The sequence below is a fragment of the Micrococcus lacusdianchii genome, from assembly GCF_023155805.1.
Lineage (GTDB): Bacteria > Actinomycetota > Actinomycetes > Actinomycetales > Micrococcaceae > Micrococcus > Micrococcus lacusdianchii.
The window spans coordinates 56548-111628 of record NZ_JAKNUW010000008.1 but is presented as its reverse complement, the minus strand read 5'-3'; the positions used below and the strand labels follow the sequence as shown (position 1 = coordinate 111628).

Genomic DNA, 55081 nt, shown 5'->3' with positions numbered 1-55081 from the left:
CGTGCCGACGTCCGGCGACGTCTCCGGCGCGGAGCGCCTCGCAGCAGTCCGGCGACGGCGGAGGCCCGGCAGGGGGGTCAGCCCCGCTCGGCCCCGTCCCGCCCGCGCAGGGCGTCCAGCTGCCGGCGGTCCCGCTTGGTGGGCCGACCGGCACCGCGCTCGCGGACGGGCGCGGCCAGCAGCTCCCGCGGGATCGGCGCGGGCGAGTGGTCGATGTAGTTCTTCACCGCCACGGGGGCGCCCACGCGCTTGGAGATCAGCCCCGTGACCTCGAGGACCCGCTCACGCTGGTCCTTCCGCAGCCGGACCCGATCCCCGACGGCCAGCGTGTGGGCGGCCTTGACGGGCTCGTCGTTCACGCGCACGTGCCCGCCGCGCACCGCCGCGGTGGCCGCGGAGCGGGTCTTGTACATGCGCACGGCCCACAGCCATGCGTCCAGCCGGACGGTGCCCCCGCTCACGCGAACCGCGCCCGGACGGCCGCCCCGTGGGCAGGCAGGCGCTCGTCCTCGGCCAGGGCGGAGATCCCCTCGGCCACGCCCCGCAGCCCGGCCTCCTCGTAGCGGATCAGCTGCTGCGAGCGCAGGAACGTCACGGTGTTCAGGCCGGAGGAGAACCGGGCGGTGCCGGAGGTCGGCAGCACATGGTTGGACCCGGCCGAGTAGTCGCCCAGCGGCACGGGGGAGTACGGGCCCACGAACACGGCGCCGGCGTTGCGCACGCGCTCCGCCAGGGCGTCGGGGTCCCGCGTCTGGATCTCCAGGTGCTCGGTGGCGTAGAGGTCCGAGACCTCGAGCGCCTGCTTCATGTCCCGCACCAGCAGCACGCCGGACTGCGGGCCGGTCAGCGCCACCCGGATCTGCTCCTCGTGGTACGAGCCCGGCACCTGGGCCTCGACGGCGGCCAGCACGTCCCGCACGATCTCCTCCGAGTCGGTGATGAGCACGGACGCGGCCAGCGGATCGTGCTCGGACTGACTGATCAGGTCCGCGGCCACCCAGTCCGCCCGCGCGGTGCCGTCCGCGATCACCGCGATCTCGCTCGGCCCGGCCTCGGCGTCCACGCCGATCACGCCCTGCAGGGCCCGCTTCGCCGCGGCCACGTACACGTTGCCCGGCCCCGTCACCATCCGCACGGGCGCGCAGAGCCAGCCCTCCCCGTCGTCCCTCCGGACGCCGAGCGCGAGCATGGCGACGGCCTGGGCGCCGCCGGCGGCGTAGACCTCGTCCACGCCCAGCAGCGCGCACGCGGCCAGCACGGTGGGGTGCGGCAGCCCGCCGTGGTCCCGCTGCGGCGGGGAGGTCACCGCGAGGGACGCGACGCCGGCCGCCTGGGCCGGCACCACGTTCATCACCACGGAGGACGGGTACACCGCGCGGCCGCCGGGCACGTACAGGCCCACGCGCTCCACCGGCACCCAGCGGTTCTCGACGACGGCGCCCTCGCCGAGCTCGACCGTGGAGCCGGCGGGGACCTGGGCGGCGTGCACCGCGCGGGCGCGGCGGATCGACTCCTCGAGGGCCGCGCGCACGGCGGGGTCCAGCGTCTCGAGCGCGTCGGTGAGGGCCTCGGCCGGCACGCGCAGGGCGGGCGGGCGGACGCCGTCGAACTCCTCGGCGAGGTCCAGGAGGGCCTGCTCGCCGCCGCCGCGGACCCGCTCGATGATGGGCGCCACCCGCGGCACCACGGAGGCCACGTCCACGTCCGCGCGCGGGATCACCCGGGACAGGTCGGCGGTGGCGGTGTCGAGCTCACGCAGGTCGGTCACGGAGAGCACGGGGGTTCCTCCCGGTCGCAGGGGCGCCGCCGGCGGGGGTGCCGCGGCGCGATCAGGGTCCATTGTGCTCCGTCCCGGGAGGCGTCCGGGCGCGGGTGTCAGACTGACGTCATGCCTGCCGCGACCGTGCCCCCCGCCCCCTCCCTCGCGTCCGCCGTCCGCTTGACCGCCGAGCAGGTGGTGCCGGAGTCGGTGGAGCAGGACGTGGCTCAGGGGGCGGACCGCGCCGCGGCCGTCCTGGGGGTCGAGTGGGGCACGGTGGCCGCCGTGGCCGGGGCGTTCGTGACGGTGGGGCTGGTCACCTACGGCCTGTTCGTGCTGGCCCGCCTGGTGCTGTTCCGGCGGGACGGCATCCGGGCGCAGGTCACGCGGCTCACCCTGCCGGTCTCCCTGTTCACCGGCCTGCTCGGGGCCCGCGTGGCGCTCACCGTCATGGCGGAGGAGCAGGCGTGGTTCCGGCCGGCGTCGTTCGTGCTGCTCGTGGCGGTGGCCGCCGCGGCGGCGTGGGCGGCGTGGCGGATCGTGGGGGCCGTGGAGGGCGCCGTCCTGGCCAGGTACCGCCACCCCGGCGTCAACGACCGCCGCGAGCGCAAGATCCGCACCCAGACCATCCTGATCCGCCGGGTCCTGAACGCGGTGATCGTGGTGGTGGCCCTGGCCGCGGTGCTGCTGGCCATCCCCGAGGTGCGCTCGCTCGGCGCCGGCCTGCTGGCCTCCGCGGGCCTGATCTCCGTGATCGCCGGCCTGGCCGTGCAGTCCACGCTCACCAACGTGTTCGCCGGCTTCCAGCTGGCCTTCACGGATTCCGTGCGCGTGGGGGACGTGGTGGACATGAAGGGCGTGTTCGGCACCGTGGAGGAGGTCACCCTGTCCAACGTGGTGGTCAAGCTGTGGGATGGGCGACGCATGGTCTACCCGTCCTCCCACTTCACCTCCGAGCCCTTCGAGAACTGGACCCGCGTGGGCTCGCAGGTGGCCGGCGTCGTGGAGATGGACGTGGACTGGCTCGTGCCCATGGACGCGCTGCGGGCGCGCCTGACGGAGCTGCTCGAGTCCACCGAGCTGTGGGACGGGCAGGAGAACGCCATGCAGGTGATCGACGCGGTCGGCGGCATGGTCCGCATCCGCGCGGTGGTCTCGGCCCGCAACTCCGGCGACCTGTGGGACCTGCGCTGCCTGGTCCGCGAGGACCTCGTGGGCTTCCTGCGCGCCGAGTACCCCGAGGGCATCTACACGCAGCGCCTCGTGGAGCGGCCCCTGCACGCCCCCCACGACGACGACGCGCCCGCCTCCGCCACGACGTCCGGTGCCGCGGCGGGCGGGGCGTCCGGCGGCGGGGCCGGGTCGGGCTCAGCGGACGTCCCCGGGCCCGCGACGCGGCCGCTGCCGACCGTGCCGGGGAGCGAGGGCGGGCCGGCCACCGGGACGCGGCCCCGCACCGGGTCCGTGCCGCTGGCGCAGGCCGGGGAGAACGCCTCGCTCTACACCGGCTCGATCCGCGCCGTGCGGCGGAACCACGAGATGGACGGCCCCGGTGAGGCCGCGTACGCCGAGCGCCGCGCCCGCCAGGCGGAGGACGCTCAGACGGCGGAGGAGCCGCCCTCGCGGGGCTGAGCGCCGCGCGTCGGGTCCTCGTGGGGGTCCTGAGCGTGGGCGAAGGGCCGCGGGGTCTCGTACGGCTGCGAGGGCGCGGTGTCCCCGAGCGAGGGGTCCGTCTCGGCGACGTGGCTGACGGCATCCGGGGTGGTGCCGCGGTACTCCTTGACGCACAGGACCGGCTGGTCCACCTTCTGCAGCAGCTCGTCCGCCAGCGAGCCCATCACGAGCCGACCGAATCCGCCGCGGCGGCGCAGGCCGATCACCACGAGGGAGGGCTCGAGCTCGGCGGCCACCGCGGTGACCTCGTCCGCCGTCGAGCGGTCGCGCGCGTACTGGCGGAACGTGGCGGGCACGCCCGAGGCGTCCAGGACGGCCTGCAGCTCGAGCTGCTCGGCCTCCGTGATGAGGGACTTGCTCCGGTGCTCCCCACCCGGGCCGGCGTTGACCACCACGACCTCCTCGCCCGTCTCCCGGGCGATGTCCAGGGCGGTGTGCAGGGCGGCCTTGGCGGTGGCGCTGTTCTTGTAGGCGGCGAGGATGGTCATGACGGTCCCTTTCCGGTCCGCGGAGGCGGGAGGCGTTCCCGCCGGTCGGGGCCACTGTAGCCCCGCGCCGGAGGTTCCCCTCCGTTTCTGCACCCACGGGATCGACCCCTTCTCGCAGGGTCGCCTTGACCCAGGGCGACCACGCGGAAGAACGTCGGCCGGGCGGAGTGGTGCGTGTCGACCGGGCGGCCCCGTCCCCGTTCCCTGGGTCTCAGCCCTCCCGCAGGTACGCCAGGTGCGAGGCCATGACCTGCTCGGCCACCTGCCCCACGGGGCCCTCGAGCCCCGGGTAGACCAGGGGGACGAGCTCGGCGGGGGTGAGCGCGTCGGCGTCGTCCTCGGGCAGGTCCTCCAGGATGCGCTCGATCTGGGCCAGGCGGCCCTCGCGGTGGTCGAGGTACTCGCCGGCGATCGTCTCCAGCGGCGCCGGCACGGGCCCGTGCGCGGGCAGCACGGTGAGGGGCCCGGCGGCCGCGAGCCGCTCGAGCGAGTCGAGGTAGTCGGCCAGGGTGCCGTCCGGGTGGTCCAGCATGGTGGTCCCCTCACCGAGGATCGTGTCCCCCGTGAGCACGGCGCCGTGCGCCCCCGCGTCCGGGACGGCGAACGAGTAGGAGTCCGAGGTGTGGCCCGGGGTGTGCCACGCCAGCACCGGGGTGCCGGCGACGTCGATCCGTTCGTCCGGCGTCAGGACGGCGGCCCCGCCGCGGCACCAGTCCGGGTCCGCGGCGCGCACGGGGGCGCCCGTGGCCGCGTGGAACGCGTCCACCCCGCCGGTGTGGTCGGAGTGCCGGTGCGTCACCAGGATGAGCGCGATCCGGCGCCCCTCGGCCGCCGCGCGGACGCGCTCGAGGTGGGCGGCGACGTCGTCCTCCGGGCCCGGGTCCACCACGACGGCCGCGTCCGAGTCCGGTGCGGCGACCACGTACGTGTTGGTGCCCGCGAGGGTCATCGGGGAGGGGTTCCGGGCGGTCACGCAGCGCACCAGCGGGGCGGGCGTGAGGCCGGGTGTGGCGGGGGTCGTCGTCATAGGCTCGAGTGTATGGAGAACCAGCAGACCGGCCAGGCCGCGGACCGCGGCACCATCGACACGCGCGAGGGACTCACGGGCAACTACGTGCAGTCCGGGGCGGAGTTCACGCGGGACACGAACTACATCGCGGACCGGATCGTGGCGGACCCGGAGGCTGTGCGGGCCCTGCCCGCGGCCGAGCCGTCCACGGTCGGCCGCGTGGGCGGCGGGCTCACCGAGGGGGCCGAGGCGTGGCCCGTCGAGGCGGGCCGCTACCGGCTCGTGGCGGCGCGGGCGTGCCCGTGGGCGAACCGGACGATCATCGTGCGGCGCCTGCTCGGCCTGGAGGACGCGATCTCGCTGGGCACCCCGGGACCGACCCACGACGAGCGCTCCTGGACCTTCGACCTCGACGAGGGCGGGAAGGACCCCGTGCTCGGCACCGAGCGGATCCAGGAGAACTACTTCACGCGGTTCCCCGACTACCCGCGGGGCATCACGGTGCCGGCGATCGTCGACGTGCCGACGGGCGGCGTCGTGACCAACGACTACCCGCAGATCACCCTCGACCTCTCGACGGAGTGGACCGCGTTCCACCGCGACGGCGCCCCGCAGCTGATCCCCGACGCCGGGCCGGAGCGGGACGAGATGTTCGAGGTGATCGAGCGCGTGTTCACCGAGGTGAACAACGGCGTGTACCGGTGCGGCTTCGCGGGCTCGCAGGAGGCGTACGACGCCGCGTACGAGCGGCTGTGGGCCGCGATGGACTGGCTCGAGGAGCGCCTGACGACGCGCCGCTTCCTGATGGGGGAGCGGATCACCGAGGCCGACGTGCGGCTGTTCACCACGCTGGTGCGGTTCGACCCCGTGTACCACGGGCACTTCAAGTGCAACCGGAACAGGCTGACCGAGATGCCGGCGCTGTGGGGCTACGCGCGCGACCTGTTTCAGACCCCGGGCTTCGGCGACACGATCGACTTCGCCCAGATCAAGGAGCACTACTACGTGGTGCACGAGGACATCAACCCGACGGGCATCGTGCCCGCCGGCCCGGAGCTGGCGAGCTGGCTGAGCGAGCACGGGCGTGAGGCGTTCGGCGGGGACCCGTGGGGCGGCGGTACCGCACCCGGGCCCGTGCGCGAGGGCGAGCGCGTGGACCCGGAGCACACGCCGCTGCGCTGACGTCGCTCGGCCGGGCCCGCAACGCGGGTTGAGTTATCGCGGGCCCGGGGCTCGGACACCCGCGATAACTCAACCCGCGTTGCCGCGCGGGCCGGGTGAGCGCCAGGAGGGCGCGCCGAGGATTGTTGAACAATCCCCCCTCATGCCTCAAGATTGTGTGACCGGCACCTCAGCCGGGCCCGATCCGAGAGGACTCCACTGTGTCTCACGCGCCGCAGATCGACCTGAACTCCGACGTCGGCGAGTCCTTCGGCTCGTGGACGATGGGGGACGACGCCGCCATCATGCCCTCCGTCTCCTCCGCCAACGTCGCGTGCGGCTTCCACGCGGGCGATCCCTCGGGGATCGCCCAGACCTGCCGTGATGCGGTCGCCGCCGGGGTCACGATCGGCGCGCACGTGGGCTACCGCGACCTCGCCGGCTTCGGCCGCCGCTTCCTGGACTGCACGCCCACCGAGCTGGCCGACGACGTCCTCTACCAGATCGGGGCCCTCGAGGCGCTTGCGGGGGCGGCGGGCGCCACCGTCCGCTATGTGAAGCCGCATGGTGCGCTCTACAACACGATCGTCCACCACGAGGCGCACGCCCAGGCCGTGATCGACGGCATCGCGGCGTTCGGCGCGGATCTGCCCGTGCTGCTGCTCCCCGGCTCGATCGCCCTGGAGAAGGCGGAGGAGGCCGGCCTGCGCGGCGTGGCCGAGGCCTTCGCGGACCGCGGCTACACCCCCGAGGGCACCCTGGTGTCCCGCCGCGAGCCGGGCGCCGTCCTGCACGACGAGGATGAGGTGGCCGCCCGCATGGTCCGCCTGGCCACGGAGGGCGTGGTCACCGCGGTGGACGGTTCGGACGTCCGTGTGGCCGCCGAGAGCATCTGCGTGCACGGGGACACCCCCGGTGCGGTCTCGATGGCCGCGGCCGTGCGTCGCGCCCTCGAGGACGCCGGCGTGACGATCGCGCCCTTCGCATGAGCGCCCTGACCCCGGCTCGGTCCGCCGAAGGCGGTCCCGCCCCCGCCCGCACGATCCGCTGGACCGGCACCCGCGGCTTCCTCGTGGAGTGCCCGGACCTCGCCGACGTCATGCGGCTCCACGCGCACCTGACCGCCCGCCCCGAGCGCGGCCAGCGCCAGCTGATCGCCGCCGCGCGCACCGTGCTCGCGACCTTCACCTCGGAGGCCGCCGCCGAGCACGCCGCCGCCCGCATCAGCACCCTCGTGCCGGACGCCCATGACGCCGGCTCCGGCCGGACCGTGGAGGTCGAGGTGGTCTACGACGGCGAGGACCTCGCCGCCGTCGGCGAGCTCACCGGGCTCGGGGTGGACGGGGTGATCCGCGCCCACTCCGAGGCAGAGTGGTTCGCCGCGTTCGGCGGCTTCGCCCCCGGGTTCATGTACTGCACCGCGGACGTCCCGCCGTTCGACGTGTCCCGCCGCGACTCCCCGCGCACCGCGGTGCCGGCCGGCGCCGTGGCCGTGGCCGGGGAGTTCTCCGCGGTGTACCCGCGCGTCTCGCCCGGCGGCTGGCAGCTGCTGGGCCGCACCGCCCAGCCGATGTGGGACCTGTCCCGCGAGCAGCCGGCCCTGCTGGCTCCCGGGGACCGCGTCCGGTACGTGCCCGTGCGCGCCTCCGCCACGCTGTCGGTCCCGGCCGAGTCCGAGGCCGCCGCTGACGCCCACGACGCCGCCGCGCCCACCGCGGACGCCGCCGCCCCCGGGCTCGTGGTCGCCGACCCCGGCCTGCTGTCCCTGCCGCAGGACCTCGGCCGCTCCGGCCTGGGCGACCTGGGCGTGGTGGCCTCCGGGTCCGCCGACCGCGACGCCGCCCGCCAGGCCAACCGCCTTGTGGGCAACGGACCGGCCGAGGCCGTCGTCGAGACCGTCCTCGGCGGGCTCGCGCTCACCGCGCGGGGGGACCAGGTCCTGGCCCTGGCCGGCGCCGAGGCCACCGGCACGGTGACGGCCCCCGACGGCGCCGCGCACCCCGTGGCCGCCCGCGCCCCGTTCGCGCTGCTGGACGGGCACACCCTGACCGTGGACGAGCCCGCCGCCGGGCTGCGCACCTACGTGGCGCTGCGCGGCGGGATCGACCTGCCCCAGACCCTCGGCAGCCGCGCCGCGGACACGCTCTCGGGCCTCGGCCCCGGCCCGCTCACCGCCGGCCAGGCGCTGCCCCGGCGCGTGGCCGCCGAGGACCGCGGCGCCGGCGTCGTGATGGTGGGCGACCCCGAGCCCGCCCTGCGGCCCACCCCGGCCGCCGGGGACGTCGCCGTGCTGCGCGTGGTCCCCGGGCCCCGCGACGACTGGTTCGGCGACGCCGGGCTTGCGCGCCTGTCCACCCAGGACTGGGAGGTGAGCCAGCAGACGGACCGGATCGGCGTGCGCCTGACCGCCCCCGACGGCGGCGCCCCGCTCGAGCGCGTGCAGTCCGGCGAGCTGGCCTCGGAGGGCGCCGTGCGCGGCGCCCTGCAGGTCCCGCCCTCCGGCGAGCCCGTGCTGTTCCTCGCCGACCACCCCGTGACGGGCGGCTACCCGGTGATCGGCGTCGTCGCGCGTGAGGACCTGGGCCTGGCCGCTCAGCTGCCCCCGGGGGCGAAGGTCCGCTTCGTCCTGCACCCCGTTCCCGCCGCCCGCCCCGACCAGGAGTCCCCCGCATGAGCACCGCCACCCCCGCCGCCCGCCCCGTCACCCGGGTCCTGATCGCCAACCGCGGCGAGATCGCCGTCCGCGTGGCGCGCGCGTGCCGCGACCACGGGATCGCCTCGATCGCGGTCTACTCCGACCCGGACGCGGACGCGATGCACGTGGCCGTGGCCGACGAGGCCCACCACCTGCCCGGCGCGTCCTCCGCGGAGACCTACCTGCGGATCGACGCCCTGATCGAGGTGGCCCGCCGCGCCGGCGCGGACGCCGTGCATCCCGGCTACGGGTTCCTGTCCGAGAACGCGGACTTCGCCCAGGCCGTGACCGACGCCGGCCTCACGTGGATCGGGCCGTCCCCGGAGGCCATCCGGTCTCTGGGGGACAAGATCACCGCCCGCTCGATCGCCCAGGAGGCCGGCGCCCCGCTGGTGCCGGGGTCGGACGGCCCCGTCCCGGACGCCGCGTCCGCGCGGGCGTTCGCCGAGGAGCATGGCCTGCCGATCGCAATCAAGGCGGCCTTCGGCGGCGGCGGCCGCGGCATCAAGGTGGTCCGGGAGATGGCGGACGTGGAGGACGCCTTCGAGGCCGCCACCCGCGAGGCCGTGGCCGCGTTCGGCCGCGGCGAGTGCTTCGTGGAGCGGTTCCTGGACCGGCCGCGCCACGTGGAGGCGCAGGTGCTCGCGGACGAGCATGGCACCGTGGCCGTCCTGGGCACCCGCGACTGCTCGCTCCAGCGCCGCAATCAGAAGCTCGTGGAGGAGGCGCCCGCACCGTTCCTCACGGACGAGCAGCGGGAGCGCATCCACGCCTCCGCGCGTGCGATCTGCCGCGCCGCCGGCTACACCGGCGCCGGCACCGTGGAGTACCTCGTGGCCCCGGACGGGCTGATCTCCTTCCTCGAGGTCAACACCCGCCTCCAGGTGGAGCACCCCGTCACCGAGGAGGTGTTCGGTGTGGACCTCGTGCGAGAGCAGTTCCGGATCGCCGCGGGCGAGGCCCTCAGCATCCCCGAGGACCCGACCCCGCGCGGCCACGCTCTCGAGTTCCGCCTCAACGCGGAGGACCCGGCGCACGGCTTCCTGCCCGTGCCCGGCCCCGTGGAGGCGTTCGAGGCCCCCACCGGCCCCGGTGTGCGGGTGGACACCGGCGTGCGCACCGGCTCCGTGGTGCCCGGCGAGTACGACTCCCTGCTGGCCAAGCTGATCGTGCGCGGCGAGGACCGCGCCCAGGCGATCGCCCGCGCGCGGGACGCCCTGGCCGAGCTGCGGATCGAGGGCGTGCCCACCGTGGTGCCGTTCCACCGTGCCGTGCTCGAGGAGGACGCCTTCACCTCGTCCGAGGCGCTCGGGGTCTACACCACGTGGATCGAGTCCGAGTTCGCCGCGCCCCTGGCCGCCTCCCCGTACCTGGGCGCCGCGGTGCCCGCCGGCGGCCGCACCACCCTCACGGTGGAGCTGGACGGCCGTGCCGTGCGCCTGGGCCTGCCCGCCGACCTGCACGCCGCCCTGCTGGGCGGCGGGGGAGCGGGCACCGCGTCCGGCCCGGCCGAGGCCGACGTCCCCGCCGAGGAGGAGGGCGCCGTCGCCTCCCCCGTGACCGGCACCCTGGCGTCATGGAAGGCCGACGATGGCGCGCAGGTGGCTGAAGATGACACGATCGCGATCGTGGAGGCGATGAAGATGGAGACCCCGATCCGGGCCGCGCGCGCGGGTCGGCTGGAGCACGCCGTGGGTCCGACGCCCGCGTCCGTGACCCGTGGGCAGGTCATCGGCACGATCCGGTGAGCGCGGCGGGGGAGGGCTCGGCGGTCGCCCGGGCCGCGGAGGAGCTGCGGCGGCGGATCGCCTCGGCAGGGCTGGTCCCCGGCGAGCGCCTCGGCGAGATGGCCCTGGCCGCTGAGCTCGGCGTGAGCCGCAACAGTCTCCGCGAGGCGTTCACGGCGCTCGCCGGGGAGGGGCTGGTGGTCCGCCGCCCGCACCGCGGCGTGTTCGTCGCGGCCCCGGACGCGGACACCGTGCGCGGGCTCTACCGGATGCGCCGGATCCTGCAGCTCGGCGCACTGGAGCAGGGCTGGCTCACACCGGCCGCCGTCGCCCGCCTCGAGCGGGCCGCCCAGATCCTCGACGACGCCCCTTCCCCGCGCCGCCTCGGCGACGCCAACCACCTCACCCACCTGGGCATCACGGACCTGGCCGCCTCCCCGGAGCTGACCCGCGTGATGTCCTCCGTGCTGGCCCGCACCCGCCTGGCCTTCCACCCGCTGGACGAGCAGACCCGCCTGCATGCGCTCTTCGCGGACCGCAACCGGTGGATCGTGGAGCGGCTGCTGGCCGGGGACCTGCCCGCCGTGCGCGCCATGTTCGGCGACTACCTGGAGGAGGCGGAGGCGTTCGTCCTCCAGCATCTGGACGGCTCGGCCGCGGCGCAGGCCTCGGACGCCCCGGCCTGAGCCGCCTGGGCGCACTACTGCCACCTAGACCTGCGTCTACGTGGCAGTACTGCGCCCAGGGTGGGCACGACGTGAGGCGTCCGGCGACCGGGCCAGCCGGGTGAGGGCCAGCCGGGGGAGGCCCCGGTCATGGGATCTGGAACATCCGGTCCGGCAGGTCCGTGATGAGCATGTGGCCGGGGGCGTGGCTGATCGCCAGCGGCGGCCGGGACTCCATGACCGCCGCCTGCGGGGTCACCCCGCACGCCCAGAACACCGGCAGGTGCCCGTCGGGGACCTCGACGGCGTCGCCGAAGTCCGGCGCGGACAGGTCCTGGATGCCCAGGGCGGCCGGATCGCCCACGTGCACCGGGGCCCCGTGCACGGCGGGGTAGCGGGAGGTGATCCGCACGGCGTCGGCCACCCGGTCCGCGGGGATCGGGCGCATGGACACCACGAGCGGCCCGGAGAGCCGCCCGGCCGGCTCGCACCGCCGCGTGGTGCGGTACATCGGCACGTTCACGCCGGCGTCCTGGTGGGCCATGCGGATGCCCTCGGCCACGAGCGCCGACTCGAACGTGAACGAGCAGCCGATCAGGAAGGTCACCAGGTCGTCCCGCCACACGTGGGTCACGTCCGTGGGCCGCTCGACCTCCACGCCGTCCCGGTACACCACGTACTGCGGGGCGTCCGTGCGGACGTCCCCGGCCAGGGCCGGACCGGACACCTGGCCGGCCTCCAGCACCCCGAGCAGCGGCAGGGCCTTGGGGTTGCGCTGGGCGAAGAGCAGGACGTCGAACGCGGACTCCTGAGGCACGATCATCAGGTTCGCCTGGGCGCAGCCGTCGGCGATCCCGGCGGTGGGACGCACCAGCCCGGCACGGAAGCGCTCGCGCGCCTCGGCCGGGCCGGTGGACCCCGTCAGGGGCGAGGTCATGCTCAGGCGCCCGTGAAGAGCGCGATCATCGGGCCGATCGCACGGACGGCGATGAACACGGAGAGCAGCCACGCGAGCACACCCACCACGATCAGCCACGTGGGGTAGCGGTAGCCGCCCAGCAGGTCGCGGCGGAAGGCGGCCACGATCAGCAGCACGGCGAAGCCGACGGGCAGGATCAGCGCGTTGAAGGCGCCCGCGAACACCAGCAGGGTGGTCGGGGCCTGGCGCAGCACCAGGTACAGCACGGCGCACACCACGATGAACGCCACGGTGAGCATGTTGCGGGTGCGGGCAGACGTCGTCGATGTCGTGATGAAGGAGACGGAGGTGTAGGACGCGCCGATCACCGAGGTGAGCGCGGCGGCCCAGAAGACCACGCCGAACATGCGCAGGCCGACCTCGCCGGCGGCGGCCTGGAAGGCGTTCGCGGCCTGGTTGGTGGTGCCCAGGTCCGCGCCGGAGGCGACGACGCCGAGGATCGCCAGGAACAGCAGCGCGCGCATCAGGCCGGTCACCAGGATGGAGGCGACGGAGCTGGTGGTGATCTGCTGGACGTCGTCGACGCCCTTCACGCCGGAGTCGACCATGCGGTGCGCGCCGGCGTAGGTGATGTAGCCGCCCACGGTGCCGCCCACCAGGGTGGCCAGAGCCAGGAACATGGCCGAGTCCAGGTTGCCGACGTTGACCGACTGCACGAGGGCGTCGCCCACCGGGGGCCTCGAGACGACCGCCACGTAGACCATCAGGCCGATCATCACGGCGCCGAGGAGCACGACGATGCGGTCCAGGGCCGCGCCGGCCCGCTTGGACAGGAAGATCGCGATGGCGATCAACGCGGAGACCGCGCCGCCGATCAGGGCGTCGGCGCCGAGCATGGCGTTCAGGCCCAGGCCCGTACCGGCGATGTTGCCGATGTTGAACACCATGCCGCCGATGAACACGAGGCCCGCCAGCAGCCAGCCCAGGCCGGGCACCAGGCGGTTGGCCAGCTCCTGGGCGCGCAGGCCGGCGACGCCGATCACGCGCCACACGTTCATCTGGACGGCGATGTCGATGACGATCGAGACCAGGATCGCGAGCGCGAACGCGGCGCCCAGCTGGATCGTGAACGTCGAGGTCTGGGTGATGAAGCCGGGGCCGATCGCGGAGGTCGCCATGAGGAACATGGCGCCGAGGAGGGCGGTCCGGCGGCTCGTGGAGGAGGCGTCGCGGCCGGGGCCCTCGGCGGGGGGCGAGGACGGCTGCGCGGAGTCAGCGTGGGACATGGGGAGATCACCTTCCGGCGGGGGCGCCGTACGAGGTGACGGGCGTCACGAGGCGCACAGGGCACAGTAGCGCTTGTTCAACAATCAGGGCAATACTGTTCAACGTCAGGAGGGGTTGAGGGTCGCCTCACCTTCGTGGCGGGTCCCCCGGAGGGCGGCGCAGGATGAGCGCATGTCCTCCTCAGCCCCGGTCCCCGCCCCCCTGTCCGACCCTGTCGAGCCTCACTCCTCCTCCGGCCTCAACGCCCGCCTGAACTGGCTGCGCGCCGGCGTGCTCGGGGCCAATGACGGCATCGTCTCCGTCGCCGCCACCGTGGTCGGCGTGGCCGGCGCCACCACAGCCGTGACCCCCGTCCTGCTCGCGGGCACGGCCGCCGTCGTCGGCGGCGCCGTGTCCATGGCCCTGGGGGAGTACGTCTCCGTGTCCTCCTCCTCCGACTCGCAGAAGGCGCTGATCGCCACGGAGCGTGGTGAGCTCGCGGAGGACCCCGAGGGCGAGCTGGAGGAGCTCACCGCGCTCTATCAGGCCGAGGGGCTCTCCCGCCCCACGGCCGAGACCGTGGCCCGGGAGCTCACGGCCAAGGACGCGCTCGGGGCCCACCTGCGCATGGAGCTCGGCATGGACGAGGAGGACGTGGTGAGCCCGTGGGCGGCCGCCGGCGCCTCCTTCGCCGCGTTCCTCGCGGGCGCGCTCCTGCCGTTCCTGGCGATCCTGCTCGCCCCAGTGGAGGTGCGGGTGCCCGTCACCTTCGGCGTGACCCTGGTCGCGCTCGCGATCACGGGCTACCTCGGGGCCTCCCTGGGGAACGCGCCGGCCGTGCGTGCCATGGTCCGTGTGGTGGTGGGCGGCGCCCTGGCGCTGGCCCTCACGTTCGGCGTCGGGAGCCTGCTGGGCACCGGCGTCGCCTGACCTCGCCGAGGCCGTCAGCGCGGCGCCGGCCCTCCGCCAGGGTGGGCGGGGTGGCGAGCGTCTCATCACGGAGTGTCCGCGTCGACTCGCGAACCCCGTGCTGACCTGCCACGATGTCGGGCATGAATCATGACGCTCGGACAGAGCAGGACCAGGAAGTGCAGCGCGGCAGCATTCCGCCGCCCGACATGGGGTCCCGTGAGGGCCTCGCGGGGCCGTGGAGTCCGTGGGGGAGTTCGTGGATCGCCGCCATCCAGGTGGCCAACGTCCTCACCTCCCGCATCGAGGCCGACATGCACCGCAGGGGAGGGGTCACGCCCTTCGAGTTCCAGCTGCTGGCCACGCTGCGTCGGCAGCCGGATGAGGTGCCCATGAGTCAGGTGGCCCACCTCGTGGACTCCTCCCTCTCCCGCCTCTCGCACGTGGTGCGCCGTCTCGAGGGGCGCGGCTGGGTCACCCGCCGCACCTCTCCGGACGATGCGCGCGTGACCCTCGTGGGGGTGACGCCGGAGGGACTGGTGCGCTTCGAGGCCGCCGAGGCCCCCTACCGCCGGCTCAGGGACGAGGCCTTCCTCGGGCATCTCACTCCAGAGGAGCATGCGGAGTACGCGCGTCTGAGCCTCAAGCTCCTGCGGGGGCTGCGCCCGGAGCACTGGTATGTGCAGTGGGTGGACCAGGGCCGCGAGTCCGACGTCCCGAGTTGATCGGCACCCTCCGCTCGCGTACCATGGAACGGCGCACGCGCGTCGTTCCCGTGCCCCTCGGCGTTTCGCCGGAGGGCTCGCGGGTCGGAAAGGCGACACGCTCCCGCAGACCGGATCCCGGCCGCGTCCTCACGGACCGGCCGGGGCTCACCGTCCACACCAGCGATCTGTAAGGCACTTCGGTTGGCTCTCACCCAGCCTGGTTCACCTTTTTCGAGAAGTCGCAGTAAGAGTGCGGTGCACACACCCGGGGCGGGGCTCACAGGCTGCCCGTGGAGGCCTCCGCGCGTCCACGGCATGCCGCCATGCGGGTTCCGCCCGTCCTTTTACTACTACTTGCCACGAGGAGTGATCATGGCAGCACATTGCCAGGTGACCGGGGCTGGGCCGGGTTTCGGCCACAGCATCTCCCACTCGCACCGCCGCACGAAGCGCCGGTTCGACCCGAACATCCAGAAGAAGACGTACTGGGTGCCCTCCCTGCGCCGCAACGTCACGCTGACGCTGTCCGCCAAGGGCATCAAGACCATCGACGTGCGCGGCATCGACGCGGTCGTCGCCGACCTCATCTCGAAGGGAGTGAAGCTCTGACATGGCCAAGGACAAGGACGTTCGTCCGATCATCAAGCTGAAGTCCACCGCCGGCACCGGGTTCACCTACGTGACCCGCAAGAACCGCCGCAACAACCCGGATCGCATCACTCTCAAGAAGTACGACCCGGTGGTCCGCAAGCACGTCGATTTCCGAGAGGAGCGCTGACATGGCCAAGAAGTCCATGATCGCCAAGAACGAGCAGCGCAAGGTCATCGTGGCCCGCAACGCCGAGAAGCGCGCCGAGCTCAAGAAGACCCTGGTCGACCCGAACGCGACCGACGAGGCCCGCGAGGCCGCCCGCGTGGGCCTGCAGAAGCTGCCCCGCGACGCCTCCCCGGTGCGCGTGCGCAACCGCGACGCCATCGACGGCCGTCCGCGCGGCACCTTCCAGCGCTTCGGCATCTCCCGTGTGCGCTTCCGCGAGATGGCGCACCGCGGCGAGCTGCCCGGCGTGACCAAGTCCTCCTGGTGACGACTCGCCCGCCTCGCGGGCGCTGACACCGGTCGACCGCACGGCCCCCTCCGAGAGATCGGAGGGGGCCGTCGTCGTCGTCCGAGGCGGACGCCGGCCGTATGGAAGGCTGAGAATTCGCGGAATCACGCGGAGGGGATGGGGCGCGTCGGGAGTGCAGGTGGTACGTTCGCACCTGGAAGTCCGGTCCGGCACCGGCCCGGACGCCTGTCACCGATGTCTTCAGGAAGGAACCATGGCCATGAACCGCAAGGAACTCGTCGCCGCCGTCGCTGAGCGCTCCGGCAACACCCAGTCCGCCGTGTCGGACGTGCTGGACGCCCTCCTCGAGTCGCTGTCCGCCCAGGTGAAGAAGGGCGAGAAGGTCTCCATCCCCGGCTGGCTGGCCGTGGAGCGCACCGAGCGCAAGGAGCGCACCGGCCGCAACCCCCGCACCGGCGAGGAGATCACCATCCCCGCGGGCTACTCCGTGAAGGTGACCGCCGGCTCCAAGCTCAAGGCCGCCGCCTCCGAGTGATCCGACTCCGGTCGGCCCCGGCCGTCCGTCCGCGCCTCGGGCGCTCCGCCTCCTGGTGAGGCGGGGCGCCCGTCGTCGTCCCCGGGGTCGGCGGCACGGGCGGGACGAGTAGACTGGCCTCCCGCAGGCGACGACGCCGATCCGCGTCCGTCCGCCGCCCGCCGAACCGAGGAGGAACGCATGGTCCCCATGACCCCGCCGCCCTCCCGCGCCCTGGCCGGGCCGGCCCGACTGGCTCGCGGCGTCGCCGGTGCCGCCGTGATGACGGTGCTCGCCGCGGCCTCCCACTCCGCGGCCGCCGGCGGCCCTCTGCCCCCGGTGGCCCTGATGGCCTTCGCCACGGTGCTGGCCGCGCCCGTGACCACCGCCCTGGCCGGACGCACCCTCTCCCCGTGGCGCACCCTCCTGGCCGTCCTGGCGGCGCAGGGGATCTTCCACTCGCTGTACGCCGTGGCTGGCGGGGCGCACACGGTGTACGTGGCCGCCGGGGTGGATCCCGCGCACGTGGGCCACCTCGCCGCGAACTCCGGTCCGGCCCTGGCCGTCAGCGCGAACGCCGCGGCGGTGCACGGGCACGGGGCCGGCATGTTGGCCGCGCACGCGGCGGCCGCGCTGCTGACGGCGGCGGTACTCCGTCACGGCGAGCGGGTCCTGGCCGCGGCGGCCGGGCAGGCCCTCGCGGCCGTGCCGGTGCTGCGCCTCCTCGCGTTCCTCCTCACCGGGCCCGCGGTCCCCGCGCGGCCCCTCCGTCTTCCGGCGCTGCGCGTCCTGCATCCCGTCGGTCCGCTGCTGGTCCTCGGCACCCCGGGTCGGCGCGGCCCGCCCGCCCTCGTCCTCGCGGCCTGACGCCCTCGGGCGCGGCCGTCCGCGCGCCCCCGCCCCAGCGACTCGGCCTGCCGGCATCCGCCGGACCGGGCCGGGGAGGATCCCATGCCCCAGCAGCACCCCCTGCACATCGCCCTGGCCGCCTGCGCCGCCACCGCGACGGTCGCGGCGGCGGCCGGCCCGGCCGCCGCTCACGACGAGCTGATCGAGGCCGTCCCCGCGGACGGCGCCGCCCTGACCGAGGCCCCGCAGACCGTGACCCTCACGTTCTCCGGCGAGCTGATCGACGGCCAGGGGATCCAGAGCCTCGTGCAGGTGACGGATGCCGCCGGCCATCAGTGGCAGGACGGCCCGGCCACCGTGGACGGGCCCGCCCTCACCGCGCCGCTGTGCGCGGACCTGCCCCGCGGGGAGTACGACGTGGCGTACCGCGTCGTCTACTCCGACGGGCACTCCGAGGAGCGCTCGCTCGAGTTCACGGTGGAGGACCCGCAGGCCCCGGCCCCGGGGACCGCTCCGTCCGGCTGCGGCGTGGCCGCCGCCGGCGCCCCGGCCGACGCCGCGACCGCGGATCCGAGCCCCGCGGTGGCCCCGGGTGCCGACGACGGCGACGCCGCCCCGGCTCCCTCCGGGGCGGCCGACCCGGCCACCACGGACGCCCAGGACGCGGCCGGGCCGGCCGTGCCCGGCTGGGTGTGGGCCGCGGGCCTGGCGGGCCTGGCCGTGATCGGCGTGGGGTTCGCCGCGCTGGGCCGCAAGGCGCGCGCCCTCGACCACCGCTGAGCGGCACTGCTCCGCTCCCTCTTCTGACACCGCGGGTCGCGGTCCCTTCCCGGTGCAGGCCCTCGACGGGCCGCGCCGCCCACCGCCCCGCCCCTGCGGACAAAGGACACACACCATGACCACCCAGAACACCCTCCTGTCTCCGCGCCGTCTGTCCCTCGCCGCCGTGCTGGCGGCCGGCGCCCTCGGCCTCACCGCGTGCGCCGGGGCCGGCGAGTCCGCGCCGGTCTCAGCGGCCTCGAGCGCGGTCTCGTCCGCCGCCTCGGCGGCCTCCTCCGCGGCCGCGTCGTCGTCGGCTGAGCCCACCGGCGCTGACGCGTCCTCCGAGGCCGCGGACGAGGCCCCCCTGACCATGACGGACCCGTGGACCAAGGCGACGGACGGCGAGATGACCGGCTCGTTCGGGGTCCTCGAGAACACCTCGGACCAGGACGTGCGCGTCGTGTCCGTGACCTCCTCGCTCACCGACCGCGTGGAGCTGCACGAGATGGTGCCGGACGAGGACGGCCAGATGCTCATGCAGCAGGCCCCGGACGGCTTCACCGTGCCGGCCGGCGAGACCCTCGAGCTGGCCCCCGGCGGCAACCACGTGATGCTGATGGGGCTGACCGAGCCGGTCCAGCCCGGCGACGAGGTCACCTACACCCTCGAGACCGAGGACGGGGACGTCGTCGAGATCACCTCGGGGGCCCGCCCGTTCACCGGCGCCAACGAGTCCTACCACGGCGGCGAGGCCTCCGACGCCATGGAGGGTGACCATGGGGACCACTGACCCCGACCCGGCACACGACCGGACCCAGGGCACGCCGGCGGGGAGCGATCCCGACGGCGGTGACCCCGCCGCCGGGCCCTCGCGCCGCGGCCTCCTGTTCGGCCTCGGCGCGGCCGGCGGCGGGCTGCTCGGCAGGGCGCTCGGCTACGGGGCGGGGGCCGCGCAGGCGGCCCCCGCCCCGGGCGGGCCCGCCCCCTCCTCCGACCCCTCGCCGTCCGGCGTCATGGAGGACACGGGGATCGAGGGGGAGGTCGGCCGGGCCGGCTGGGCCGAGCCCGGCGGAGAGGCCTCCCGCGTGGCCGTCAGCTCGCCCGTGGGCACGGACACGGTGCCGTTCTTCGGGCCCCGTCAGGCCGGGATCGACACGCCCGCGCAGACCCACGCCGTGTTCCTCGCCCTGGACCTGCGTCCGGAGACGGACCGGGAGCGGATCGAGGCCCTGCTGCGCCTGCTCACCGACGACGCCGCCCGCCTCACCCAGGGGCGCGCCACGCTCGCGGACACCGAGCCCGAGCTCGCCGCCGCGCCCGCCCGGCTCACCGTGACGTTCGGGTTCGGCCCGGAGCTCGTGGCCCGGGTGGCCCCGGATCGTGCCCCGGACTGGCTGGGCCCGCTGCCGGCGTTCCAGCCGATCGACGCGCTCGAGGACCGCTGGTCCCACGGGGACCTGCTCCTGCAGATCTGCGGCGACGACCGGATCTCCGTGGCCCACGCCCGGCGGATGCTGGGCAAGGTGGCCCGGCCCTTCGCCGGGGTGCGCTGGGTGCAGGAGGGCTTCCGTGCCGCGCGCGGCGCCCACCCCACCGGCACCACCATGCGCAACCTGTTCGGCCAGGTGGACGGCACCGCCAACCCCCAGGCCGGATCGCCGGCGCTCGAGCGGATCGTGTGGGGCGCGGGACCGGAGGCCGAGGCCGCCGGCATCTCGCCCTGGATCGCGGACGGCGCCTCCCTGGTGATCCGCCGGATCGACATGGTGATGGACACGTGGGACGAGCTGGACCGCCCCGCGAAGGAGAAGGTGATCGGCCGGCGCCTGGGCTCGGGCGCGCCCCTGACGGGCGAGCACGAGAACGACGCCCCGGACTTCTCCGCGAAGGGCCCCACGGGCCTGCCCGTCATCTCGGACATCTCCCACCTGCGCCGGGCCCGCATGGACACCCCCGAGTACGGGATGCTCCGCCGGAGCTACAACTACAACTACGACGACGGCGCGGGCGCCTCCGGCACGGGCGCAGGCCTGATCTTCGCCGCCTTCCAGGCGGACGTGGACCGGCAGTTCGTGCCCGTCCAGACCCGGCTCGCCGAGTCCGACCACCTGAACATCTGGACCCGCCCGGTGGGCTCCGCGGTGTTCGCCGTCCCGTCCGGCTGCGCCGAGGGCGGCTTCGTGCGCGAGGCCCTCTTCGCCTGACCCCGCCCGGGGCGCCGTCAGAGCGCCCCGGGTCCCGCCCCCGCGATGGGAGAATGGACCCCATGCCCGCCACCTCCGTCACGACCCCGCGCCCCGGGCGCGGCGCCGCCACCCCGTCCACCCCGAGCGGCTCCCGGACCGACGTGCGCCGCGGCGTGCCCCGGGCGGTGGGCGTAGCGGCCGCCGTCGTCGGCGTGCTGGCGCTGGTCATGGCGGCATGGGTGACGGGGATCGTCGCCCCCCGGACCCTGTCCGACCCGGGCGCGCTCACGCGCTGGGGCGTGCCCGTGGGCAAGGCCGTCAACAACACCGCGATGGCCATGACCATCGGCGCGCTGATCTTCGCCGCCGGCATCCTGCCCCCGCACGCGGCCGGCACCGAGCGCTGGCACCAGTCGAAGCGCGAGCGGGAGCAGGCCGCGCGGGACGAAGAGGTGCTGCCCGAGCACCCCGCGTTCCGCCGGACCATGCAGGTCGCCGCCGTGGCCGCGGGCGTGTGGACGCTCGCGGCGATGGCGGTCGGCGTCCTGTCCTACTCGGACCTGGCCGGCATCCCCGTGACGGCGGGGCCCGAGTTCACCGCGGGCCTGATGGCCTACACGCTCGACATCTCCGTGGGGCAGGCCTGGTTCTGGGTGACCGTGGTGGCGGCCGTGGTCACCACGCTGGTGATCGCCGTGCGCTCCCACACCGGCCTGTTCTGGACGGGCATCCTGGCCATGCTGGGCCTGGTCCCCCTCGCGCTGATCGGCCACGCGGCCGGCGGGGACGACCACTTCGGCGCCGTCAACTCGATCGGCCTGCACCTGCTCGGCGTGGTCGTGTGGGTCGGCGGGCTGCTCGTGCTCGTGGCGGTCTCCGACACCCTCGTGGGCCCCAACGGCGCCCAGGGCCGCGGCGCCACCCAGCGCCGCCAGGGGCCGGCACCGCTGCTGCACACCGCGCTCAGCCGGTACTCCGTCCTCGCCGGCCTCGGCCTGGTGACGGTCGCGCTGTCCGGGCTGGTGAACGCGTCCGTCCGCATGGACGACCCGGCCCAGCTGCTCAGCCCGTACGGCCTCCTCGTGCTCGCCAAGGCCGGCGCGGTGCTGCTCCTCGGCGGCATCGGACTGCTGCACCGCCGCTGGATCATCCCGCGCTTGGCGGGGACCGCTGCGCCGGCCGGGGCGGGCGCCCGGACCCCGGTCGAGGAAAGCCCGGCCCCCGCGCGCCGTCTGCTGTGGCAGCTGATCGCAGGGGAGGCCCTGGTCATGGCGGCGGTGATGGGCGTGTCCTCCGTCCTGGCCCGCACGGCCCCGCCCGTGCCCGAGGAGCTCGCCCCGGACGCCACCCCCGCCCGCATCCTCACCGGCTACGACCTGCCCCCCGAGCTCACGGGCGTCCGCTGGATCACCTCGTGGCGCTTCGACTGGCTGTGGGTGGCGATCGTGGCGTTCCTGGCCCTCTGGTATGTGCGCTCCGCGTGGCGGCTGCACCGCCGCGGGGACGGCTGGCCCGTGGCCCGGACCGTGTCCTGGCTGGGCGGTCTCGCCCTGCTCACCTGGGCCACGTCCGGCGCCCCCGCGGTGTACGGCATGGTGCTGTTCAGCGCCCACATGGTGGGGCACATGGTCCTCACCATGATCATCCCGCTGTTCCTGGTGATGGGCGCGCCGATCACGTTGGCCCTGCGCGCCCTGCCCGCCCGCACGGACGGCACCCGCGGCCCCCGCGAGTGGATCCTGTGGATCGTGCACTCCCCGTGGAGCGCGTTCATCACGCACCCGATCGTGGCGGGCGTGAACTTCGCCGGCTCGATCCTGGTGTTCTACTACACGGACTTCTTCCGGTTCTCGCTCGAGTACCACCTGGGCCACGAGTTCATGAACGTCCACTTCCTGCTCACCGGCTTCATCTTCGCCACCGTCATGGTGGGCGTCGATCCGCTGCCCAGCCGGCCCGCCTACCCGCTGCGGCTGGTGCTGCTGCTGGCCACCATGGTCTTCCACGCCTTCATCGGTGTCGCCATGACCGGATCCACCGGACTGCTGCAGGCCTCCTGGTTCGGCAACCTCGGCCGGGAGTGGGGCCCCTCCGCGCTGGAGGACCAGCGGATCGGCGGCGCCGTCATGTGGGGCATCGGCGAGTTCCCCACGGTGCTCATGGCGGTCACCGTGGCCGTCCTCTGGTACCGCAGCGACCGCAAGGCGGCCGTCCGCCTGGACCGCAAGGCGGACCGCGACGGCGACGCCGAGCTGCACCGCTGGAACGAGATGTACGCCGCCATGAACCACCCGACCGCCGCCGCCCAGGAGGCCCACCGTGACCATGACCGCTGACGCCCGCGTCCCTGCCCGCGCCCCCGGTCGGCCGGACCACCCGCACCGTCGTGACCGGGCCCGGGCGAGGGTCCTCGTGGTGGCGGCCGGCGTCGCCGTGCTGACCCTGGCCGGCTGCTCCGCCCAGGAGGAGCCGGCGGGGGCGCAGCAGGCGGGGACGCCGTCGTCGGCCGCCGGCCTCCCGGGCGCGCTCGAGCTGGGCGACCGGCCGGACCAGGTCCGCGCCGAGGCCGCCGCCGCGCGCGCGGCCACGTTCGGCTTCACTCGGCAGGGCGCGGCCTCCGCGCCGGAGGTGGAGCGGGCCCGGCAGGACGCCCGCTCCCGCGCCACGGACGGCGGGCGGATCGAGGTGCAGCCGGCCGCGTGCAAGGCGCCGCTGGCCGCCCTGGACTTCTCACCGATCCTGCTGGACCAGGAGGAGGTCACGCGCGTGGACGTCGGCGCGGACACGTTCGCCGGCACGGGCACCGTGGAAGTCGCCGCGCTCGACGGCGAGGGGCGCTTGCGCGTGGAGGAGCACGTGCAGACCGTGGGCGCGCTGCTCGCCGACTGCGGCACCATGGAGGTCACCTCCCGGGAGGACGGCGAGACCGCCACGTACACCCTGCGGATGCGGGAGGCGGACCTCTCCGAGGGCACGCCCGCGCAGTCCGGGTACGTGTACACGCGCACGCCGCAGGGGCAGGTCGCGCCCGCCTCCGCGGCGCAGATCCTCACCGCCGTGGCCGGGGACCACGTGGTCATGGTGTCCTTCACGGGCCAGCCGCAGGCCGCCGAGCGCCAGTTCACCCTCATGGCCGAGGAGATGCTCGCCGCCGCCCTGCAGGCGCCGACCGCGGGCTGACGCCCCGGCCCGGGGGAGGGGACACCGTGTGACGCGCCCCGTCCGCCCGGAGCGGACCCGGCGGGCGGGTGCACCACAATGGACGGCATGACCGAGCAGCACACCCCCGCCGACGCCCCGACCGTGCCCCGCGCCGCCTCCCGCGTGCGCGCCTCCTCCCTCGTGGGGCGGCGATGGCTGAACACGGGCGGCCAGCAGGTCACTCTGGAGGACCTGCGCGGCAAGGTGGTGGTCCTGGACTTCTGGACGTTCTGCTGCATCAACTGCCTGCACGTGGCCGACGAGCTGCGCCCCCTCGAGGCCGAGTTCGAGGACGTGCTCGTGACCGTGGGCGTGCACTCGCCCAAGTTCGAGCACGAGGCGGACCCGGACGCCCTCGACGCCGCCGTGGAGCGGTACGAGATCGCCCACCCCGTCCTCGACGACCCGGAGCTGGCCACCTGGCAGGCCTACTCGGCCCGCGCATGGCCCACGCTCGTGGTGGTGGACCCGGAGGGGTACATCGTGGCGCACCTGTCCGGCGAGGGACACGTGGCCGGCCTGTACTCGCTGGTGCGGGAGCTCGTGGCCGAGCACGAGGCCAAGGGCACCCTGCACCGCGGCTCCGGCCCGTACGTCCCGCCGGCCCCCGTGGCCCGGGACCTGAAGTTCCCCGGCAAGGCGATCGCCCTGGGCGGCCGCGGCACCGAGCCCGGCTCCCTCCTCGTGGCGGACACCGGGCACCACCGGATCGTCGAGGTGGCCTCGGACCTGACCACCGTGCTGCGCGCCGTGGGCGGCGGGGACCCGGCGCAGGCGCCCGCGGACGCCGCCGGGCTCGCCCTCCCGACGCCGGGCACCCGCGGACACCGCGACGGCGGCCCGTCCGACGCCCTGTTCAGCGAGCCCAGCGGGCTCCTGCTGCTCCCGGAGGAGGTCGCGGCGGAGGTGGGGTACGACGTCGTCGTGGCGGACACCGTGAACCACCGCCTGCGCGGGCTGTCCCTGGCCACGGGCGAGGTGACCACCGTGGCCGGCAACGGCGTCCAGAAGCTGATCGACTCCGAGCGCGTGCGCGAGGCGGCACGGGAGGAGGAGGGCGTGGCCGTGGACCTCGCGGACATCGACGCCGATCCGCTCGCCGTGTCCCTCTCCTCCCCGTGGGACGTGGCGTGGGACGCCGCGGCCGGCCGCGTGGTGGTGGCCATGGCCGGCACGCACCAGCTGTTCTCCTTCGACCCCGTGGCCCGCGTGCTCGCCGTGTGGGCCGGCACCGGCCTCGAGGGGCTGACCGACGGCCCCGCCGACGAGGCGTGGTTCGCGCAGAGCTCGGGCCTGTCCTTCGACGCGGAGGGCACGCTGTGGGTCGCCGACTCCGAGACCTCGGCCGTGCGCCGCGTGCGCACCGGGGACGACGGCGCCCGGACCGTGGACACCGCCGTCGGCACGGGCCTGTTCGACTTCGGCCACGTGGACGGCGATCCGGCCCAGGCGCGCCTGCAGCACCCCCTCGGCGTCACCGCACTGCCGGACGGCTCCGTGCTGGTCGCGGACACGTACAACGGTGCGATCCGCCGGTACGCGCCCGAGGGGGCGGACGCGGCGGGCCGGCCCGCGCCGGCGTCGGTGTCCACTGTGGCCCGCGGGCTGGCCGAGCCGGCCGACGTGCTCGTGGAGCACGGCGAGGACGGCGCCCCGCAGGACATCGTGGTGGTGGAGACCAACGCGCACCGCCTCGTGCGGATCGCCGTGCCCCAGGAGTTCCTGACCGTGGACGAGGGCGCACGCCGGACCGCCCGCCCGAGCACGGACGTGGTGGCCGGAGAGCTCGAGCTGACCGTGGGCTTCGCCGCGCCGAGCGGCCAGAAGCTGGACGAACGCTGGGGCGACCCCACGCAGCTGAAGGTGTCCTCGTCGCCCGAGTCCCTGCTGCTGGACGGCGCGGGCACGTCCGTGGGCCTGCGGCGCGCGCTGCGGCTGGACCCGGACGTGACCGAGGGCGTCCTGCACATCACCGCCCGCGCTGCGGCCTGCGACGGCGAGCACGGGCGCCCGATCCCGGACAACGCCGCCTGTCACCTGTACCAGCAGGACTGGGGCATCCCGGTCCGCGTGCACGCTCCGGAGGCCGCTCCCGCCGGCGCGGAGACCCGTCTGGAGCTGGACCTGCGCGGGCTACACTGAGCCCGACCTCCCCGCGACGCCGATCCGAAGGACGCCCGACACCATGACCACCCTGATCGTGACCGCCTCCCATCACGGCTCCACCCGGGAGATCGCCGAACGCGTGGCCGAGGTGCTGCGCACCACGCAGCAGGTCGAGACCGTGGTGGAGGACGTCGCCGGCTCCGCCGCCTGGCTCGACACCGCCGACGCCGTGATCGTCGCCGCCCCGGTGTACGGCGGGAAGCTGGAGAAGTCCGCGAAGGCCTTCCTCGACTCGCGTCGCGCCGAGCTGGCCCGGAAGTCCCTCGTGATCCTCTACTCGGGCGCGGCCCCGCTGCCGGACCGCCGCCTCGCCGAGCAGCTGGCCACCTACGGCGCCCGCGACGTGCGGTACGTGCGGGGCGCGCTCGTGGAGGAGCGCCTCAGCGGCCTCGAGAAGCTGAAGATCACGCTGGTCAAGGGCCAGTACGGCGACTTCCGCGACTGGAACGCCATCGAGCACTGGGCCAAGGGCCTCGGCGGCCACGGCGTCTCCTGACCCCACCCCCCCCCGCGAAATCGCTGCGGGGGTCAGCGGAAGAGGCCGCCGAGCAGTCCGCCGCCGGAGCGGCGTCGGGTGCCGAAGACGCTGCGGACGACCTCGCGGCCGATCTGCGTGCCAGCCGACTTCATGAAGTTGCCCACGGCCTTCTCGAGGTCGCTCGGCTGCTCCGCCTTCCGGCGGGCGCGCTCCTCGCGCTCCTGCTCCCGCCGGCGGATCTCCTCGATGTCCCCGAGCTCCACCCCGGAGACCACGGTGCCGCCGTCGCGGGCGGAGCCGCCGATGGCCGGGGCCTGCGCCGCCTGCTCGGCGGGGGACGCCTGGGCGGCCAGCTTCTCGGCCGCCGACTCGCGCTCCTGCGCCGTGCCGTACTGGGCCATCAGCGGCGAGGCGGCCACGGCCGCCTGCATGGCCTCGGGCGCGGTGGGCTCCATGGCCGACTGCGGGGACCACATGCGGGTCAGCGCCACGGGGGTGGGGGCGCCGTCGGGGTCCATGACGGTCACCACCGCCTCGCCGACCTTGGCCGAGGTGAGCACCTCCTCGAGGTCGTACTCCGAGTTCGGGAAGGTCCGCACGGTGGCCTTGAGCGCCGTGGCGTCCTCCGGGGTGAAGGCGCGCAGGGCGTGCTGGACGCGGTTGGCCAGCTGGGCCAGCACGTCGCCGGGGACGTCCTTGGGGGTCTGGGTGACGAAGAACAGGCCCACGCCCTTGGACCGGATCAGGCGCACGGTGGTGGTGATGGACTCGAGGAACGCCTTCGACGCGCCGTCGAACAGCAGGTGCGCCTCGTCCAGGAAGAACACCAGCTTCGGCTTGTCCAGGTCGCCGGCCTCGGGCAGCTCGGCGAACAGGTCGGCGAGCAGCCAGATCATGAACGTGGAGAACAGCTGGGGCTTGGACTGCAGGGTCGGCAGCTCGAGGCAGGAGATCACGCCGCGGCCGTCGGGGGCCTGGCGCAGCAGCTCGGCGGTCTCGAACTCCGGAACCCCGAAGAACGCGTCCATGCCGGCGGCCTGCAGCCCGGTGACCTCGCGCAGGATCACGTTGGCCGTGGCCTTGGAGACACCGCCGAGGCCCTTCAGGTCCGCCTTGCCCTCGTCGCTGGTCAGGTGGGTGACCACGGCCTTGAGGTCCGCGAGGTCGTCCAGCGGCAGGCCCCGCTGGTCAGCCCAGTGCACCATCAGCTGCAGGCAGGACTCCTGCGTCTCGTTGAGCTCCATGATGCGGGAGAGCAGCAGCGGGCCGAACGAGTCCACGGTGGCGCGCACGGGGACGCCGACGCCGTCGCCGCCCAGGGCGTAGAACTCCACCGGGTACGCGGTGGGCTGCCACGGCATCCCGGTGGCCTGCGTGCGCGCGGTCAGCTTGTCCGAGGGCTCGCCCGCGGTGGCGAGGCCGGAGAGGTCACCCTTGACGTCGGCGAGGAACACGGGCACGCCGGCGGTGGAGAGCTGCTCGGCGATCATCTGCAGCGACTTGGTCTTGCCGGTGCCGGTGGCACCGGCGATCAGCCCGTGGCGGTTCATCATGGCCAGGGGAAGCCGGACGGGGGCGTCCGCATGGACCTGCCCGTCCACCACGGCCGCGCCGAGGGTGAGGGTGGCGCCGTCGAAGGTGTAGCCGGCGCGGATCGTGTCGAGGTGGGCGGTGTTCTCAGCCATGCGGCTCATCCTAGGGCCGGGGACGGGGCGCGGTCCCCGGCCCGGACGCGCCCCTCAGGCCAGCAGCAGCGCGACGGCGATCATCGCCGGGATCGCCACGATCGTGGTCACCAGGACGGTGTCCTTCGTGACGCGCTCCCCGGACCGGTAGCGCACGGCGGTCACGTACGTGTTCTGCGCGGTCGGCAGGGACGCGAGCACCACGGCCACGAACACCCCGCGCGCGTCCAGGCCGAACACGAACTGCGCCAGGAGCCACGCGATCAGCGGGTGCACCAGCAGCTTCACGGCGGCGGCCAGGAGGGTGTCCGCGCGCCGTCCGCCGGCCCGGGACAGCGGCACCGAGCCCACCAGGGACATGCCGAACGCCAGGAGCATGGCCGGGATGGACAGCCCCGCGATCAGCTCGACCGCCTCGTTCAGCGGGCCGGGCAGTGCCCATCCCGTGACGGAGAAGATCAGGCCGGCGAGCGCGCCCAGGATCATCGGGTTCAGCGCGGTCTGGCGCAGCTGGGCGAGCACGGGGTGGGCGCCGCGTACGCGGCGGGGCCGGCCGGCGTCGTCGTCCACCCGCGCCTCGCGCGCCGTGGACCAGTCGAGGACGGCCACGTAGAGCGGGGTGTACATGCCCAGCTGGAACATCAGCGCCGGTGCGGCCAGGGCCGGGTCCCCGAGGACGTACGTGGCGATCGGGATGCCGAGGTTGGCCGAGTTCACCAGCGACGCGCTGAGCCCGGACATCACCCGCTCGGACACGGGGCGCGGACGCAGCAGGGGGACGGACAGCGCCAGGAACAGCCCCGCCGCGAGCAGCGCGGACAGCGCCGCCACCCACAGCTGCGGGCCGAGCACCGTGAGCACATCCGCCCGCGAGAGCGTGACGAACAGGAGCGCGGGGCTGCCCACGAAGAACGCCGTCCGGGAGAGCACCACGCGCGCCTCCGCGCCCAGCACCTCCGACTTCCCGAGGCCGAAGCCCACCGCGATGATCACCCACACGATCGCGAACCCGGCGAGGACCTCGGACATGGCGGTGCCTCCTCGAGCGGACGGGGGTAGGTCCCTGCGAGCATACGCACGCCTGCGGTACCGTGACGCCCACGGCGTGCCCACCGCCGAGCGACCCCGCGGCCCAGCCCCGCGGACCCTCGCGAAGGGGAGCGGATCCTCGGGCCCGGCCGCCGCGCGCGGCCGGTGTCACCCGCGCACGTCCGCACGCGTCCGGGGGCACGACGACGTCGCCCCTCCGGTCCGGCACGGTCCCCGCGGCGCCCGGCGGCTGGGGAGGGCGCCCGGAAGGATCCCGAGATGACCGCCCACGCCGACCGCAAGCACCTCGTCCGCGCCCGCATGCAGCGCACGGGGGAGACCTACACCGCCGCCTCCGCCGCTCTGTGCGCCGAGTGGGAGGAGGCCGAGCGCTTCCATGCGAAGACCGTGCACACCTTCTTCGACGGCCCCCGGCTGCGCTCCATCCCCGCCCGCCGGAAGGCCCGCGTCAGCGTGCTCTTCGAGCTGCTGCGCGGCTTCCGCGCGGGCCGCGACTATCCGGAGCGCGAGGTCAACGAGATCCTCCGCCGCGCGCACGACGACGTCGCCTCGCTGCGGCGCGAGCTCGTGGACTACGGGCTCCTGGAGCGAGAGGCCGGCGTGTACCGCGTGCCGGAGGAGCCGCCGGGCCGGGACCTGCGGTTCACGGAGGACCTCCCCGCGGACCACGACCACCGGTTCCGCAGGACCGTCCGCGCGGGGGAGTGAGGGGCGGACGTCCTCCGGACGCACACGGGGCCGGACCTCTGGAAGGTCCGGCCCCGGCGTCGTTCGGTGGAGCGGGCGACGGGAATCGAACCCGCGTATCTTGCTTGGGAAGCAAGCGCTCTACCATTGAGCTACGCCCGCGCAACCGGTCCGCAGTGCGTCCGGCGCTCGCTCCACCCTACACCAGGCCGGCCTCCCGCGCCCGGCGATCGGCACGCTCGCGGGCCAGCGCGGCCCGGCGTCGCCCAAACCCGTCCGCCGAGCGGGTGAGCACGGGCCCGGCCACGGCCAGGATCAGCACGTACGCGGTGGCGAATGCGGAGACCTCGGGCGGCATGCTCCCGGAGGCCACGGCCAGGCCCGCGATCACGATGGAGAACTCGCCGCGGATGGTCAGCGCCGCCCCGGTGCGCCACCGACCGGCCACCCCGATCCCCGCGGCCCGCGCCGCGAGGTACCCGGTGAGCAGCTTCGTGGCGGCGGTGACCACGGCCAGCGCCAGCGCCCCGAGCAGGACGGGCGGCAGGGTGCGCGGATCCACATTCATCCCGAAGAGCACGAAGAACAGCGCCGCGAACATGTCCCGCAGCGGTTCCAGCACGGAGCGGGCCTGCTTGGCCGCGGCGCCCGAGACGGCGATCCCCAGCAGGAACGCCCCCACGCCGGCGGACACCTGCAGCGCGCCCGCCACGCCCGCCACCAGCAGCGCGAGGCCGAGGACCTTGAGCAGGAACGTCTCCTGGTCGGGGGAGTGCACCAGCCGGGAGATCTGCGGGCCGAAGCGCAGGGCGGTGAAGAGCACCGCCGTCACCACCACGAGGGCGATCCCCACCGCCTGCAGACCCGCCAGGATCGCGCTGCCGGCCACGAGCGCCGTCATCAGCGGCAGGTACACGGCCATGGCCAGGTCCTCGAACACGAGCACGGAGAGCATCACGGGGGTCTCGCGGTTGCCCACGCGGCCCAGGTCGTTGAGCACCTTGGCGATGATGCCGGAGGAGGAGATGTAGGTGATGCCGCCCAGGACGACGGCGCCCACCGCGCCCCAGCCCAGCAGCCAGCCCGCCACGGCGCCCGGGGTGAAGTTCAGGGCCACGTCCAGCAGGCCAGCGCGCCACGACCCCCGCAGCCCGGTCATCAGCTCGCGGGCCGAGTACTCCAGCCCGAGCGTGAGCAGCAGCAGGACCACGCCGATCTCCGCGGCCAGCGTGCTGAACTCGTCGATCGCCCCCACGGGGCTGTGCAGGTCCCCGGAGGCGTCCACGCCGGAGACCACGAGTCCGCCCACGCCGATCATCAGGCCGCCGAGCAGGTACAGGGGCACGGGGGACATGCCGATCCGGGCGGCCACGCGCCCGAGGATCCCGAGCAGGAGCAGGACCGCGCCGAGCTCGATCAGCGCGAGCGTGGTGCCGTGCATCCCCGTCTCCTTCCTCCTCCGGGCGGCCGGGCGGGACCGCCCCGGCACCGCGACTCACACGGCCAGCAGCTTCTCCGCCTGCCGCACGCCCTCGCCGGTGCCCACCACGATCACGAGGTCCCCGCCCTCGAGCAGGAAGTCCGGCCCGGGGGAGGGGTGGGTGACGCCGGCCCGCACCACGGCCACGATCGAGACCCCCGTGCGGGTGCGCATGCGGGTGGAGCCGAGCTCCTCGCCCGCGTAGGGGGACTCGTGCGGCAGGATCAGCTGCCGCGTGGTGATGCCGGGCAGCTCGGCGTGCTCGTCCTCGAGCTGGGCCACCAGGCGCGGCCCGGCCAGCAGGGCTCCCAGGCTGGCGGCCTCCTCCAGGGTGAGCGGGACGGACGCGGCGCACGCGTCCGGGTCGTCGCGGTCGGAGAGGATCAGGTCGGTCTGCCCGTCGCGGTGGGTGACCACGCCGATCCGGCGCCCGGCGGCGATGTCGAGTTCGCGGCGCACGCCGATCCCCGGCAGCGGGGTCTCGTTGAGGCTCATGCGGCACATCGTAGACGCGCCGATGCGCCGGTTCGCCCCGCCCGCCCCTGCGCTACCGTGATCCCGTGCTGCTCTCCGACCGCGACATCCGCGCCGAGCTGGCCTCCGGCCGCATCGGCCTCGACCCGCTCGAGACCTCGATGGTCCAGCCCGCGTCCGTGGACGTCCGACTGGACCGCTTCTTCCGGCTCTTCGACAACCACCGGTACGCGCACATCGACCCCGCGCAGGAGCAGGACGAGCTCACCCGCCTCGTGGAGGTCGACCCCGCCGAGCCGTTCATCCTGCACCCCGGCGAGTTCGTCCTCGGCTCCACGTACGAGCAGGTCACCCTGCCCGACGACGTCGCCGCGCGCCTCGAGGGCAAGTCCTCGCTCGGCCGGCTGGGCCTGCTGACCCACTCGACCGCCGGCTTCGTGGACCCGGGCTTCACCGGTCACGTCACCCTCGAGCTGTCCAACGTGGCCACGCTGCCGATCACGCTGTGGCCCGGCATGAAGATCGGCCAGCTGTGCTTCTTCCGGCTCTCCTCGCCCGCCGAGACCCCGTACGGGGCCGGGGGCAACAAGAACCGGTACCAGGACCAGCGCGGCCCCACCGCCTCCCGCTCGCACCGGGACTTCCACATCACCCGGATCGAGCGCTGACCATGGCGGCCGCCCGGCTGGGCCACCGCCGGCAGGTGGCGGCCTGGGCCCTGTGGGACTGGGGGTCCGCGGCGTTCAACGCGGTCATGGTGACGTTCGTGTTCGGCACCTACCTGGCCTCGGACGCCTTCGGGCCCGACGACCGGGGCACCGCGTGGCTGTCCGCGGCCAACGCGGCCGCCGGCGTCGTCGTGGCCCTCACCGCGCCCGCGATGGGGCGCCGCGCGGACGGGACGGGCCGGCGACGGCTCTGGCTCGGCCTCACCACCGCGGTGGTGATCGCGGCGACGGCCGCGTGCGTCCTCGTGGCGCCCGAGCCCGGACTGCTGTGGCTGGGGGTGAGCCTGATCGCCCTGGGCACCGTGGCGTTCGAGTTCGCCGAGGTGCACGTCAACGCGATCCTCGTGCAGATCTCGACGCCGGCCACGATCGGCCGCGTCTCCGGCATCGGCTGGGGCGCCGGGTACCTCGGCGGGATCGTGCTGCTGCTGCTCGTGTACATCGGGTTCGTGTCCGGCGACGCCCACTGGTTCGGCGTGCCGGAGGCCGACGCCTGGAACATCCGCGTGGTGGCCCTCGTGGCGGCGGCGTGGTTCCTGGTCTTCGCGATCCCGGTGCTCGTGGCGGTCCCCGAGCGGCCGCCCGCCCGCCGGGCGGACGACGCCGAGCGCCGCGAGTCGCTCCTCGAGTCCTACCGCGGCCTCGGGCGCACCCTGGCCCGCCTGTGGCGCGAGGACCGCGTCACCCTGCGGTTCCTGATGGCGTCCGCCGTGTTCCGGGACGGAGTGGGTGCCGTGTTCGTCTACGGAGCCATCCTCGGGACCACGCTCTACGGGATCGACGCGGCGGACGTCATCCTCTTCGCGATCGCGGCCAACGTGGTGGCGGCCCTCGGCGCGTTCGTCGGCGGCCGCCTGGACGACGCCCTCGGCCCCCGGCGGGTCATCCTCGTCTCCCTCGCCGCGATGGTGGCGGCCGCCGCAGGGCTCGCTCTGGCCTCCGGCCCGCGGGCCTTCTGGGTCGGCGGCCTCCTCCTGTGCCTGTTCGTGGGCCCCGTGCAGTCGGCCTCGCGGGCGTTCCTCGGCCGCCTCACCCGCCCGGAGACCGCCGGCGAGGCGTTCGGCCTCTATGCCACCACCGGGCGGGCGGTGGGGTTCATCACCCCGGGGCTCGTGGCGCTCGCGCTCGCGGCGGTCCCGGACAACCGCGTGGTGATCCCCGTGATCGCGCTGGTCCTCACGGTCGGCGGGCTGCTCCTGCTCCGTGTCCCGGAGCTGCCCCGGAAGGGCGGACCGGGAGCGGAGAGGGGGGTCATGCCTGGTCGGGTCGGCTAAGGTCAAGGGGACCCTCGCCCCCGCCGCCGTCGAAGGGACTCCATGCTCGTCCTGCTGACCGCCCTCTTCGCCGTCGCGCTCCTGGCCCCGGTCCTGTTCCGTTGGACGGCGCAACGGGGCTTCTACGTGCTGGCGCTAGTGCCGGCCGCCGGGTTCGTCTGGGTGCTCACCCAGCTGCGGCGCGTCATCGACCTGCAGGACGCCCTGGACCGCGGCGCGCCCGTGCCCGCCGGGTCCGCCCACCTCGAACGGGTGGTCCCCTGGGTGCCCTACCTCGACATCGAGCTGACGTTCCGCATGGACGCCCTGGCCGCGTTCATGTCCCTGATCGTCCTGGGTGTCGGCGCGCTCGTGCTGGTGTACTGCGCCCGCTACTTCCGCACGCACGAGCCGCGCAACGCGGTCTTCGGCGCGCAGCTGCTGGCGTTCGCCGGCGCCATGTTCGGTCTGGTCACCACGGACGACGTCATGGTGCTCTACACCTTCTGGGAGATCACCTCGGTGCTCTCCTTCCTGCTGATCGGCTACTCGGGGCACCGCATCTTCGCCCGCCGCTCCGCGATCCAGGCGCTGATCGTGACCACCTTCGGCGGCCTGGCCATGCTCGTGGGCCTGATCATGCTCGCGGTGCACGCCGGCTCGTGGCGGATCTCCGGGATCCTCGCCGCCGCCCCGGGCCTCCTCGACGGCCGGATCCCACGCGGGCTCCTGGAAGCCGCGGTCGCCCTCGTGCTGGTGGGCGCCCTGTCCAAGTCCGCCCAGGTGCCGTTCCACTTCTGGCTGCCCGCCGCCATGGCCGCCCCGACCCCGGTGTCCGCGTACCTCCACGCCGCGGCCATGGTGAAGGCCGGCGTGTTCCTGGTGGCACGGCTGGCCCCCGCCTTCGCCGAGCTGACGTCCTGGCAGGTGCTCGTGATCGGGGTCGGACTGTGGACGCTGCTGCTGGGCGGCTGGCGCGCGCTGCGCCAGACCGACATCAAGCTCGTGATCGCGTACGGCACCGTGTCCCAGCTCGGCTTCCTCATGGTGGCCAACGGCATGGGCACGCGGGACGCGGCCATGGCCGGCCTGGCCATGCTCTTGGCGCACGCGCTCTTCAAGGCGCCCCTGTTCATGGTGGTCGGGGTGATCGACCACGAGGCCGGCACGCGTGACCTCCGCCAGCTCTCCGGCATCGGCAAGCGCCACCCCTGGCTGGCCGCCGTGGGCGTGGTGGCCGGCGCCTCCATGGCCGGGCTGCCGCCGCTGTTCGGCTTCGTGGCCAAGGAGTCCGTCCTGGAGTCCCTGCTCCACCACGCCGAGCACGCCGGCACCGCGTGGGGCTGGGCGCCGCTCGTGGGCCTGGCCCTGGGCTCGGTGCTGACGTTCGCCTACACGTGGCGGTTCCTGTGGGGCGCGTTCGCCACCAAGGGCCCGCGGGACTCGGAGGCCGGGGAGCCCGTCCCGGTCACCCGCTTCCACTCGGCCCTGACCCCCGAGGACCTCGCGCCCATGGCGGTGCTGGCCCTGGCGTGCGTGGCGCTGGGCGTGGCCCCCGGCGCCGCCGAGGGCCTCATCCGGGCCCATACGCACGCGCTGCCCGCGCTCGAGCCCGGGAGCACGCCCGCCTATCTCGCCCTGTGGCACGGCCTGACCCCGGTGCTCGCGATCTCCGCCGGCATCTGGCTGGCCGGCGCGCTCCTGGCGCTCGCCCGCCGCCCGTTCGCCCGTCTCCAGGACCGGACCGCGTTCCCGGTCGAGGCCGCCGGGGCCTACCAGCGGATCATGGCCGTCGTGGACACGACCGCCGTGCGGGTCACCGGCCGCACGCAGACCGGCTCGCTGCGTCGCTACCTGTTCATCATCCTGGCCACCGCTGCGGGCCTGCCCGCCCTCGCCATGGTCTTCCCCGCGGGGGAGGAGGGCCGGGTGCTGGCCCTGGCCTTCCTTGAGGCGGACCTGCGGGCGTTCGAGACCCCCGTCCAGCTGGGCATCGTGCTGATGGCGTGCTGTGCCGCCGTCCTGGCCGTCCGGGCCCGCCGCCGCTTCATGGCCATCATGCTGGTCTCCGTGACCGGCTACGCCGCCGCCGCCCTCTTCGCGCTGCGCGGCGCCCCCGACCTCGCCATCACCCAGGTGCTGGTGGAGACGATCATCCTGATCACCGCCATCCTCGGCCTGCGCGTCCTCCCGCCCGACTGGCACTCCAAGACAGCCGGCCGACGCCGGCTGCCCCGCCTGATGCTCGGCGTCGGTTTCGCCCTCGTGATGATGTGGGTGGCCGCCACGGCGCTCGGCGCCCGCACGGCCGAGCGGATCTCCCTGTCCATGCCTGAGCTGGCCTACGAGTTCGGCTACGGCGCGAACGCCGTGAACGTGACCCTCGTGGACCTGCGCGCGTGGGACACGTGGGGCGAGATCACCGTGCTGGCCGCCGCGGCCACGGGCGTGGCCTCCCTCGTGTTCCTCGAGCACCGGGACAAGCGCCGCCGGGACCTGGCCACCGTGGTCCCCGGCAGCGTGGGCAACTACGGCACCGACTCCGCCCTGGGCAGCCGCGAGCTGTCCGTGGTGCGCAGCTTCGCCGTGGACGACCGCAACGACCAGTGGCTCACCGCGGGCCACACGATGGCCCCGGAGCGACGCTCGATCATCCTCGAGGTGGTCACCCGGTTCCTCTTCCCCGCGCTCATGCTGCTCTCCGTCTACCTCCTGCTCGCCGGGCACAACACCCCGGGCGGCGGGTTCGCCGGCGGCCTGCTCGCCGGGCTCGCGCTGACCCTGCGCTACCTCGCGGGCGGGCGCTACGAGCTGCAGGAGGCCTCCCGCATCCCCGCGGGCGCGCTGCTGGGCCTGGGCCTGGGCATCGCCACCGTCACCGGCCTGCTCCCGCTGCTCTTCGGCGGTCAGGTCCTGCAGTCCTACAAGGTCGAGTTCCACGACCTGCCGCTGTTCGGGGACTCGCTCAAGCTCGTCACCGCCACCGCGTTCGACGTCGGCGTGTACCTGGTGGTGATCGGCCTCGTGATCGACGTCCTGCGCTCCCTGGGCGCGGAGATCGACCGCCGCGGCGAGGAATGGCAGGGCGCCCGGCAGCGGGCCGCCCGCCGTCGCACCCGGCCGCGGCCCCTGCGCCCGGGACCGCGTCCCTCGCCCGAGCCGGCGCCCCGCGCCGCCGAACCCCAGACCGACCCCGTCCGCCCCGAGGAGGCCACCCCGTGATGACCGTGGACCTCACCCTCCTGCTGGTCATGGGCGTCATGTTCGCCTGCGGGATCTACCTGCTGCTCGAGCGCAGCCTCACCCGGATCCTGCTGGGGATCATGCTGGTGAACAACGCCGCGGTGGTGCTGCTGTTCCTCGCCTCCGGCGGCGTAGGCCGCGCACCCCTGTACGAGGCCGGCACGGACCCGCGCGAGTACAGCGACACGCTGCCCCAGGCCCTGATCCTCACCGCGATCGTGATCGGCTTCGCCACCACCGCGTTCCTCGTGGCCATGATCTACCGCTCGTGGCAGCTGATGCGCCTGGACGACGTCGCCGCGGACGTCGAGGACCTCAAGGTCGCCTCGCAGTCGTCCTGGGACGCCGAGGACGACTCGGTGCTCACGGAGGAGCCGTCCGAGTTCATGGACGACGCCGCGGACCCCAACGCCGAGTACGAGCTGGCCACGGCGTCCGCCCCCCGTGCGGTGGACGCGGCCGCGCGATCCCGGCCGCGCCACGGCCGTCCCGTGGTGCGCTCCGGCTCCTCCGAGGAGGGCGATCGTCCGTGATGATCGGAACGACGCCTCTGACGGACCTCGCGCCCCTGTCCGTGATGCTCCCCGTGCTCGGGGCGGCCGTCACGTTCGCGCTCGTGGGCCGCGCCCGCGCCCAGGTCGCCGTCACGGTGACCGCCCTGGCCCTCACCCTGGTGCTGAACTGCCTCCTGCTGGCCGACGTCTGGACCTCGGGGGTGGCCGCCGTCGAGATCGGCGGGTGGGCCGCGCCGGTGGGCATCTCCCTGGTGGTGGACCGCCTCTCCGCCCTCATGCTGGTGGTGTCGTCGCTGATCACGCTGGCGGTGCTCCTGTACGCCTCCGCCCAGGGCCTGGTCAACCAGGACCAGGGCGGCCCCGTGAGCATCTTCCACCCCACCTTCCTGGTGCTGGTGGCCGGCGTGTCCAACGCGTTCCTGGCCGGGGACCTCTTCAACCTCTTCGTGGGCTTCGAGATCCTGCTGACCTCCTCCTACGTGCTCCTGACCCTCGGCGGCACCGAGCAGCGGATCCGGGCGGGCATCACCTACGTGGTGGTCTCCGTGGTCTCCTCGGTCATCTTCCTGATCGCGATCGCCATGATCTACGCGGCCACCGGCACCGTGAACATGGCCGACCTGGCGGTGAAGCTGGGCGAGCTGCCCACCGACGTGCAGATGGTCCTGCACACCCTGCTGCTCGTGGGCTTCGGCATCAAGGCCGCCGTGTTCCCGCTGTCCTTCTGGCTGCCGGACTCCTACCCGACGGCGCCCGCGCCGGTCACCGCCGTCTTCGCGGGCCTGCTCACCAAGGTGGGCGTCTACGCGATGATCCGCACCGAGACCCTGCTGTTCCCGGGGGAGCACGTGAACGACCTGTTGATGGTCTCGGCCGCGCTGACCATGATGGTGGGCATCCTCGGCGCGCTGGCCCAGACGGACCTGAAGCGCATCCTGTCCTTCATCCTGGTCTCGCACATCGGGTACATGATCTTCGGCCTCGCCCTGGCCACCCAGGTGGGCCTGACGGCCACGGTCTACTACGTGGGCCACCACATCACCGTCCAGACCGCCCTGTTCCTGGTGACGGGCCTGATCGAGCAGCGGGCGGGCACCGCCAACATCGACCGTCTCGGCTCGCTGGCCAAGGTCTCGCCCGTGATCGGGATCCTGTTCCTGCTGCCGGCCCTCAACCTGGGCGGCATCCCGCCGCTCTCCGGATTCTTCGGCAAGGTGGGCCTGCTGCGCGGCGGTGTCCAGGACGGCGGCCCGCTGGCGTACACGCTGGTGGGCGTGTCCGTGCTCGCCTCTCTGCTCACGCTGCTCGTCCTCGTCCGCGCCTACACGCGCGCGTTCTGGCGCAAGGTGGAGGACGTGGAGCACCCGACGCCGCAGCTCGTGGCCGCCTACGAACGCGTCACGGCGCGCGGCAAGCGGCTCAAGCCCCTCGCGATGGGCCTCGTCCTGCCGACGGCCGGGCTCGTGGCCATGACCCTGGCGTTCACCGTCTTCGCCGGACCCCTGTACGACCTCGCGGACCGGGCCGCCACGGACATGCTGGACCGCTCGCCGTACATCAGCGCGGTGCTGGGGCCCGAGGCCGCCGAGCGCGCCGCCGTGAGCCTCCGCCACGACCCGACGGAGGTGCACGATGCCCGCAACTGAACCCACCGCCGTCGCCGCCGAGCGTCCGGCCCCCACCGAGGGCCGCGGGTCCCTCCTGCGGCAGTGGCCGCTGCTGCTGGGCATGGTGCTGCTGTGGTGCGCCGTGTGGCAGGACTTCTCCCCGCACGTGATGCTCACCGGCGTCGTGTTCTCCCTGCTGGTGCAGGTGCTGTTCCCCATGCCCCCGGTGCCCTTCGGGGACCGCTTCCACCCCGGGCACGCGCTCGTGTTCACGGGCCGGTTCCTGTGGGACGTGGTGCGCTCGTCCGTGTCCGTGGCCGGGGTGATCCTCACGCAGGGCCGCCGCGTGCGCAGCTCCGTGGTGCGGGTGCCCCTGCGCAGCCACGACGACATCGTGCTGACGCTCGTCAGCCACGCGCTGGCCCTCGTCCCGGGCTCGATCGTCCTGGACGTGGACCGGGCCGGCGCGGTCCTGTACCTGCACGTGCTGGACGTGCACACGGACGCGGAGACGGCCGCGTACCGCGCCACCGCGCTGGACGTGGAGGCGGGCATCATCCGCGCGGTCGGCTCGCGGGAGGACATGGACCTGCTGCGCGCGCATCCGCACTCCGCCCCCTCGTCCGAGGGGATGGCGGACCGGCGCCGCCACCCCGCCTACCGCACCGAGCTGCTCCCGGACACGCCGGGCCCGGCCGGCCCGACCGACGCCGAGAGAGGAGGACCCCGATGACCACGCCCCTGCTGGTGGCCGCCTGGGCCGGCGGAGCACTGCTCCTGATCGGCGCCGTGGCGTCCGTGTACCGGATCACGAAGGGACCCTCGCTGCTGGACCGGGTGGTCGCCACGGACGTGCTCCTGGTGGTGCTGTCCTCGGCGCTCGTCCTGGACATGGCCGTGCGGGACCACACGGACACCGTGATCCTCGTGCTGCTGGCCGCCGCGGTCGGCTTCCTGGGCTCCGTCACGGTCGCCCGGTTCGTGGAGGACCGCCGACCGGACCACCCCCAGGAGGAGAACGCCCTGGTGCCGGGCACCTCGGACGTGCCCACCCGAGAGGAGGCCTGACGTGGACGGGACCTGGACCGACTGGCTGGCCGCAGCGCTCCTGATCACGGGTGCCTTCTTCTCCCTCGTGGCCGGTGTGGGCCTCGTGGTCCTCCCGGACCTGCTCTCCCGCATGCACGCCTCCGCGAAGCCGCAGGTGCTCGGCCTCCTGCTCATGCTCACCGGCCTGGCCCTCGAGTGGGGCTCCTGGCCGTGGGTGCCGGTGCTGGTGGCGGCGTGGATCATGCAGCTGATCACCGCGCCGGTGGCCTCCCACCTGATCAGCCGCACCGGCTACCGCACCAAGCACGCCCGCCGGGACCTGCTGCACCGGGACGACCTCGCCGCGCAGGCTCGCCGCGTGCCCCGCGAGCCGCTGCCCGCCACCATGCCGGACGTCGAGGGCCACGGACCGCTGGGGGACCAGGAGGAGCGCTGACCCCTCCCGCCCTCGCGAGGCCCGGTGCCGCGGCGCCCCAGGGACGACGACGGCCGCCGCACCGGATCCTTTCCGGTGCGGCGGCCGTCGGCGTCGTCGGGCTCGGACGGGCCGTGCGCTCAGACCTCGTTGTCGACGTGCCTGCCGGTCTTGTCCGCGATCTTGCGCACGCCGGAGGCGGCGCTGCGCTGCCCGACGACCTTCAGCACCGCCGCGATGCCCGCCGAGGCGAAGGTGAAGGCCAGTGCCTCGGCGAGCGGCACGGTCTCGTCCGTGGCGTCCGAGGGGGCGTCGTGGCCGGTGACGAGCTTCCAGCCGCCGGCCACGAGGCGGGAGGCGACGATGCCGCCGGCCACGGTGATGCCGGTGGCGAGGATCTTCTGGATGACCTTCTCCATGCGGGCGTTCCTTCCGGTCAGGGGCGCCGCGCCCGGCGGGGGCACGGCGTCACGGGGTCGCCGCACGGAGTGCGCGCGGCCTGGGCCCCAGCGTAGTCGCCCGGTTCAGCCCTCGTCCCGGACCGGGTCGCCCGAGACGTGCACGCCGGGGTCGCCGTCGGCGTCGAGCCAGCCCTGCAGGAGCTCGGTGAGCCCGTGGTCCACGGGGACCTCGCGGCCGTCCACGGCACGGATGGGCAGCACCCCGCGCACCGAGGAGGCCAGCCACAGCCCGTCCGCGCCCTCGAGGTCGGCGGGCACGAGCGGACCGTAGCCCAGCGCCCACCCCTCGGCCTGGGCCGCGGCGAAGATCACGGACTGGGAGGTGCCGGCCAGGATGCCCTGCTGGCGCAGCGGCGTGACCAGGCGACGGGTGCCGTCGGCCCCGCGGCGGGCGATCAGCAGAGTGGAGGTCGGCCCCTCGAGGAGGTAGCCGTCCGCGCTCGTGAACACGACGTCGTCGGCGCCGTGGGCGCGCGCGTGCCGGAGGGCGGCCATGTTGACCGCGTAGGAGAGGGTCTTGGCGCCGGTGAGCAGCCACGGGGCCCGCTCGGCCACGCTGGAGTCCAGGCCGCGGTCCAGGAGCAGCACCCGCACGCCCGTGCGGCGGTCGGCGGGATCCGGCCGTGCCACGGGGGTGAGCAGGACCCAGGTGCTGGGCCGGGGCGGCTCGCCGGGGCCGACCTCGGGTCCGCGCGTGACGGTGAGACGCACGGATAGGCGGTCTCCCTCGGCGACGTCGTTGGCGGCAGCGAACGCCGCCAGGCCTGCGGCGATCGCTTCCTCCCACACCGGCGCCTCCGGCACGGGCAGCATCAGGGCGGCCGCGGAGGCGGCCAGGCGCCCCAGGTGGGCGCCCGGCTTGCGCATCACGAAGACGCCCGAGGCGTCCGCCACGGCGAGGGCGGTCTCGAACAGCCCGTCGCCGCGGGTCGCGCCCTGGTCCGTGACGGTCAGGTGCGGGGCTGCGGGGTCGGCCAGGCGCGGGGTCGGAGCGCCGTCGGGGCCGGCGGCCGGCAGGACGAGGACGGGCTCGCCGGGGGCGGGGGAGTGGTCGGTGAACGGCATGGCGTCAGGATACGCGCGGCGCGTCCGTCTCCCCCTCCACCGGGGCGGGTGCGCTCGCGCGCGCGGTGTGGCGCTCCAGCTGGGCGCCCTCCACGTCCACGTCCGGCAGGATCCGGTCCAGCCAGCGCGGCAGCCACCACGCGGCGTCGCCGAGCAGGTGCATGAGCGCCGGCATCAGCAGCAGTCGCACCACGAACGCGTCGAGCAGCACGCCGAAGGCCAGGCCGAAGCCGATCGGCCGGATCATCGCGTCGTGCGAGAACACGAAGCCGCCGAACACGGAGATCATGATGATCGCCGCGGCGGTGACCACGGCGCGCCCGCCGCGCAGGCCGCTCATCACGGCGTGCCGGGCCGGTTGGCCGTGGGCGTACGCCTCGCGCATGCCCGAGGCGATGAACAGCTGGTAGTCCATGGCCAGGCCGAACAGCACGCCGATCATGATGGTCGGCAGGAAGCTGAGCACTGGGCCGGGGTTGTGCACCCCGAACACCGAGCCGAGCCAGCCCCACTGGTAGATGGCGACCACGCCGCCCATGGCGGCGAACACGGACAGGACGAACCCGCCGGTGGCGATCAGGGGCACCAGGATCGAGCGGAACACCAGGATCATGATCAGCAGGGACAGGCCCACGACGACGCCCAGGTAGAGGGGCAGTGCGTCGGAGAGCTTCTGCGAGACGTCGATGAACCCGGAGGTCACGCCCGCCACGGCGAGGTCGGTGGCCGCGCCCGCCGGGTCGAGCTCCCGGAGGGAGTGCACGAGCTCCTCGGTGGAGACCGCGTTGGGGCCCTCCTCCGGGATGACCTGGAACATCGCCATGGTGCGGTCCTCGTTGAACGCGGCGGGCACCACCGTCCGGGCGTGCTCGACGCCGGCCAGCTGCTCGCCCACGGCCAGCTGCGCCTCGACGGCCTCGTCCTCGGTCAGGTCCGCGGACAGGTCCGCCGTCACCACGAGGGGGCCGTTGTAGCCCTCGCCGAACTTCTCCGCGGTGAGCTCGTACGAGACCTGCGAGTCCGAGCCCACCGGCTCGGAGCCGCCGTCGGGCAGCCCCAGACGCATCTGGGCGAAGGGCAGCGCCACGAGCACGAGCGCGGCCACGGTGGCCAGCACCGTCCCGAGGGCCACCGGGGTGGACATCGTGGGGCGGCGGTGCGCGGCGCGCACGGCCCGGGCGGCGTGGCTGCCGGCGCCGTGGTCGGCCGCCGCGTCCGCGGTGAGGGCGGCCCGCTCGCGGCGCGAGAGGATCCGCATCCCCGCCAGGGAGAGCAGGGCCGGGGTGAGGGTCACGGCCACGAGCACGGCGACCGCCACGCACACCGCGCCCACCGTGCCCATCAGGCCCAGGAAGGGGATGCCGGTGACGTTGAGGGCCACCAGGGCGATCACCACGGTGACGCCCGCGAACACCACGGCGTTGCCCGAGGTGCCGTTGGCCAGCCCGATGGACTCCCGCACGGGGACCCCGCGCTGGAGCTCCTGCCGGTGGCGGTTGACGATGAACAGGGCGTAGTCGATGCCCACGGCCAGGCCCAGCATGATGCCGAGCACGGGGGTCACGGACATCATCTCGACGGCGCCGGAGAAGGCCAGCGCGCCCGCGGCGCCGACGCCGACGCCGATCATCGCGTTCACCAGCGGCAGGCCGGCGCCGATCAGGGTGCCGAGCATCAGCACGAGCACGATGGCGGCCACGACCAGGCCCACGATCTCGCCGGGGCCGATCAGCTGGGGCACCGTGGCATTGAGCTGCTGGGTGGGGATCACCCGCACGCCCGGGATGTCCGCCTCCTTCAGGGTGCCGGTGACGGCCTCCTTGTCCTCGGTGGTGAGATCGAGGCCGGGCTGCGTGAAGCTGACGGTGCCGAGGGCGGCGGAGCCGTCCTCGGAGACCGTGCGGTAGTCGCCGGCGAGCTCGATCATGCGGGCGCCCTGCGCGGCCTGCATGCGCCCCTCCGCGAGATCCTGGCGGCCCGTGACGAGGTCCTCCTCGGCCTGGTCGAGCTGCGCCTCGTTGTCCGCGATCTCCTGGCGGCCGGCCTCGAGGTCGGCCACGCCCTGCTCGTACTGGGCGCGGCCCTCGTCGATCTCCTCCTGCCGGGCGGCGAACTCGGCCTCGGCCGCCTCGCGGGCCTGCGCGCGGCCGGCGTCGAGCTCGGCCCGGCCGTCCGCGAGCTCCTGCTCGGCGGCCTCGAGGCGGGCCTCGCCCGCCGCGAGCTGCTCGGCGCCCTCGTCCGCCCGGGCCTGCGCCTGGGCGAGCTCCTCCGCCCCGGCGTCGGCCTGGGCCTGGGCCGTCTCGAGCTCGGCGCGGGCGGCGTCGAGCCGGGCCTGCTCCTCCGCCGTGGCGGCCTCCGCCTGGGCCTGCGCCTGCTCGGGGGAGGCGCCGGCGGCCACGGCCTGCTCCACGGCCTGCTCACGGCCGGCGTCGAGCCGGTCCTGGCCGGCCTCGAGCTCGGCGCGGCCGGCGTCGACCTCGGCCTGGCCGGCCTCGAGCGTCTCGCGCTCCTCGGCGAGACGGGCCTGCCCGGCCTCCAGCTCCGCGCGGCGCTCCTCGAGCTCGGCGCGGCCGGCCTCGAGCTCGGCCCGGCCTTCCTCGAGGCGCTGCTCGGCCTCGGTCAGGGGTGCGGTGGCCTCGGCGGGCAGAGCGGCGAGGCCCTCCTCCTCGAACCGAGCGCGGGCCGCGTCGAGCTGCTCCTGACCCTCGTCCAGCTGGGCCTTCGCGTCAGCGAGCTCCTGTTCGCCCTCGTCGGCCTGCTCCCGGGCCTCCGCGAGCTGGGCGCGTCCGTCGTCGATCTGCGCGCGTCCGTCCTCGAGCTCCCGCTCGCCGTCGGCGATCTCCTGCCGGCCCTCCGCGAGCTCACGCTCGGCGTCCGCCTGACGGTCGGCCACCTCGAAGGGGTCGAGGACCGCCGCCACGGGCTCCTGCCCGGCGACCTGCTCCAGGGCGGCGGCCACGCCCTCCTTCTGCTCCGGCGTGAACGGGGTCCCGTCCTCGGTGATGAAGAGCACCTGGCCCGTGCCCCGGGCGGCGTCCGGGAACTCCTCCTTGAGCCGGTCCGTGACCTGCGCGGTGGGCGTGCCGGGGATGGTGACGGCGGACGTCAGCGTGCCGCCGAACGCGAGGAACGCGCCCACCGCGAGGGCGAGCGCGAGGAGCCAGGAGAGGATGGCCACGAGGGGGCGGCGGGCCGAGCCGAGCCCGAGCCGGTACAGCAGTCTTGCCATGGGAGCACTTCCGAGGGTGGGGGAGAGATCGCGGTCCGAGCGGACCGCCGTGAACCCAGCCTAGCAACAAGCGGAGCACTCCGCTCCGTTTCCACCCGGAGGCGGGGGTGACGTCCCCCACGGCGCCGGCCCGGGCACAGGCGGGCGTTCCACACGGAGGCTCAGGCGGGCGTTCCGCCCTTGGCCTGCTCCTGCGTCAGCTACTCCTGGATGCCCACGGCGGCCTGGCGCGCCCGCACCACGAGGAAGCCCAGCTGCGCCGTGTCGGCGGACACGGACGGCAGCAGCTGGCCCAGCGGGGGCTGGACGAAGCTGGCGAGCACCACGTGGCCCCGCCCGGTGGACAGGCTCACCATGGTCTGCTGCGGGGAGGCGGCGCCCTCCGAGACGATCTCGGCCTGCAGCTGCTGCAGGCGCGGCAGGGCCATCGTCCCGATCACGCGGGACCACAGCTCCCAGTGCTCCGCGATCTCCGGGTCGAGGCTCACCTCCTCGAAGTCCGCGGCGAGCAGCGGCACATGCTGGAAGCGGGGGTCGAGGGCGCGGCGGGCGACGTCCACCGCGCGCTCCGGGTGCGCGCCCTGCAGGCGGGTCAGGGAGACGACGGTGCGGGCCCACACGAACTCGTCGCCGAGCAGCTCGAGCCACCGCCCGATCTGGAAGGCGGCGTCCGGGCGCTGACCGAACACTCACAGGACGATCCGGGCCCGGTGGGCCGTGACCGACTCGCGGCCCGACGAGAAGCGCACCTGACCCGGCGTGCCGAGCAGGGCCACCCGTCGGCCCGCGGGGTCCGTCCACTCGCCGTAGTCGATGCCCACGGAGGTGGTGGTCTTGCCGCCCTGCGGGACCTCCGTGGAGGACAGGGTGGACTGACGCACGTCCGTGCCCACCACGGGCACGTCGGACAGGGCGGTGACCGCCGTCGTCTTGCCCACGCCCATGGGGCCCACGAACACCACCTGCCGGGCCGTGGTGGCGCCGACGACGGCATCCTCCGTGACGGGTGACATGGGGGCCTCTCGGGGGACGGGAGGGGGCCGCGCCGCGGGCACCGTGCCGGGCGGACGGGAGGGCGGCGGGCGGCCCCCTGATGGTAGTGCCCGGCCGCCCCGCGGGAGCGGGGGAGCACGGCGGTGTGCGCGTCTACAATCGCGAGTGAACCGGCCCATCCGCGATGGCGCGGCACGCCCGCCGTCCCCATCTCCCAGAGGAGACCCCATGGCCAGCCAGGAAGAGCTGACGTGCATCATCGACAACATCAACTCGGACGTGAACGGCTTCATCGGCGCCGCGATCGTGGACATGGAGACCGGCATGCCGCTGGCGTCCCGCTCCACCCGCTCCGACTTCGACCTCGAGGTCGCCTCCGCCTACAACGCGGAGATGGTCAAAGCCAAGCTCAAGACCATCCAGGTCCTCAACATCGGCACCAGCCTCGAGGACATGCTGCTCACCCTGGGCGACCAGCTGCACCTGGTGAAGATGCTCGACGAGCGCACCTTCCTGTACGTCGCCGCCGACCGCGCCGCCACCAACCTGGCGCTACTGCGCTCGGCCGTGAACCGCCACTCCGCGAACTTCCGCTGACCGGCGGCGCCCCGACCCCAGCCCGTCGCCCCGTCCGCCCCTCACCGGGCCGGCGAGGCGTCGTCGTCTCCGGTGCCGGCCGCTCACCCGCGGACGTGCACGTCCGCGGCCCGCTCGGGGTCCTCCGCCGCGAGGTACCGGGCCTCCTGCCCGGCCCACCGCTCCCAGTGCGGGCGGTACGCCTCGCCGTCGCGGGCGAGCGCCCGGGCGCGTCGCGTCACCGGGTCCAGGTCGGTCCAGACGCGCAGGTCGAGCCGGGCCCGGGCCGCCGCGCACAGGGCGCCGACACCCTCGCACACCACCAGGTCGACGCCGGCCGGGTCCAGGACACGCTCCGGCCCCGGGCCGGAGCGGTGCCAGTCCCAGGACCGCCACCGGGCGGCGCGGCCGGCGGCGAGGGCGCGCACGGCCCGGGGGTAGGGGCCCTCGGGGGCGAGGGCCGCGGCGAGGCCGTCCCATCCGGGGTACAGGTCCTCGAGGGGCAGGATCGCCACGCGCGCGGCCGGAGCGAGGCGGGCGGCCAGGGCCGAGGCCAGCGTGGACTTCCCGGCGCCCGAGCGGCCGTCGATCCCCACGAGCACGGGGCGAGGCGCTCCGCTCACGGCCGGGACCCGCCGTGGGCGGCCGGAGCGGGGAGCGTCGCGGCCGGCCCCTCCGCGGGGGCCGACGGACCCTCGCCGCCGAGGGCGACCGTGGCGGCGACGATCACCCGGAGTGCGGCGTCGAGGTCCTCGTCCGAGAAGCCGTCCAGCGCGCCGCTGATGCGGGCGGCCAGTGGGAGGAACGCGGCGCGGCCGTCGGCGACGGCGGAGTCCGTGTGGTCCACGATCACCCGCCGCCGGTCCGCCTCCGAGCGCCGGCGGACCGCGTGGCCGGAGGCCACCAGGCGGTCCACCGCGGCCGTGGCCGCGGGCTTGGACAGGTGCAGGCCACGGCCCAGGTCGGTGACGGTGGTCTCCTCCCCGGCGGCGGCGCGGCGCATGAGCACCGCGAGGGCCCGCAGGTCGGTGCGGCCCAGGCCGAGGCCGCGGCCGGCGTCGTCCGCGGCCTGATCGGAGCGCTCGCTGAACGCGCGCAGGGCACCCACCACGGCCTGATGCCGAGGCGGGACGGGTCCGCCGCTCGCGATCATGGGTCCGCAGTCTAGCCCTGTGGTACATATCGTTCGAGCGTCGAACCATTTGGTAGCCTCGCCACCATGTCCCAGAGCGCCGACCTGACGCCGTACCGCACCGCGGCGGCGCGCGCCGCCGTCCGCCCCGCCGAGCCCGTTCCCGACACGGGCTCCCACCCCGCCGGAACCCGCCATGACGACGGCGTGGAGCCTCCCTCCGCCCACCGGCGCACCCGCTGGGCGCGGGCCGGCGTCGCCGCCGCGCTGTTCCTCGTGTGGCTGGCCGTGATGGGCCTGGGCGGGCCCACCTTCGGCAAGATCTCGGAGGTCTCCTCGAACGACCCGTCCACCTTCCTCCCCGCGACGGCCGAGTCCACCCTGGCCGGCGAGCGGGTCGCCGCGTTCCGCGACGGGGAGGCCGTGCCCGCCGTGATCGTGGGAGAGGCATCCACGGCCGATCCGGCCGCCGCGTTCCCGGCGCTCGCCGCCCTGGGCGAGCGCCTCGGGGATGTCGACGGCGTGGAGCGCGTGGTGGGCCCCGTGCCCAGCGAGGACGGCGAGGCGGTCCAGTACCTGGCCTTCCTGCCGGCCGGCGAGGACGCGGAGCGGGAGGTCGCCGACGTCGTGGCGGACCTGCGCGCCGTCCTGGACGATCCTGCGGCGGCGGAGTCCGGGCTGGCCGGGACGGTCGCGGCGGACGCCGAGTGGCACGTGGCCGGCCCGGCGGGCCTGGCCGCGGACCTCGGCGGCGCCTTCGCGGGCATCGACGGCCTCCTGCTGCTCGTGGCCCTCGTGGTCGTCTTCGTGATCCTGGTGTCCGTGTACCGCTCGGTGCTGCTGCCCGTGCTGGTCCTGCTGACCTCCGTGGCCGCCCTGTGCGCGGCCATCCTGGCCGTGTTCTGGATGGCCCGGGCGGACTGGATCCAGCTCAACGGCCAGGCGCAGGGCATCCTCTCCATCCTGGTGATCGGCGCGACCACGGACTACTGCCTCCTGCTGGTGGCGCGCCACCGCGAGGAGCTCGTGCGCCGGGGGAGCGTCACCGAGGCCCTGACCGCCTCCGTCCGCGGTTCCTTCGGCGCCGTCTCCGCCTCCGCCGCCACCGTGGCCGCGGCCCTGCTGATCCTGCTGGTGTCCGACCTCAACTCGAACAGCTCGCTGGGCCCGATCGCCGCCTCCGGCATCGTCTTCGCGTGGCTGGCCGCCCTGACCCTGCTGCCGGCGATGCTGCAGCTGCTGGGCCGCGCCGCGTTCTGGCCCACCGTCCCCTCGCCCGCGAACGCCCGGCGCCGGGCCGAGCGCCGCGCGGCAAAGGGCCGGGCCCACCGCCAGCCCGAGGACGCCCAGGGCCGGCCGATCGCCGGACTTGAGGAGGACCACGGCGTCTGGACGCGCGTGGCCGCCTTCGTGGCGCGCCGCTCCCGCCCGGTGTGGATCGTCACCGCGCTTCTCCTGGCCGCCTTCGCCGCCGGCGTCACCCAGCTGCAGGCCTCCGGCATCGCGCAGACGGACGTGCTCCTGGGCGAGTCCGACGCGCGGGACGGTGAGGAGGTCCTCGCGGCCCACTTCGCCGCCGGCGTCGGCTCCCCGGCGCAGATCGTCGCCCCCGAGCAGGACGCGGACCGCGTCCTCGACGCCGTGGCCGCCCACCCGGGCGTCGTGGAGGCCTCGTTCGAGACGGGGGCACCGGCCGGACCGCCCGCCGCCGGCGTCGCGCCCGGTGCCGACGCCGAGGGCGGCCCCCCGGCCGCCGGACCCGAGCCCGAGCCGCTCGTGCGGGACGGGCGGGTGCTGATCAGCGCGACCCTCACCGACCCCGGCGAGTCCCTCGAGGCGCAGCGGACCGTGGAGGGGCTGCGCGCCGACCTGGACGGCCTGGGCACCGCGGGCGAGGTGCTCGTGGGCGGCACCGCCGCCCAGGCCCTGGACACCAACGTCACCTCGCAGCGTGACCTGATGGTCGTCATCCCGCTCGTGCTGCTCGTGGTGCTGCTGATCCTCATGGTGCTGCTGCGCTCGGTGCTGGCGCCGGTGCTGCTGGTGGCCGCCACGGTGCTCAGCTTCGGCACCGCCCTGGGCGTCTCGGCCCTCGTGTTCAACCACGTGCTGGACTTCCCCGGCGCGGACCCCACCGTGCCGCTCTACGGGTACGTGTTCCTTGTGGCCCTGGGCATCGACTACACGATCTTCCTGATGACGCGCACGCGGGAGGAGACCCCGCGGCTCGGCACCCGCGCCGGCGTGCTGCGCGCGCTCACCGTGACGGGCGGGGTCATCACGTCGGCCGGGGTGGTGCTGGCCGCCACGTTCGCCGCCCTCGCGGTCATCCCCCTCGTGTTCATGGTGCAGCTGGCGTTCATCGTGGCGTTCGGCGTCCTGCTGGACACCCTGATCGTCCGCTCGCTGCTGATCCCGGCCCTCGTCCGGGACATCGGCCCGCGGGTGTGGTGGCCCTCCCGCGCCGCCTGAGCGAGCGGCCCGACGCCGACGGCGCCCCCTCCGGATCCGGAGGGGGCGCCGTCCGTGGCGGTCCGGCACTGGTCGGGCCGGAGCCGGGGTCACTTCGTCGCGTCGGCCTTCTTGGCGCGCTGCTTCTTCGCGCCGCCCTTCTTGGCCTCCGGCTTCGAGGCGACGGACTTCTCCGCGGCGGGCTTCAGGTCCTCACGGTCCCGCACCCGGCCGGCGGCCTCCCGCAGCGCCTGGGCGTCCCCGTGGTCGAGCTCGCCGGCGGCGTTGGTCAGGAACGAGCGCATGAACCACTGGAACAGCTCGAGCTCGTTCACCTCCGCGATCAGCATGTCCTCGGTGATCGGGTCCAGCTCGCCCACCGTCTCGATCGCGGTGCGGTGATCGGTGATGACGCCGTCGTACACCACGTCCAGGGCGGCGAGGTGCTCGCGCACGCCGGCACGGCCCAGGGAGTAGTCGTCCCACGTGCGGTCCGACACGAGGGCGCCGGGGGTGCCCTGCGGGGAGACGCCCAGGGTGGCCATGCGCTCGGCCACCTCGTCCACCATGGCGCGGACCTTCTCGATCTGCGGGTCGAGCATCTCGTGGACGCCGATGAAGCCGGGGCCCACCACGTTCCAGTGGGCGTGCTTGAGGGTGAGCTGCAGGTCGTTGAGCGCGTGCAGGCGGCCCTGCAGCAGCTCGGCGACGCGGTGGCCGTCCTCCAGCGCGAGGCCGGGGACGGTGTAGGCGGCGTTCGTGGTCGTCGTGGTCTTCTTCTGGCCAGCCATGGTGGTTCCTCCTGAGACGTTCGGCGGCGCCGTTCGGCACCGTCCTGGTGAACTCCAGCCGATCATGCCACCGGCATCAGCGCCAGGGTTGGGCGTCGGCAGCGCCGCCCGAGGCCGGGCGGTGTCCCCGGGGGCGATGTCAGCGGATGCTGTGGTTCCGCTGTCGTGCGTAGTCGGTGGCACCTGCCGCAATCGCACCGATCATGGCGGGGATCCAGGTGGCGGGAGCGTCGTAGTCGTCCAGCACGGAGTCGAGCCAGGCGCCGAATAGGCTCACGATCAGCGCTCCGAGGACGGCCATCAGGATGACCCGCGCCCAGTTCACACCGGCATCGGGGCGGCGATCGTCCTCGGCGGCAGAGCCGGTCGTGGGTCCAGGGGAGTGGGCTGCGGGCATGGTCATCTCCTGGGGTGTGTGGACGGATGGTGGACCGAGGTGCGGGCGACGAGTCGTCCTGCTGAATCACGATCTTATGGCTCGTCTGTCCTGGGGTGAATGCCCCGTCCGCGCCATGGCCCTGCCCCGGGACGGTGTCGGGAATGGATCGCGATGGGCCGTGGTTGTGCTCCGTGACAGTTGAAATTGAGCGAGAGCCACTCAGGTTCTTTGACAGCCGCCGCCCCCGGTGGCAACCTGAGCCAGGAGGACTCACATCCCACTGCGGCAGAGCCCGCAGTGGTGGGTCCGCCCCTCGTCAGACAGGAAAGGAGACACCCCATGTCTCGTGCAGTCGGCATCGACCTCGGCACCACCAACTCCGTCGTCTCCGTGCTGGAGGGCGGCGACCCCGTCGTCATCGCCAACGCGGAGGGCGCCCGCACCACCCCGTCCGTCGTCGCCTTCTCCAAGGGCGGCGAGGTTCTCGTGGGCGAGGTCGCCAAGCGCCAGGCCGTGAACAACCCGGACCGCACCTACGCCTCCGTCAAGCGCCACATGGGCACGGACTGGACCACCGAGGTGGACGGCAAGAAGTACACCCCGCAGGAGATCTCCGCGCGCACGCTGATGAAGCTCAAGCACGACGCCGAGGAGTACCTCGGCGAGAAGGTCACGGACGCCGTGATCACCGTGCCGGCCTACTTCAACGACGCCGAGCGCCAGGCCACCAAGGAGGCCGGCGAGATCGCGGGCCTGAACGTCAAGCGCATCATCAACGAGCCCACCGCGGCCGCGCTCGCCTACGGCCTGGAGAAGGGCAAGGAGGACGAGCTGATCCTGGTCTTCGACCTGGGCGGCGGCACCTTCGACGTGTCCCTGCTCGAGGTCGCCAAGGACGAGGACGCGTTCTCCACCATCCAGGTGCGCGCCACCGCCGGTGACAACCGCCTCGGCGGCGACGACTGGGACCAGCGGATCGTGGACTGGCTGCTGCAGCAGGCCAAGTCCAAGGGCGCGGACCTGTCCAAGGACAAGATCGCCCTGCAGCGCCTGAAGGAGGCGGCGGAGCAGGCCAAGAAGGAGCTCTCCTCGGCCACCTCCACCAACATCTCCCTGCAGTACCTCTCCGTGACCGCGGACGGCCCGGTGCACCTGGACGAGCACCTGTCCCGCGCCAAGTTCCAGGACCTCACCAAGGACCTGCTCGAGCGGACCCGCAAGCCGTTCGAGGACGTCATTAGGGAGGCCGGCGTGAAGGTCTCCGACATCGACCACGTGGTCCTCGTGGGCGGCTCCACCCGCATGCCGGCGGTCTCCGACCTGGTGAAGGAGCTCACCGGCGGCAAGGAGCCGAACAAGTCCGTGAACCCGGACGAGGTCGTGGCCATCGGCGCCGCCGTGCAGGCCGGCGTGCTGGCCGGCGAGCGCAAGGACGTGCTCCTGATCGACGTGACCCCGCTGTCGCTGGGCATCGAGACCAAGGGCGGCGTGATGGCCAAGCTCATCGAGCGCAACACGGCCATCCCCACCAAGCGCTCCGAGACCTTCACCACGGCCGAGGACAACCAGCCCTCCGTGTCCATCCAGGTCTTCCAGGGCGAGCGCGAGTTCACCCGGGACAACAAGGCCCTGGGCACCTTCGAGCTGACCGGCATCGCGCCGGCCCCGCGCGGCATGCCGCAGATCGAGGTCACCTTCGACATCGACGCGAACGGCATCGTGCACGTCTCCGCGAAGGACAAGGGCACCGGCACCGAGCAGTCGATGACCATCACGGGCGGCTCCTCGCTGTCCAAGGAGGACATCGACCGCATGGTCAAGGACGCCGAGGCCCACGCGGACGAGGACAAGCAGCGCCGTGAGGCCGCCGAGCGGCGCAACCAGGCCGAGCAGTCCGCCTACTCGGTGGACAAGCTGCTCGAGGACAACGCGGACAAGCTGCCCGAGGACGTGAAGACCGAGGTCCAGGCCGACGTCGACGCCCTCAAGGCCGCCCTCGAGAAGCAGGACAACGACGACGAGGTCAAGGCCGCGTTCGAGAAGCTGCAGGCATCCCAGGTGAAGATCGGCGAGGCCCTCTACAGCCAGCAGGCCCCCGCCGAGGGCACCCCGGAGGGCGCCGAGGCCGGCGCCGGCCAGGCCGACGAGGACATCGTCGACGCCGAGGTCGTCGAGGACGAGGACGAGAAGAAGAACTGACCCGCCCGACGGCCCGGGGCGCAGGCCCCGGGTCTCCGGCGGCACCGGCGGGTCGGTCCCGACGGCGTGAGCCCGTCGGGACCGGCCCGTCGGCCGTCCCCGAGCACTTCCGGCGCCGCGCCCCGCGCGGTGCGAGACGAAAGGACCACCCATGAGCACGGACCCCCACGACCAGCATCCCGTCCACGGCGAGGACGGCCCCGGCCCCGAGGAGCCGGTGATCCGCGACAACCGCCGGATCGACCCCGAGACCGGGCAGGCCCGCGCCACGGGCGCGAGCGCCGAGGGCGACGCCCTCTCCCAGGCTGAGCAGATCCTCGACGAGGCCGGTGCCCAGGCCTCCGCCGAGGGCGACGCGCCGGCGGAGGGCCAGGACGCCCCGGCCGCCTCCGACCGCGAGGCGGAGCTGCTCGAGGATCTGCGCCGTCTGCAGGCCGAGTACGTGAACTACAAGCGGCGCGTGGACCGCGACCGCGCGCAGGCCCAGGACGCCGGCATCCTCAAGGCGGTCTCCGCCCTGATGCCCGTGCTGGACGACGTCGACGCGGCCCGGGCCGCGGGCGACCTCACGGACGGGCCCTTCGCGGCGATCGCCGCGAAGCTCGACACCGCCCTCGCGGGCCTGGGCCTGGAGCGCCAGGACCAGGAGGCGCTGGCCGGCGTCGAGTTCGACCCGGCCGTGCACGAGGCCGTGATGCGCCAGCCGCACGCGGAGGTGCCCGCGGACCACGTGGTCCAGGTCTTCCGCAACGGCTACGTCCGGGACGGTCGCGTGCTGCGCGCCGCCCAGGTCATGGTCTCCGCCGGCCAGGACTGACCCCGGTCCGCCCACCGCGGACCCGCGACCCCACCCGAGATCGACGGAGAGGAGGCACCATGGCCTCGCAGGACTGGCTCGACAAGGACTTCTACGCGGTCCTGGGGGTGTCCAAGGACGCCTCCGAAGCCGACATCAAGAAGGCGTACCGCAAGCTCGCGCGCACCCATCACCCGGACCAGAACCCGGGGGATGCGGCCGCCGAGAAGCGGTTCAAGGAGATCTCGGAGGCCTACGACGTCCTGAGCGACCCCAAGGACCGCCAGGAGTACGACGCGCTGCGCGCGATGGGCGGCGGAGGCGCCCGCTTCACCGCCCCGGGCGGCTCGGGCGCGGGCGGCTTCGAGGACGTGTTCGGTGACATGTTCGGCGGCGGCGCCGGCCCCGGGTCCTTCCGGACGTCCTCCGGCGCCGGCGGCCCGGACCTGTCCGACCTGTTCGGCGCCTTCGCCGGCGGCGGGTTCGGCGGTGCGCAGGGCTTCGGCGGCCCGCAGGGCTTCGGGGGCGGCTACGGCCAGCCCCGGCCGACGAAGGGCGCCGACCGCACCGCCACCACCACCATCTCCTTCCGCGGCGCGGTGGAGGGCACCACGGTGTCC

General features: G+C 74.3%; 52 protein-coding genes, 1 tRNA gene and 1 pseudogene (1 of these 54 cut by a window edge). 34 read left to right on the top strand and 20 right to left on the bottom strand.

Annotated features, from left to right (window positions below; genetic code table 11):
• Window positions 1-77: 77 nt before the first annotated feature.
• A complete protein-coding gene (locus tag MA879_RS06965; RefSeq protein ID WP_248124413.1) occupies window positions 78-461 on the bottom strand; it encodes an RNA-binding S4 domain-containing protein in 384 nt (127 codons plus the stop codon).
• A complete protein-coding gene (gene hisD, locus MA879_RS06960; RefSeq protein WP_248124410.1) occupies window positions 458-1777 on the bottom strand; it encodes a histidinol dehydrogenase in 1320 nt (439 codons plus the stop codon). Before hisD ends, MA879_RS06965 begins: the two co-directional genes overlap by 4 nt.
• A 111-nt stretch (window positions 1778-1888) precedes the next feature.
• On the opposite strand from hisD, the gene MA879_RS06955 reads away from it, so the two are divergent.
• Window positions 1889-3391: a mechanosensitive ion channel family protein gene (locus MA879_RS06955; RefSeq protein WP_248124407.1), complete on the top strand. Its 1503-nt coding sequence runs from the start codon at window positions 1889-1891 to the stop codon at window positions 3389-3391.
• On the opposite strand, the gene MA879_RS06950 is transcribed toward MA879_RS06955, so the two are convergent.
• Window positions 3358-3921 carry a universal stress protein gene (locus tag MA879_RS06950; RefSeq protein ID WP_248124404.1) on the bottom strand — a complete coding sequence of 188 codons (564 nt, stop codon included), beginning with the start codon at window positions 3919-3921 and terminating at the stop codon, window positions 3358-3360. The two genes, MA879_RS06955 and MA879_RS06950, sit on opposite strands and share 34 nt — an antisense overlap.
• Before the next feature lie 211 nt (window positions 3922-4132).
• A complete protein-coding gene (locus tag MA879_RS06945) occupies window positions 4133-4948 on the bottom strand; it encodes an MBL fold metallo-hydrolase (RefSeq protein WP_248124401.1) in 816 nt (271 codons plus the stop codon).
• 12 nt (window positions 4949-4960) lie between these two features.
• Between MA879_RS06945 and MA879_RS06940 the strand changes: the two genes are divergently transcribed.
• From MA879_RS06940 to MA879_RS06920, 5 genes are all read left to right on the top strand, one after another.
• Window positions 4961-6112, top strand: a complete 1152-nt coding sequence (locus tag MA879_RS06940; RefSeq protein ID WP_248124398.1) for a glutathione S-transferase family protein — start codon at window positions 4961-4963, stop codon at window positions 6110-6112.
• A gap of 200 nt (window positions 6113-6312) precedes the next feature.
• Entirely contained in the window at window positions 6313-7080 is a 768-nt protein-coding gene (locus MA879_RS06935; protein ID WP_248124396.1) for a LamB/YcsF family protein, read from the top strand.
• Window positions 7077-8765: a 5-oxoprolinase subunit B/C family protein gene (locus MA879_RS06930; protein ID WP_248124393.1), complete on the top strand. Its 1689-nt coding sequence runs from the start codon at window positions 7077-7079 to the stop codon at window positions 8763-8765. Before MA879_RS06935 ends, MA879_RS06930 begins: the two co-directional genes overlap by 4 nt.
• Window positions 8762-10534, top strand: coding sequence for an ATP-binding protein (locus MA879_RS06925; protein WP_248124390.1), 1773 nt, complete (start codon window positions 8762-8764; stop codon window positions 10532-10534). Before MA879_RS06930 ends, MA879_RS06925 begins: the two co-directional genes overlap by 4 nt.
• On the top strand, window positions 10531-11199 hold the full coding sequence (locus MA879_RS06920) for a GntR family transcriptional regulator (RefSeq protein WP_248124388.1): 669 nt from the start codon (window positions 10531-10533) through the stop codon (window positions 11197-11199). Before MA879_RS06925 ends, MA879_RS06920 begins: the two co-directional genes overlap by 4 nt.
• 127 nt (window positions 11200-11326) lie before the next feature.
• Here the strand turns inward: MA879_RS06920 and MA879_RS06915 are convergent, their stop codons facing one another.
• Complete coding sequence (locus MA879_RS06915; RefSeq protein WP_248124386.1) at window positions 11327-12115, bottom strand: putative hydro-lyase; 789 nt, start codon at window positions 12113-12115, stop codon at window positions 11327-11329.
• A 2-nt stretch (window positions 12116-12117) separates the two neighbouring features.
• On the bottom strand, window positions 12118-13383 hold the full coding sequence (locus tag MA879_RS06910) for an NRAMP family divalent metal transporter (RefSeq protein ID WP_248124385.1): 1266 nt from the start codon (window positions 13381-13383) through the stop codon (window positions 12118-12120).
• Window positions 13384-13555: 172 nt separating this feature from the next.
• On the opposite strand from MA879_RS06910, the gene MA879_RS06905 reads away from it, so the two are divergent.
• The 14 genes from MA879_RS06905 to MA879_RS06840 all read left to right on the top strand — a co-directional run bounded on the left by MA879_RS06905 (window position 13556) and on the right by MA879_RS06840 (window position 26220).
• Window positions 13556-14293 (top strand): VIT1/CCC1 transporter family protein, encoded by a 738-nt coding sequence (locus tag MA879_RS06905; protein WP_248124383.1) that lies wholly within the window; start codon window positions 13556-13558, stop codon window positions 14291-14293.
• Window positions 14294-14481: 188 nt separating this feature from the next.
• The gene (locus MA879_RS06900; protein WP_248124380.1) at window positions 14482-14997 is read left to right on the top strand and encodes a MarR family winged helix-turn-helix transcriptional regulator; all 516 of its coding nucleotides are present in this window, start codon (window positions 14482-14484) and stop codon (window positions 14995-14997) included.
• 354 nt (window positions 14998-15351) lie between these two features.
• Entirely contained in the window at window positions 15352-15588 is a 237-nt protein-coding gene (rpmB, locus tag MA879_RS06895; protein WP_135029921.1) for a 50S ribosomal protein L28, read from the top strand.
• A 1-nt stretch (window position 15589) separates the two neighbouring features.
• Window positions 15590-15757, top strand: a complete 168-nt coding sequence (gene rpmG, locus MA879_RS06890) for a 50S ribosomal protein L33 (RefSeq protein WP_002858336.1) — start codon at window positions 15590-15592, stop codon at window positions 15755-15757.
• 1 nt (window position 15758) lies between these two features.
• Window positions 15759-16064 carry a 30S ribosomal protein S14 gene (gene rpsN, locus MA879_RS06885; protein WP_248124377.1) on the top strand — a complete coding sequence of 102 codons (306 nt, stop codon included), beginning with the start codon at window positions 15759-15761 and terminating at the stop codon, window positions 16062-16064.
• Between the two features lie 235 nt (window positions 16065-16299).
• Window positions 16300-16581: an HU family DNA-binding protein gene (locus MA879_RS06880; protein ID WP_248124376.1), complete on the top strand. Its 282-nt coding sequence runs from the start codon at window positions 16300-16302 to the stop codon at window positions 16579-16581.
• A 180-nt stretch (window positions 16582-16761) separates the two neighbouring features.
• Window positions 16762-17427 carry a hypothetical protein gene (locus MA879_RS06875; protein WP_248124375.1) on the top strand — a complete coding sequence of 222 codons (666 nt, stop codon included), beginning with the start codon at window positions 16762-16764 and terminating at the stop codon, window positions 17425-17427.
• Between the two features lie 84 nt (window positions 17428-17511).
• On the top strand, window positions 17512-18189 hold the full coding sequence (locus tag MA879_RS06870; protein ID WP_248124373.1) for a copper resistance CopC family protein: 678 nt from the start codon (window positions 17512-17514) through the stop codon (window positions 18187-18189).
• Between the two features lie 115 nt (window positions 18190-18304).
• Window positions 18305-18961, top strand: coding sequence for a copper chaperone PCu(A)C (locus tag MA879_RS06865; RefSeq protein WP_248124372.1), 657 nt, complete (start codon window positions 18305-18307; stop codon window positions 18959-18961).
• A complete protein-coding gene (locus MA879_RS06860; RefSeq protein ID WP_248124369.1) occupies window positions 18948-20375 on the top strand; it encodes a Dyp-type peroxidase in 1428 nt (475 codons plus the stop codon). The genes MA879_RS06865 and MA879_RS06860 overlap by 14 nt, the downstream gene beginning before the upstream one ends.
• Before the next feature lie 53 nt (window positions 20376-20428).
• Window positions 20429-22693 (top strand): bifunctional copper resistance protein CopD/cytochrome c oxidase assembly protein, encoded by a 2265-nt coding sequence (locus tag MA879_RS06855; protein ID WP_418001226.1) that lies wholly within the window; start codon window positions 20429-20431, stop codon window positions 22691-22693.
• The gene (locus MA879_RS06850) at window positions 22683-23537 is read left to right on the top strand and encodes a hypothetical protein (RefSeq protein ID WP_248124451.1); all 855 of its coding nucleotides are present in this window, start codon (window positions 22683-22685) and stop codon (window positions 23535-23537) included. Before MA879_RS06855 ends, MA879_RS06850 begins: the two co-directional genes overlap by 11 nt.
• Before the next feature lie 87 nt (window positions 23538-23624).
• Window positions 23625-25700 (top strand): NHL domain-containing thioredoxin family protein, encoded by a 2076-nt coding sequence (locus MA879_RS06845; RefSeq protein ID WP_248124363.1) that lies wholly within the window; start codon window positions 23625-23627, stop codon window positions 25698-25700.
• A 43-nt stretch (window positions 25701-25743) separates the two neighbouring features.
• Window positions 25744-26220, top strand: coding sequence for a flavodoxin domain-containing protein (locus tag MA879_RS06840; protein WP_248124359.1), 477 nt, complete (start codon window positions 25744-25746; stop codon window positions 26218-26220).
• A 32-nt stretch (window positions 26221-26252) separates the two neighbouring features.
• Here MA879_RS06840 and MA879_RS06835 read toward each other — a convergent pair whose 3' ends face one another.
• Together MA879_RS06835 and MA879_RS06830 are read right to left on the bottom strand one after the other, a co-directional pair.
• The gene (locus MA879_RS06835) at window positions 26253-27887 is read right to left on the bottom strand and encodes a helicase HerA-like domain-containing protein (protein WP_248124358.1); all 1635 of its coding nucleotides are present in this window, start codon (window positions 27885-27887) and stop codon (window positions 26253-26255) included.
• Window positions 27888-27941: 54 nt separating this feature from the next.
• On the bottom strand, window positions 27942-28916 hold the full coding sequence (locus tag MA879_RS06830; RefSeq protein ID WP_248124357.1) for an AEC family transporter: 975 nt from the start codon (window positions 28914-28916) through the stop codon (window positions 27942-27944).
• A 279-nt stretch (window positions 28917-29195) separates the two neighbouring features.
• Between MA879_RS06830 and MA879_RS06825 the strand changes: the two genes are divergently transcribed.
• Window positions 29196-29645: a DUF2087 domain-containing protein gene (locus tag MA879_RS06825; protein ID WP_248124355.1), complete on the top strand. Its 450-nt coding sequence runs from the start codon at window positions 29196-29198 to the stop codon at window positions 29643-29645.
• Window positions 29646-29712: 67 nt separating this feature from the next.
• Here MA879_RS06825 and MA879_RS06820 read toward each other — a convergent pair.
• The 3 genes from MA879_RS06820 to MA879_RS06810 form a co-directional block, all read right to left on the bottom strand.
• A tRNA-Gly gene (locus MA879_RS06820) sits at window positions 29713-29786 on the bottom strand.
• A 37-nt stretch (window positions 29787-29823) separates the two neighbouring features.
• Entirely contained in the window at window positions 29824-31065 is a 1242-nt protein-coding gene (locus tag MA879_RS06815) for a cation:proton antiporter (RefSeq protein WP_248124353.1), read from the bottom strand.
• Window positions 31066-31119: 54 nt separating this feature from the next.
• On the bottom strand, window positions 31120-31599 hold the full coding sequence (locus tag MA879_RS06810) for a cation:proton antiporter regulatory subunit (protein ID WP_248124351.1): 480 nt from the start codon (window positions 31597-31599) through the stop codon (window positions 31120-31122).
• 65 nt (window positions 31600-31664) lie between these two features.
• Here MA879_RS06810 and dcd point away from each other — a divergent pair, with 65 nt between their 5' ends.
• The 8 genes and pseudogenes from dcd (at window position 31665) to mnhG (ending at window position 40410) form a co-directional block, all read left to right on the top strand.
• The gene (gene dcd / locus MA879_RS06805; RefSeq protein ID WP_248124349.1) at window positions 31665-32246 is read left to right on the top strand and encodes a dCTP deaminase; all 582 of its coding nucleotides are present in this window, start codon (window positions 31665-31667) and stop codon (window positions 32244-32246) included.
• Window positions 32177-33580 (top strand): annotated as a pseudogene (locus MA879_RS06795) (MFS transporter); the annotation flags it as partial. The gene dcd and the pseudogene MA879_RS06795, both read left to right, overlap by 70 nt.
• Before the next feature lie 42 nt (window positions 33581-33622).
• Window positions 33623-36781 carry a Na+/H+ antiporter subunit A gene (locus tag MA879_RS06790; protein WP_248124347.1) on the top strand — a complete coding sequence of 1053 codons (3159 nt, stop codon included), beginning with the start codon at window positions 33623-33625 and terminating at the stop codon, window positions 36779-36781.
• Window positions 36781-37335 (top strand): sodium:proton antiporter, encoded by a 555-nt coding sequence (locus MA879_RS06785; RefSeq protein WP_248124444.1) that lies wholly within the window; start codon window positions 36781-36783, stop codon window positions 37333-37335. The genes MA879_RS06790 and MA879_RS06785 overlap by 1 nt, the downstream gene beginning before the upstream one ends.
• Window positions 37335-38963, top strand: a complete 1629-nt coding sequence (locus tag MA879_RS06780; RefSeq protein WP_248124441.1) for a Na+/H+ antiporter subunit D — start codon at window positions 37335-37337, stop codon at window positions 38961-38963. Before MA879_RS06785 ends, MA879_RS06780 begins: the two co-directional genes overlap by 1 nt.
• On the top strand, window positions 38950-39657 hold the full coding sequence (locus tag MA879_RS06775; RefSeq protein WP_248124345.1) for a Na+/H+ antiporter subunit E: 708 nt from the start codon (window positions 38950-38952) through the stop codon (window positions 39655-39657). Before MA879_RS06780 ends, MA879_RS06775 begins: the two co-directional genes overlap by 14 nt.
• Window positions 39654-39992, top strand: a complete 339-nt coding sequence (locus MA879_RS06770; protein ID WP_248124343.1) for an MrpF/PhaF family protein — start codon at window positions 39654-39656, stop codon at window positions 39990-39992. Before MA879_RS06775 ends, MA879_RS06770 begins: the two co-directional genes overlap by 4 nt.
• A 1-nt stretch (window position 39993) precedes the next feature.
• A complete protein-coding gene (mnhG, locus tag MA879_RS06765) occupies window positions 39994-40410 on the top strand; it encodes a monovalent cation/H(+) antiporter subunit G (RefSeq protein ID WP_248124341.1) in 417 nt (138 codons plus the stop codon).
• 119 nt (window positions 40411-40529) lie between these two features.
• Here mnhG and MA879_RS06760 read toward each other — a convergent pair whose 3' ends face one another.
• The 5 genes from MA879_RS06760 to MA879_RS06740 form a co-directional block, all read right to left on the bottom strand.
• Window positions 40530-40808: a DUF4235 domain-containing protein gene (locus tag MA879_RS06760; RefSeq protein ID WP_248124340.1), complete on the bottom strand. Its 279-nt coding sequence runs from the start codon at window positions 40806-40808 to the stop codon at window positions 40530-40532.
• A 105-nt stretch (window positions 40809-40913) separates the two neighbouring features.
• Window positions 40914-41915, bottom strand: coding sequence for an aminotransferase class IV (locus MA879_RS06755; RefSeq protein WP_248124339.1), 1002 nt, complete (start codon window positions 41913-41915; stop codon window positions 40914-40916).
• A gap of 4 nt (window positions 41916-41919) precedes the next feature.
• Window positions 41920-45144 (bottom strand): MMPL family transporter, encoded by a 3225-nt coding sequence (locus tag MA879_RS06750; protein WP_248124337.1) that lies wholly within the window; start codon window positions 45142-45144, stop codon window positions 41920-41922.
• 200 nt (window positions 45145-45344) lie between these two features.
• The gene (locus tag MA879_RS06745) at window positions 45345-45833 is read right to left on the bottom strand and encodes a hypothetical protein (protein WP_248124336.1); all 489 of its coding nucleotides are present in this window, start codon (window positions 45831-45833) and stop codon (window positions 45345-45347) included.
• On the bottom strand, window positions 45834-46157 hold the full coding sequence (locus MA879_RS06740; RefSeq protein WP_248124335.1) for a hypothetical protein: 324 nt from the start codon (window positions 46155-46157) through the stop codon (window positions 45834-45836).
• A gap of 208 nt (window positions 46158-46365) precedes the next feature.
• On the opposite strand from MA879_RS06740, the gene MA879_RS06735 reads away from it, so the two are divergent.
• Window positions 46366-46734 carry a roadblock/LC7 domain-containing protein gene (locus tag MA879_RS06735; protein ID WP_248124334.1) on the top strand — a complete coding sequence of 123 codons (369 nt, stop codon included), beginning with the start codon at window positions 46366-46368 and terminating at the stop codon, window positions 46732-46734.
• Between the two features lie 83 nt (window positions 46735-46817).
• On the opposite strand, the gene MA879_RS06730 is transcribed toward MA879_RS06735, so the two are convergent.
• Together MA879_RS06730 and MA879_RS06725 are read right to left on the bottom strand one after the other, a co-directional pair.
• Complete coding sequence (locus MA879_RS06730; RefSeq protein WP_248124333.1) at window positions 46818-47336, bottom strand: nucleoside/nucleotide kinase family protein; 519 nt, start codon at window positions 47334-47336, stop codon at window positions 46818-46820.
• Window positions 47333-47866 carry a MarR family winged helix-turn-helix transcriptional regulator gene (locus MA879_RS06725; protein ID WP_248124332.1) on the bottom strand — a complete coding sequence of 178 codons (534 nt, stop codon included), beginning with the start codon at window positions 47864-47866 and terminating at the stop codon, window positions 47333-47335. Before MA879_RS06725 ends, MA879_RS06730 begins: the two co-directional genes overlap by 4 nt.
• Before the next feature lie 66 nt (window positions 47867-47932).
• Here MA879_RS06725 and MA879_RS06720 point away from each other — a divergent pair, with 66 nt between their 5' ends.
• On the top strand, window positions 47933-50317 hold the full coding sequence (locus tag MA879_RS06720) for an MMPL family transporter (protein ID WP_248124331.1): 2385 nt from the start codon (window positions 47933-47935) through the stop codon (window positions 50315-50317).
• 89 nt (window positions 50318-50406) lie between these two features.
• Here MA879_RS06720 and MA879_RS06715 read toward each other — a convergent pair whose 3' ends face one another.
• Both MA879_RS06715 and MA879_RS06710 read right to left on the bottom strand, forming a co-directional pair.
• Window positions 50407-51087 (bottom strand): Dps family protein, encoded by a 681-nt coding sequence (locus MA879_RS06715; protein WP_248124329.1) that lies wholly within the window; start codon window positions 51085-51087, stop codon window positions 50407-50409.
• Window positions 51088-51226: 139 nt separating this feature from the next.
• Entirely contained in the window at window positions 51227-51484 is a 258-nt protein-coding gene (locus MA879_RS06710; RefSeq protein ID WP_248124328.1) for a hypothetical protein, read from the bottom strand.
• A gap of 321 nt (window positions 51485-51805) precedes the next feature.
• Here MA879_RS06710 and dnaK point away from each other — a divergent pair, with 321 nt between their 5' ends.
• The 3 genes from dnaK to MA879_RS06695 all read left to right on the top strand — a co-directional run.
• The gene (gene dnaK / locus MA879_RS06705) at window positions 51806-53665 is read left to right on the top strand and encodes a molecular chaperone DnaK (RefSeq protein ID WP_248124327.1); all 1860 of its coding nucleotides are present in this window, start codon (window positions 51806-51808) and stop codon (window positions 53663-53665) included.
• Window positions 53666-53816: 151 nt separating this feature from the next.
• Window positions 53817-54482, top strand: a complete 666-nt coding sequence (locus MA879_RS06700) for a nucleotide exchange factor GrpE (protein ID WP_248124325.1) — start codon at window positions 53817-53819, stop codon at window positions 54480-54482.
• A 59-nt stretch (window positions 54483-54541) separates the two neighbouring features.
• Window positions 54542-55081, top strand: the 5' portion of a protein-coding gene (locus MA879_RS06695; protein WP_248124323.1) for a DnaJ C-terminal domain-containing protein. 471 nt of this gene lie beyond the right edge of the window; the window shows 540 of its 1011 coding nt (coding positions 1-540); its start codon is at window positions 54542-54544; the stop codon falls past the right edge of the window.

Bases quoted from the DNA above. Each gene is read 5' to 3' on its own strand.
- MA879_RS06955 (WP_248124407.1), top strand. From the start codon at position 1,889: ATGCCTGCCGCGACCGTGCCCCCCGCCCCCTCCCTCGCGTCCGCCGTC.
- MA879_RS06950 (WP_248124404.1), bottom strand. From the start codon at position 3,921: ATGACCATCCTCGCCGCCTACAAGAACAGCGCCACCGCCAAGGCCGCC.
- MA879_RS06945 (WP_248124401.1), bottom strand. From the start codon at position 4,948: ATGACGACGACCCCCGCCACACCCGGCCTCACGCCCGCCCCGCTGGTG.
- MA879_RS06940 (WP_248124398.1), top strand. From the start codon at position 4,961: ATGGAGAACCAGCAGACCGGCCAGGCCGCGGACCGCGGCACCATCGAC.
- MA879_RS06930 (WP_248124393.1), top strand. From the start codon at position 7,077: ATGAGCGCCCTGACCCCGGCTCGGTCCGCCGAAGGCGGTCCCGCCCCC.
- MA879_RS06925 (WP_248124390.1), top strand. From the start codon at position 8,762: ATGAGCACCGCCACCCCCGCCGCCCGCCCCGTCACCCGGGTCCTGATC.
- MA879_RS06915 (WP_248124386.1), bottom strand. From the start codon at position 12,115: ATGACCTCGCCCCTGACGGGGTCCACCGGCCCGGCCGAGGCGCGCGAG.
- MA879_RS06910 (WP_248124385.1), bottom strand. From the start codon at position 13,383: ATGTCCCACGCTGACTCCGCGCAGCCGTCCTCGCCCCCCGCCGAGGGC.
- MA879_RS06905 (WP_248124383.1), top strand. From the start codon at position 13,556: ATGTCCTCCTCAGCCCCGGTCCCCGCCCCCCTGTCCGACCCTGTCGAG.
- MA879_RS06900 (WP_248124380.1), top strand. From the start codon at position 14,482: ATGGGGTCCCGTGAGGGCCTCGCGGGGCCGTGGAGTCCGTGGGGGAGT.
- rpmB (WP_135029921.1), top strand. From the start codon at position 15,352: ATGGCAGCACATTGCCAGGTGACCGGGGCTGGGCCGGGTTTCGGCCAC.
- rpmG (WP_002858336.1), top strand. From the start codon at position 15,590: ATGGCCAAGGACAAGGACGTTCGTCCGATCATCAAGCTGAAGTCCACC.
- rpsN (WP_248124377.1), top strand. From the start codon at position 15,759: ATGGCCAAGAAGTCCATGATCGCCAAGAACGAGCAGCGCAAGGTCATC.
- MA879_RS06880 (WP_248124376.1), top strand. From the start codon at position 16,300: ATGGCCATGAACCGCAAGGAACTCGTCGCCGCCGTCGCTGAGCGCTCC.
- MA879_RS06875 (WP_248124375.1), top strand. From the start codon at position 16,762: ATGGTCCCCATGACCCCGCCGCCCTCCCGCGCCCTGGCCGGGCCGGCC.
- MA879_RS06870 (WP_248124373.1), top strand. From the start codon at position 17,512: ATGCCCCAGCAGCACCCCCTGCACATCGCCCTGGCCGCCTGCGCCGCC.
- MA879_RS06865 (WP_248124372.1), top strand. From the start codon at position 18,305: ATGACCACCCAGAACACCCTCCTGTCTCCGCGCCGTCTGTCCCTCGCC.
- MA879_RS06860 (WP_248124369.1), top strand. From the start codon at position 18,948: ATGGGGACCACTGACCCCGACCCGGCACACGACCGGACCCAGGGCACG.
- MA879_RS06855 (WP_418001226.1), top strand. From the start codon at position 20,429: ATGGACCCCATGCCCGCCACCTCCGTCACGACCCCGCGCCCCGGGCGC.
- MA879_RS06850 (WP_248124451.1), top strand. From the start codon at position 22,683: ATGACCGCTGACGCCCGCGTCCCTGCCCGCGCCCCCGGTCGGCCGGAC.
- MA879_RS06845 (WP_248124363.1), top strand. From the start codon at position 23,625: ATGACCGAGCAGCACACCCCCGCCGACGCCCCGACCGTGCCCCGCGCC.
- MA879_RS06840 (WP_248124359.1), top strand. From the start codon at position 25,744: ATGACCACCCTGATCGTGACCGCCTCCCATCACGGCTCCACCCGGGAG.
- MA879_RS06835 (WP_248124358.1), bottom strand. From the start codon at position 27,887: ATGGCTGAGAACACCGCCCACCTCGACACGATCCGCGCCGGCTACACC.
- MA879_RS06830 (WP_248124357.1), bottom strand. From the start codon at position 28,916: ATGTCCGAGGTCCTCGCCGGGTTCGCGATCGTGTGGGTGATCATCGCG.
- MA879_RS06825 (WP_248124355.1), top strand. From the start codon at position 29,196: ATGACCGCCCACGCCGACCGCAAGCACCTCGTCCGCGCCCGCATGCAG.
- MA879_RS06815 (WP_248124353.1), bottom strand. From the start codon at position 31,065: ATGCACGGCACCACGCTCGCGCTGATCGAGCTCGGCGCGGTCCTGCTC.
- MA879_RS06810 (WP_248124351.1), bottom strand. From the start codon at position 31,599: ATGAGCCTCAACGAGACCCCGCTGCCGGGGATCGGCGTGCGCCGCGAA.
- MA879_RS06790 (WP_248124347.1), top strand. From the start codon at position 33,623: ATGCTCGTCCTGCTGACCGCCCTCTTCGCCGTCGCGCTCCTGGCCCCG.
- MA879_RS06785 (WP_248124444.1), top strand. From the start codon at position 36,781: ATGACCGTGGACCTCACCCTCCTGCTGGTCATGGGCGTCATGTTCGCC.
- MA879_RS06780 (WP_248124441.1), top strand. From the start codon at position 37,335: ATGATCGGAACGACGCCTCTGACGGACCTCGCGCCCCTGTCCGTGATG.
- MA879_RS06775 (WP_248124345.1), top strand. From the start codon at position 38,950: ATGCCCGCAACTGAACCCACCGCCGTCGCCGCCGAGCGTCCGGCCCCC.
- MA879_RS06770 (WP_248124343.1), top strand. From the start codon at position 39,654: ATGACCACGCCCCTGCTGGTGGCCGCCTGGGCCGGCGGAGCACTGCTC.
- MA879_RS06760 (WP_248124340.1), bottom strand. From the start codon at position 40,808: ATGGAGAAGGTCATCCAGAAGATCCTCGCCACCGGCATCACCGTGGCC.
- MA879_RS06755 (WP_248124339.1), bottom strand. From the start codon at position 41,915: ATGCCGTTCACCGACCACTCCCCCGCCCCCGGCGAGCCCGTCCTCGTC.
- MA879_RS06750 (WP_248124337.1), bottom strand. From the start codon at position 45,144: ATGGCAAGACTGCTGTACCGGCTCGGGCTCGGCTCGGCCCGCCGCCCC.
- MA879_RS06740 (WP_248124335.1), bottom strand. From the start codon at position 46,157: ATGTCACCCGTCACGGAGGATGCCGTCGTCGGCGCCACCACGGCCCGG.
- MA879_RS06735 (WP_248124334.1), top strand. From the start codon at position 46,366: ATGGCCAGCCAGGAAGAGCTGACGTGCATCATCGACAACATCAACTCG.
- MA879_RS06725 (WP_248124332.1), bottom strand. From the start codon at position 47,866: ATGATCGCGAGCGGCGGACCCGTCCCGCCTCGGCATCAGGCCGTGGTG.
- MA879_RS06720 (WP_248124331.1), top strand. From the start codon at position 47,933: ATGTCCCAGAGCGCCGACCTGACGCCGTACCGCACCGCGGCGGCGCGC.
- MA879_RS06715 (WP_248124329.1), bottom strand. From the start codon at position 51,087: ATGGCTGGCCAGAAGAAGACCACGACGACCACGAACGCCGCCTACACC.
- MA879_RS06710 (WP_248124328.1), bottom strand. From the start codon at position 51,484: ATGCCCGCAGCCCACTCCCCTGGACCCACGACCGGCTCTGCCGCCGAG.
- dnaK (WP_248124327.1), top strand. From the start codon at position 51,806: ATGTCTCGTGCAGTCGGCATCGACCTCGGCACCACCAACTCCGTCGTC.
- MA879_RS06700 (WP_248124325.1), top strand. From the start codon at position 53,817: ATGAGCACGGACCCCCACGACCAGCATCCCGTCCACGGCGAGGACGGC.